The sequence below is a fragment of the Polynucleobacter sp. UB-Tiil-W10 genome (assembly GCF_018881605.1).
Classification (GTDB): Bacteria; Pseudomonadota; Gammaproteobacteria; order Burkholderiales; family Burkholderiaceae; genus Polynucleobacter.
Genome location: NZ_JACVPZ010000001.1, coordinates 1,996,652 through 2,037,844 on the forward strand (window position 1 = coordinate 1,996,652; position 41,193 = coordinate 2,037,844).

37 protein-coding genes and 1 pseudogene (1 of these 38 running past the window's edge) are annotated in these 41,193 nt (G+C 43.4%); 4 read left to right on the forward strand and 34 right to left on the reverse strand.

Going from position 1 to position 41,193, the window contains the following annotated elements; all coding sequences use genetic code 11:
- From pilM to ICN33_RS10235, 12 genes are all read right to left on the reverse strand, one after another.
- Positions 1–1,261 carry the 5' portion of a pilus assembly protein PilM gene (gene pilM, locus ICN33_RS10180; RefSeq protein ID WP_216196454.1) on the reverse strand. The gene continues 434 nt to the left of window position 1, outside the view, so 1,261 of the gene's 1,695 nt are visible here — the first part of the coding sequence; it begins with the start codon at positions 1,259–1,261; the stop codon falls past the left edge of the window.
- A gap of 56 nt (positions 1,262–1,317) precedes the next feature.
- Positions 1,318–4,617, reverse strand: a complete 3,300-nt coding sequence (locus tag ICN33_RS10185) for a PilC/PilY family type IV pilus protein (protein ID WP_216196455.1) — start codon at positions 4,615–4,617, stop codon at positions 1,318–1,320.
- 3 nt (positions 4,618–4,620) lie between these two features.
- Positions 4,621–5,250 (reverse strand): PilX N-terminal domain-containing pilus assembly protein, encoded by a 630-nt coding sequence (locus ICN33_RS10190; protein ID WP_216196456.1) that lies wholly within the window; start codon positions 5,248–5,250, stop codon positions 4,621–4,623.
- The gene (locus tag ICN33_RS10195; protein WP_216196457.1) at positions 5,231–5,914 is read right to left on the reverse strand and encodes a PilW family protein; all 684 of its coding nucleotides are present in this window, start codon (positions 5,912–5,914) and stop codon (positions 5,231–5,233) included. The genes ICN33_RS10190 and ICN33_RS10195 overlap by 20 nt, the downstream gene beginning before the upstream one ends.
- Entirely contained in the window at positions 5,911–6,417 is a 507-nt protein-coding gene (locus ICN33_RS10200; RefSeq protein ID WP_216196458.1) for a prepilin-type N-terminal cleavage/methylation domain-containing protein, read from the reverse strand. The genes ICN33_RS10195 and ICN33_RS10200 overlap by 4 nt, the downstream gene beginning before the upstream one ends.
- Positions 6,378–6,938 carry a Tfp pilus assembly protein FimT/FimU gene (locus tag ICN33_RS10205; RefSeq protein ID WP_216196459.1) on the reverse strand — a complete coding sequence of 187 codons (561 nt, stop codon included), beginning with the start codon at positions 6,936–6,938 and terminating at the stop codon, positions 6,378–6,380. Before ICN33_RS10205 ends, ICN33_RS10200 begins: the two co-directional genes overlap by 40 nt.
- Entirely contained in the window at positions 6,935–7,954 is a 1,020-nt protein-coding gene (locus tag ICN33_RS10210) for a type IV pilus twitching motility protein PilT (protein ID WP_255530802.1), read from the reverse strand. The genes ICN33_RS10205 and ICN33_RS10210 overlap by 4 nt, the downstream gene beginning before the upstream one ends.
- A 55-nt stretch (positions 7,955–8,009) precedes the next feature.
- Positions 8,010–8,882 carry an A24 family peptidase gene (locus ICN33_RS10215; protein ID WP_216196460.1) on the reverse strand — a complete coding sequence of 291 codons (873 nt, stop codon included), beginning with the start codon at positions 8,880–8,882 and terminating at the stop codon, positions 8,010–8,012.
- Between the two features lie 20 nt (positions 8,883–8,902).
- Positions 8,903–9,361 (reverse strand): type IV pilin protein, encoded by a 459-nt coding sequence (locus ICN33_RS10220; RefSeq protein ID WP_216196461.1) that lies wholly within the window; start codon positions 9,359–9,361, stop codon positions 8,903–8,905.
- Positions 9,362–9,462: 101 nt separating this feature from the next.
- Entirely contained in the window at positions 9,463–9,969 is a 507-nt protein-coding gene (locus ICN33_RS10225; protein ID WP_216196462.1) for a prepilin-type N-terminal cleavage/methylation domain-containing protein, read from the reverse strand.
- Between the two features lie 206 nt (positions 9,970–10,175).
- Entirely contained in the window at positions 10,176–10,649 is a 474-nt protein-coding gene (locus ICN33_RS10230; RefSeq protein WP_216196463.1) for a hypothetical protein, read from the reverse strand.
- A 28-nt stretch (positions 10,650–10,677) separates the two neighbouring features.
- On the reverse strand, positions 10,678–10,989 hold the full coding sequence (locus ICN33_RS10235) for a PilZ domain-containing protein (protein WP_216196464.1): 312 nt from the start codon (positions 10,987–10,989) through the stop codon (positions 10,678–10,680).
- Between the two features lie 199 nt (positions 10,990–11,188).
- Here ICN33_RS10235 and ICN33_RS10240 point away from each other — a divergent pair, with 199 nt between their 5' ends.
- Together ICN33_RS10240 and ICN33_RS10245 are read left to right on the forward strand one after the other, a co-directional pair.
- Complete coding sequence (locus ICN33_RS10240) at positions 11,189–11,902, forward strand: response regulator transcription factor (protein ID WP_216196465.1); 714 nt, start codon at positions 11,189–11,191, stop codon at positions 11,900–11,902.
- Positions 11,903–11,916: 14 nt separating this feature from the next.
- Positions 11,917–12,237 (forward strand): PilZ domain-containing protein, encoded by a 321-nt coding sequence (locus ICN33_RS10245; protein ID WP_216196466.1) that lies wholly within the window; start codon positions 11,917–11,919, stop codon positions 12,235–12,237.
- Positions 12,238–12,251: 14 nt separating this feature from the next.
- On the opposite strand, the gene ICN33_RS10250 is transcribed toward ICN33_RS10245, so the two are convergent.
- The 11 genes from ICN33_RS10250 to ICN33_RS10300 form a co-directional block, all read right to left on the reverse strand.
- Positions 12,252–12,830 (reverse strand): TadE/TadG family type IV pilus assembly protein, encoded by a 579-nt coding sequence (locus tag ICN33_RS10250; protein WP_216196467.1) that lies wholly within the window; start codon positions 12,828–12,830, stop codon positions 12,252–12,254.
- Positions 12,831–12,840: 10 nt separating this feature from the next.
- The gene (locus ICN33_RS10255; RefSeq protein ID WP_216196468.1) at positions 12,841–13,779 is read right to left on the reverse strand and encodes a type II secretion system F family protein; all 939 of its coding nucleotides are present in this window, start codon (positions 13,777–13,779) and stop codon (positions 12,841–12,843) included.
- A gap of 12 nt (positions 13,780–13,791) precedes the next feature.
- Entirely contained in the window at positions 13,792–14,769 is a 978-nt protein-coding gene (locus ICN33_RS10260) for a type II secretion system F family protein (RefSeq protein WP_216196469.1), read from the reverse strand.
- A gap of 8 nt (positions 14,770–14,777) precedes the next feature.
- The gene (locus ICN33_RS10265; RefSeq protein ID WP_216196470.1) at positions 14,778–16,118 is read right to left on the reverse strand and encodes a CpaF family protein; all 1,341 of its coding nucleotides are present in this window, start codon (positions 16,116–16,118) and stop codon (positions 14,778–14,780) included.
- A gap of 9 nt (positions 16,119–16,127) precedes the next feature.
- Positions 16,128–17,303: an AAA family ATPase gene (locus tag ICN33_RS10270; protein WP_216196471.1), complete on the reverse strand. Its 1,176-nt coding sequence runs from the start codon at positions 17,301–17,303 to the stop codon at positions 16,128–16,130.
- 54 nt (positions 17,304–17,357) lie between these two features.
- On the reverse strand, positions 17,358–17,681 hold the full coding sequence (locus tag ICN33_RS10275) for a hypothetical protein (protein ID WP_216196472.1): 324 nt from the start codon (positions 17,679–17,681) through the stop codon (positions 17,358–17,360).
- Positions 17,671–19,101 (reverse strand): type II and III secretion system protein family protein, encoded by a 1,431-nt coding sequence (locus tag ICN33_RS10280; protein ID WP_216196473.1) that lies wholly within the window; start codon positions 19,099–19,101, stop codon positions 17,671–17,673. Before ICN33_RS10280 ends, ICN33_RS10275 begins: the two co-directional genes overlap by 11 nt.
- A gap of 10 nt (positions 19,102–19,111) precedes the next feature.
- On the reverse strand, positions 19,112–19,933 hold the full coding sequence (gene cpaB, locus ICN33_RS10285) for a Flp pilus assembly protein CpaB (RefSeq protein ID WP_216196474.1): 822 nt from the start codon (positions 19,931–19,933) through the stop codon (positions 19,112–19,114).
- Positions 19,934–19,937: 4 nt separating this feature from the next.
- A complete protein-coding gene (locus ICN33_RS10290; protein ID WP_216196475.1) occupies positions 19,938–20,396 on the reverse strand; it encodes a prepilin peptidase in 459 nt (152 codons plus the stop codon).
- Positions 20,397–20,402: 6 nt separating this feature from the next.
- Positions 20,403–20,585 (reverse strand): Flp family type IVb pilin, encoded by a 183-nt coding sequence (locus ICN33_RS10295; protein WP_216196476.1) that lies wholly within the window; start codon positions 20,583–20,585, stop codon positions 20,403–20,405.
- A 198-nt stretch (positions 20,586–20,783) separates the two neighbouring features.
- On the reverse strand, positions 20,784–22,259 hold the full coding sequence (locus tag ICN33_RS10300) for a hypothetical protein (protein ID WP_216196477.1): 1,476 nt from the start codon (positions 22,257–22,259) through the stop codon (positions 20,784–20,786).
- Between the two features lie 101 nt (positions 22,260–22,360).
- On the opposite strand from ICN33_RS10300, the gene ICN33_RS10305 reads away from it, so the two are divergent.
- Positions 22,361–24,535, forward strand: a complete 2,175-nt coding sequence (locus tag ICN33_RS10305; protein WP_216196478.1) for a YfhO family protein — start codon at positions 22,361–22,363, stop codon at positions 24,533–24,535.
- Here the strand turns inward: ICN33_RS10305 and ICN33_RS10310 are convergent.
- The 10 genes from ICN33_RS10310 to ICN33_RS10355 all read right to left on the reverse strand — a co-directional run bounded on the left by ICN33_RS10310 (position 24,527) and on the right by ICN33_RS10355 (position 36,672).
- Positions 24,527–25,822, reverse strand: a complete 1,296-nt coding sequence (locus ICN33_RS10310) for a hypothetical protein (RefSeq protein ID WP_216196479.1) — start codon at positions 25,820–25,822, stop codon at positions 24,527–24,529. The genes ICN33_RS10305 and ICN33_RS10310 overlap by 9 nt on opposite strands.
- 5 nt (positions 25,823–25,827) lie before the next feature.
- Positions 25,828–26,244, reverse strand: coding sequence for a hypothetical protein (locus ICN33_RS10315; protein WP_216196480.1), 417 nt, complete (start codon positions 26,242–26,244; stop codon positions 25,828–25,830).
- A 71-nt stretch (positions 26,245–26,315) separates the two neighbouring features.
- A complete protein-coding gene (locus ICN33_RS10320; protein WP_216196481.1) occupies positions 26,316–27,695 on the reverse strand; it encodes a hypothetical protein in 1,380 nt (459 codons plus the stop codon).
- Between the two features lie 16 nt (positions 27,696–27,711).
- A complete protein-coding gene (locus tag ICN33_RS10325) occupies positions 27,712–28,026 on the reverse strand; it encodes a PilZ domain-containing protein (protein WP_216196482.1) in 315 nt (104 codons plus the stop codon).
- A 431-nt stretch (positions 28,027–28,457) separates the two neighbouring features.
- The gene (locus ICN33_RS10330) at positions 28,458–30,230 is read right to left on the reverse strand and encodes a hypothetical protein (RefSeq protein WP_216196483.1); all 1,773 of its coding nucleotides are present in this window, start codon (positions 30,228–30,230) and stop codon (positions 28,458–28,460) included.
- A gap of 48 nt (positions 30,231–30,278) precedes the next feature.
- The gene (locus ICN33_RS10335; RefSeq protein ID WP_216196484.1) at positions 30,279–31,049 is read right to left on the reverse strand and encodes a glycosyltransferase family 2 protein; all 771 of its coding nucleotides are present in this window, start codon (positions 31,047–31,049) and stop codon (positions 30,279–30,281) included.
- A gap of 6 nt (positions 31,050–31,055) precedes the next feature.
- Positions 31,056–32,312 (reverse strand): glycosyltransferase family 87 protein, encoded by a 1,257-nt coding sequence (locus ICN33_RS10340; protein WP_216196485.1) that lies wholly within the window; start codon positions 32,310–32,312, stop codon positions 31,056–31,058.
- A gap of 39 nt (positions 32,313–32,351) precedes the next feature.
- Positions 32,352–33,527 (reverse strand): GGDEF domain-containing protein, encoded by a 1,176-nt coding sequence (locus ICN33_RS10345; RefSeq protein WP_216196486.1) that lies wholly within the window; start codon positions 33,525–33,527, stop codon positions 32,352–32,354.
- The gene (locus tag ICN33_RS10350) at positions 33,517–34,437 is read right to left on the reverse strand and encodes a phosphate/phosphite/phosphonate ABC transporter substrate-binding protein (protein ID WP_216196487.1); all 921 of its coding nucleotides are present in this window, start codon (positions 34,435–34,437) and stop codon (positions 33,517–33,519) included. Before ICN33_RS10350 ends, ICN33_RS10345 begins: the two co-directional genes overlap by 11 nt.
- 54 nt (positions 34,438–34,491) lie before the next feature.
- Positions 34,492–36,672 carry a cyclic nucleotide-binding domain-containing protein gene (locus tag ICN33_RS10355; protein ID WP_216196488.1) on the reverse strand — a complete coding sequence of 727 codons (2,181 nt, stop codon included), beginning with the start codon at positions 36,670–36,672 and terminating at the stop codon, positions 34,492–34,494.
- Positions 36,673–36,848: 176 nt separating this feature from the next.
- Here ICN33_RS10355 and ICN33_RS10360 point away from each other — a divergent pair, with 176 nt between their 5' ends.
- Entirely contained in the window at positions 36,849–39,107 is a 2,259-nt protein-coding gene (locus ICN33_RS10360; RefSeq protein WP_216196489.1) for a CHASE2 domain-containing protein, read from the forward strand.
- Positions 39,108–39,237: 130 nt separating this feature from the next.
- Here the strand turns inward: ICN33_RS10360 and ICN33_RS10365 are convergent.
- Positions 39,238–41,193: pseudogene (locus tag ICN33_RS10365) on the reverse strand (hypothetical protein); the annotation flags it as partial.

Consider the following 41,193-nt stretch of genomic DNA (forward strand, 5'->3'; position numbering starts at 1 on the left):
CCTCTTCCAGACGAACCGCCTTTTGGAACTGAGGGTCAGCCGTGCCCGAAGAGAATAATTGATTGAGGAGCGTAAAGATAATAAAAAGAACCAAGGCTGCACCACTCGCCCTGATACCCATCTTTGAGAGAATCTTTTTCTTTTCAGCGCGTTTGACAGTATCTTTATTGGGTAATAAGTTAACGTTATTAACACCAGTTACATATTTGTAATACCCAAAAATATCCACTTTTCTGGTGGCTAAGCCAATGGCAGAACTAAAGACTGAGCTATTTTTCTCCGATCCCGTTTTGTCTTGCAGATTGGCTGGAATGACTAAATCGAGCATAGGGTTAAAAAGCTCTACGCGATAACCATCCAAACAGTTTCTCAGTTGAATCAATAGCTCAGCGGTATCCGGTATTGGAGAAACCAATAACACCTTTTCGATCAGGTTAGAGCCAACCTTCGTTTCGTAAGCGCGGAATGCTTGACGAATTTGACCTGAGAGACGGTCATATAAACGGTCACCTGCCTCACCAGGTGGCACGCCATTCTCAATGAGCGCCCTATCGGCTTCTGAGACATAAACATCATAAATAAATGGGGCATCGTCAGTGATGATCAGAACGTAGTTTTCGTGGGGACCACACTCGATCAAGGCCGTTGTTTTTTGCGAACGCAACTGTTGAGTTTTGAGCGCATTACGAATGGCAAAGCATCGGACGTCTACCACTACCGGGTTCAAGCCAGCTTTGGTGGCAATTTGAACATAATGATTTATCTCGGACAACTTGGAAGCAACGAACAATAGCTCCATTGTGTTTTCAGAAGCATTGCGACGAATCACTTGCCAAAAGATGGAATACTCTTCTAACTTCTCAGCCAGTTGAATAATATTGCTCCACAAACTATCGTATTCAATCGCGCTTTCAATTTCTTCATCGCTCATCAACGGTAACGTAACCGTTCGAATGATTGCGCTAGTAATTGGAATTGAAATTGCAACGTTAGGCGCCTCTAACTTCGCACCAATAATCAATTCTTTTAACTTATTGACGTATAACTCTTGGTTTGTCTGAATATCCGATAAGCCAGCATGTTCACCAATATATTTGGAGCCAATTTTTTCCAACATCCATTTGCCGTTATCTTCAGATAACTGCGCAACACGAATGTAATTTGGCGTAATGTCGACCCCAACGACGTCCTCCTGCTTGACGGAGTACTTACTCAGTAGATCAATAAAGTACCGTAACAGGGGTTGAAAAGGGTTATTCATTCCGCAGCCAAAAATTCTCAAAATATATTAAAAGTATATATAAAACGTCATAGCGCTTAATATACCTTCTTTTCCCGCCAGGACTTATATTTCACGGGAGATTTCTGGTTGCCGCAGACCTGACAAACTAAGTTTGGCGAACCCGTTGTTGGGGTGGTTCCAGGCTTGACATTGCCAATGCCAACGTAGACATTTCCGCGCCCGTCCACAACCGGGGCAGTCGCCAGCCCATTTCCAAGAGTCCCCGAATTACTACCAGCCTGACAACTGTCAGCAACCTCGATCAGGCGGCTCGTGCCATACAGAGGGCAAGCCAAATCCTCGGGTTGGTAAGCAACAAAATAGACCTTTCCATTAGAAACCGCTGCCCGCCCAATGACCTTCTGGTAGTCGGCTGCTGGGTTAACCCCCGTTTTAGCGTAAACATCAGCGTACCAGGAGTTATTGACTGAGCATTGCTGGGCATTCACATTAGTGAAAGTACTAACAGTCTGATTGGTTTGGGTCAATGAGGTAGCCGGAAAATCAGGATCCATCACCCCAAAAATTCGGTTGTTGATAGTAGAAACTCGCCGTTGCAGCCTAATCTGGTCTCCAGAACCAAAATAGTTAAAGAGGCGATTGACAGAGGCGCCCAAAGCATTTGTCCCGGAAACAATCGTAGATCCGAGCTGGTTATAGGCGAGTCGATCATTGGCCAAGGTTGCTTGATCCAAAAAGGACTCATACAAGGTGAAGAGCCCACTATTGGCATCCGATAAGCTTTGCTTGCTTAGGTTGTATTTCCATAACTTACCCTGCAGATCGGTGAAATAAGCTAGGCCACCATAGTAATTGGCCATGGAAGTTCCGTCGCCAGTAACCACTGTTAAGTGGGCAGTAACGCCATTGGGAATATTCGAGCTGTTATCGCTAGCTACTGGAGTAACAGCCAAAACATGTCCACCAGTGGAGGTCACGACTGATGAGCCTGTAGCGCCGCAAGATGCAGTAGATTTTGAGGCGTCTGGTTCCAACTCTAAAACGTAAACATAAGACCCGTATGAACTTGCGGAAGTAGTACCAGTGGAAGAAGCACCACCAGCAAAGCCGCCGCCAAAGGCAGCAACCCAACGCTGGGTTGTCGATCCTACCGCATACGGCAGCAGCGTGATTACTGGTCTAGACCATGCGCCCCCCAGTTTTGAATAATCAAAGCTGGTACAGCTGGAGTTATAAGCAAAGGTCGATTTTTTGCCGCTGGCGTCCCAATAATTAATCACTTTATTAGCAGTGTCATTATTAATAGTGAACAAATGGGCTGGAGCATCTGGATTGGTGATGTCTAGGGCATAGTAGCCATTTCCACCCCACCCCAGACCACCCATCAAGACTGTTTTCCAAACACCTTGCCCAGAAAAATAGACATCTTTGACAGTAATTGGTCCATCAACGCTAAAAATACTATTGCTGGTACCCGAGCCCGCATTGAGGCCTTTGGTGCCAACCTCGTTTCTTAACATCGGAGTAACGGAGGGCGGAATAAAAGCCCAGCGCTCATTTAAATCAGTATCAAAAGCATGCAACATGCCATCGTTGGCACCGACATAGAGTTGTGATCTACGCGAAGAATTGTCACTGATAAACGATGGGTAATTATTTTGATAACGGTAATACGCCTCAGATTTACCAAACGTTGCTACATCTGAACTCCAAGGGGCATTAGGGACTCCGACCAGGACCATCTCCGAGTGGTAAGTGTCACCCAAAACAGAAGATCGAACTGCAGTAGTGGCAGAGTTATCTTCCCATGAAGCATTGAGACCCCTCGTAAAATTAATTAAGTCTTGAGTCGCTGTCGCGTTTGAAGTGGCTGGACAGTTGTACATTAAGCTCTCTAGCTTGGTACTGTTCGCAAGAGTGACATTGTTATAAGTGTTATCGAGCGGCAATCCGGCCGACATACACAATGGGTCGTACCCTACTGTCCAGATAGATCTACCACCCCCAGAATATGCGTTATTACTAGCTGCTCTTAACAATAATTTTGACTGTGCTGAAGCCGATGGTGTACTTGAGGCAAGCGCCCCACTAGCATCCACGTCATAACGATTGATCTCGCCAATCCATTGCTTATCCTTTTGATACTTAAACAATGCTTGATAGATAGCGCCATCACCAATCACAGGCGGCGCAAAAGTTTGCCAAACATCTTGACGAGTGCTGCTTCCTGCAGGAAGAGAAGCTGTCTTAGTAGGCAATGTTGGTGCAACCGCTGATCCGCTAACACCTTTAAAACCAAAACCAAAGGCAATGGTTGGATAATTTGGATCATAGCCTAGCGAATAAACACCGGCACCTACTGTAGTCAGCGCATTGGTAACCTCTGCTTTCGATGCGCCGGCGCCATAATAGATATAAAAGATAGCGGATTCATTGCAAAGAAGATCGCCAAATTGGAAAGTGAATGAAGCGCCTAAGTTAGTAGTCTGATTATTGACCGTTCCTCCAATACTTGCGTAGTCCATATGGGTGTTAGCCAATACTGGCAACGGAGCAGCCTTGCAGGCAACAGATGGATCAGGCGTAATTGAATAGTGGGCGCCGCCGTTATCACAAGCATCAAAAACTTTAGGCGTATAGGTACTTGCATAGGAAGCAGCAACACCCACCATATCCGTGTAGACAGTGGTTAGGTTATTGAGCATATCCCAGTCCATGATGCGGCGGTAACGCACATCGGTCAGCGTACCACCAGATATATTCGTAATTGTGACGAGGGCTTGAAACAGATTGGGATTGGTTGGACCACTGGTAGGTCCGTAGATATGGGTTACTTCTAAGAGAGGTGTTTTAGTTGAATCAGCTGGATCACTAATCCACACAGTCGATTTAATACTGGTGGAGTCCACCACAAAACTTTTAACCGTGATGTTGCTAGAAATTCCGCCGGCATCTACAGAGGCATAGCCTGAAATCACTTTATTGCTTACGGGGATAACGCCACTAGCACCCCACCCCTCCCATTTACTGCCTGGCGAAGTTCCGTCATACCAGCCGGCTGGGTAGTTAGTTCCTGTACCCGACAGCGGCTTACCCCCTCCCCATTTATAGGCAGTTCCTACAGAGCCTGGAGGGCTAGAATTTAAAGTATTGGCGTTGTTTGCTACTGTTCCAGAACTCGTGGGTGTATTGAGGTGTCCAGCTGGATTAACCCCTAATGCAATAGTTTGACTAGCAGTAGTAGTGCTGTTGTGAATAATGCCAAACGCAGGAAAGCCTTGAGCATTTACAAGAGAGCTCAGAGACAGCACGCTGATTAAACAAATGTACGCAACCAATACTTTAGATTGAAGTTTTGAAAAAATGGTATTCATAATTTACGGGGTGTATTGCACCACCGCCTCCAATGCTGACCGACTTGAGTTAGATTGCCAAAATTGAGTATTAATTGCGCCGCCAGTTAAGGGAACGTTGTAATTTCCTAAAGCGGTAATTTTGATGGTGTAGGTAAATGTGGAAGCCCCGTAGCCATTGCTGACCCCTACTTCTGTACCGACTCCCAATGAAGAGGTGCTTGCAAGTTTCTGAACAATGCAGGATGAATAGCTTGCTCTACCCGCCCTATCTTTAAATTTTGTACTTCTAGAATCTGCCTGCCCTTGCGGAATAGTATCTGCTAAGACAGTCTTGCCACTAAGAGGGGCGCCAGTAGCAGCTAAATCATAAGAAGCTCCTACACCATTCACCCACGACTTTCCTGCAGAGGTAGAAAACCACTCAATCGCATTATCAAAACAAGTTTCGCCTGCTTCAATCGAAATCGGTTTATTGGCAACTGCAGATACCAAGTCTGATTGCATGGAAGCTAAATAAGAAATTCCCGCTCCCATCACCATCAATACCAACAGCAGAATGAGCGTTACTACCAGCGCAATGCCTGATTGCTCTGGCAATGGGCCCGAGTGTTTGGTTTGAGATGTTTTCACTTTAAGGTACCAAGGAGACATTTTTTGCCCTCGTGATAACAGTGAATGTTTTGGAGACAATACGGGTCGTGCCTTCTATTTTGCGTGGCGATTGAACCAATAAATAAGCTTGAATAGTCTGAAACTGCCCGCTATAAGTCCCACTAGACTTAGCATTTAATCCCTGAACGGTAAAGCTACTAACCCAATCTAAAATAGGCTCACCCGAGGCTCCTCCGTACACTGGAGTTGAGCTGGCCAAATCACAGAAGGAGGCTGGATTGGTACATCTGCGCCACTCACGTAACAAACGGTTTCTACTTGTGCCACCTGGCGGCGTATAGGGGCTGAGGTAATACCGAATCAACGCCCGATAAAGCGTTCCTGAAGTATCGTATTCGTCGTAAACAAAAATGATGTTGCCAGGATTGGACGAAATAATATTGATTGCCTGATTGCCTAACATTACGTTTGCATCGTTATAGTCAAGGTATCCAGCCATGCGCACATCGGATTTAAATAAATCGATCGCTCTTAAGGCATTACGATCTACTTCGGTCTGCGCAGTAAGCACCTGTTGTTGTTGCGAAAAAAATGAATATCCAGCATAGGTGCCTGCAATCACAATGGATGAGACCGCTAATGCCACAAGTAGCTCGACTAAGGTATAGCCCAATTCTGAAGACTGAGGAGCAACATTCCTCATATTTGCCTCAGCTTGCGCGTGAAATAACTACTGATAGTGCCGCCGTTGGTCACCAAACTCACATTAATAATCAGGCCAGTTGAGTCCTTGGTGATATCGACCTGCCGCATTTCTAAACCAGTAGTGGTGTTCAGCGGTCCAATGTTTGCATTTAAATCATTGCACCAGAGCTGACGGCTATCGGTTGCGGGATAGCTGCAGGTTGCCAAACTTCCTGAATACTGCGTGGGTGTAACGAAGGGGTTTAAAGCGTCTGTTCGTGAGCGCATTCCCTCGGCGGCTATGGTTTCAATAATGCGATCCGCCATTAAATTGAGATACATTCTTTTTTCTGACTCTGCGATGACCTGCTGAGCAGCGCCAAAAAAGAAATAGAGCCCACTAAACCCTAAAGTAAAAATCACCATCGCTACCATGGCCTCTACCAAGGTAAAGCCTTTGGAGTGATGATCAGGAGTGGGCTTTAGTCTTGCTCTATCCATAAACCTGTGGACTGCTGCCATTTAAATTTCTGTACAAAACTCGTGGTTTGGTTCACCAGCACTCTGTATGCGCCATAAGCCGCACGATCGCCGTTGCGATTGAGCTCTATATCAATAGCGCCCCCAGCGCCCTCAACACCCGCCAAACCGTTGGTCGTAAAAATACCTCTACCCGCTGAACAAATAGTGCTGACTACCGAAGTTTCGCCCGACAAAATATTAAAGTTTGCATCTTTTCCTAGAGGATTCTCCACAATATTGCTGGCAAAACTAGCGGACACGCTGGTTGTGGATGATTGCGGAAAAGAGGAAATTTGATAGCTCAATTGTTTCGATGTATTACAAATCAATAAACCAGTGCCATTAATGGTACGTACACGCGTTTTCAAGAAATCAATGCTCGATACCAAGGCGGCATAGTCAGACTCCAAAGACCGTTTACCGCGCCAATCCATAATCGAAGGCGATACAAAAGCTCCCACGATCGTCAAGATCGCTACAACTACAATAATTTCTAGAAAACTAACACCACGTTGCTTCATGTAGCCTCGATTTGCCCTGATTGCACCAACTGTTGTAACGAAGATTCCATCGTCATCATGCCCTCCCCGCGCGCCATCTGCATGACACTCGGAATTTGAAACACTTTATTTTCACGAATTAAATTGCGCACCGCGGGGTTACAGGTCATGACTTCAAATGCACCAATACGACCCGGTGCATCCTTGCGCTTTAACAAGCGCTGAGTCATCACCAAACGTAGCGATTGTGAGAGTTGTGCCCTCACTTGGTCTTGTTGCTGCGGTGGAAAGACGTCGATGATGCGGTTAATCGTATTCGGTGCACCACTGGTATGCAATGTGCCAAACACTAAGTGCCCAGTTTCAGCAGCGGTGAGCGCTAATTGAATAGTCTCTAAGTCACGTAACTCACCCACCAAAATAACATCGGGGTCTTCACGCAAAGAAGCGCGTAATGCTGAAGAAAAAGACAAAGTGTCCCGCTTTACTTCACGCTGCGAGACAACACATTTTTGATTCTGATGAATAAACTCGATCGGATCTTCAATGGTGATGATGTGCTCATGACGAGTGCGATTAATGCGATCGATCATTGCAGCTAACGTAGTGGACTTACCCGAACCTGTAGGGCCAGTGACTAAAATGAGGCCATTTTCAAGATCAATCACATCTCTTGCTACAGGGGGTAAACCAAGTACATCAAAAGCAGGAATTTGGGTTTCAATTTTTCGCATTACGGCTGCTAGACCTCTTGAAGTCTTAAAGAGGTTCACCCTGAAACGCACGTCGCCAGCTTCTACTGCTAAGTCAGCATCTAGGTGCTGCATAAAGTCGATTTGCTGTTCTTTAGTGAGCTGTTGCTCAATAAACTCTTTCATATCCCCCTGGGTCAGAATGTCCTCAGGAAACGTTTGAATGACACCATCCACCCGAATAGATACAGGCTCATTTTCATGGAAATGGAGATCCGATAATTTATATGCGGCTACATATTTCAGCGCCTTATCAATCATGTCCATATTCTGATCCTTATCCATTTATTATTTGTGAAATTCTTTTAATGATTACGATTACGTTTGCGATCACAAGTGCTTAATAGCCAAACCAAGTTGGCGCGCCAAAGATCAAAATGTACCCGCCTGCCAAGATTAAAAATGGACCAAAAGGTAACATTCTTTCTAAGGTGAGCTTTTCTTTGCGTAACATCATGAGCACAACAATCGTAAGCAAACCCAAGATGCTAGCGATGGCGAGTATGGGCATGATCGAGGCGAAACCAAACCAAGCACCAAAGACGGCCAACAATTTAAAATCACCACCGCCAAAACCATCACGCTTGCGAACTAAACGGTAAAGATAATTGACTGACCAAGGCAAAAGATAACCACCGCACGCACCAAGCAATGATCCAGTGGGGCTCACAGAGGTAAGGCCTAATGCACTTCCCAAAAGCCCCAATGCCAGTGCGCTGTACGTTAGGTAATTTGGTAAGTAGTAGGTTTCTAGGTCAATAAAAAAAAGTGCAATTAGCAATGCCAAGAAGAGGCAGTACAGCGGCGTTGCCCAGCTCAATCCAAGCTGCATATAGATGGCAGCAAAACTGATCCCGGTAAATAATTCAACCAAAAAATAGCGTAGTGAAATTGGCGCTGAACAATAGCGGCACTTCCCTTTTAAGCGCAACCAAGAAACCAGTGGAATATTGTCAGACCAAGGTATAGCGTGATTGCAACAAGGCGTTGTCGATCCTGGAGAGATGAGGCATCTTAAATTTTCAGCAATGCTTTGCTGTTTGTTGTGATCATCACCCAAAGCATCATCACTTCCAAATAGCGCTCTTGGCAAACGATGTATGACGACATTGATAAAGCTACCTAGAATTAAACCTAGCAGCAAGGCATACCAAAAGCCTATCTGACCCAATGCCAATAGATGCTGTGAAGAGGTATTTAGGGTGTCGGCCATATGGTCTAAGCGCTCTATAACTAGAATCCGGTTTTCACATTCTGTTGATTAATGGAATAGATGAGTGAAGAATTGCTGCGGGACTGGGCGTAAGCCACATAGTCATTGGAATTTGCACCCGTACAGCTTCCACCTGATCCCACTGTGCCAGCGGTAATATAAAAGTAGAAATCATTGCTAACGCCAACGACAATAGGACCAGCCGTTGGTGTGGTTGCCCCCATCACATATTGATTGATGCTACTGGTCTGATCACCAGTACCTGATGTGACGTAGTAGCAATAGTTTTCGGAAAAATAATTCTTTTCCATGAGAAAAATGCTTTTGAGGGTATTTTGTGCATCAGCATTTTTAGCGGCGCGAATATTGCCAGTGTAGATAGGCACACCTACGGCTGCCAAAATCGAAATGATGGCAATCGTAACTAACAACTCCATGAGGGTAATACCCAACTGCCCACGAAATCGATTTTTGCCCAACTTAATCTCCCTCAATCACCAAAAAAATGGCCCGTCTAGGCGGGCCATTTAGTCTCTAAAAGCTAAACTAACTTGTTAGCCCTTAATGATATTGCTTCACTTTACTGTACGTTAATACACTCAGCTGCTACAGGATAGTTTTGATTAGCGCCTGCTGAATCTAAAACAAGAGTTTGAATTGAGATGCCTGTCGCACAACTTGCAGTAGCTGCACCACTGATGCCAAGCTCACCTGGATTAGCCGGTGGAATTGTTCCGCTGACATTGGTAGTTGAAGAAGTGTTGTACGGGTTTTTCATTGTTGCCAGTGCATAGGCAGTGAAATACGTAGCGCCTGCTGTTGCATTTAAACCAGATGGGCAAGTAATCGTTGCACCACCCGCTTTAGGATCAGCAAGAGTAGGAACTAGACCGGCGGAACACTTGGTTGTTTCACCAGCAATAAAGGTTTTAATGGAATCAAAGTTTTGCTTAGTAGCGCTGACCTTGGCAGATGCTTGGTAGCCGTTGTACATCGGCACACCGATTGCAGTCAAAATACCAATAATGGCAATAACCACCAGCAATTCAACGAGAGTAAAGCCGGATTGTTGAGTTTTAGAATTCACTTGGAGCCTCCATGGATCACATAAATTTAAGGTTTAACTGCTTGTATTGCTGTAAATCAAAGACTGTTTAGTATTTATAAACTATTAACTATCAAAATCTATAGTAGATAAATACTATTTTTATCAATAATTTCAATAATAGTTTTTTTAACAACAACTCATTTGATTTTAGCTAAAAACAAAAACGCCTTCAGAAGATTTGCTGGTTATTTACTCAACTCTTTTTGCAACAATGAAATATTAGATTGGTATAAGGATTGTTTTTGTTGCAATGTGTTTAATTCCTTGTCTTGAGCCGAACTCTTCTTTTTAGTTGCCGTTAGTGCAGTGATTTTTTCGTTTGTTTTATTGAGTCGCTCTTGTTCAAGATCGATTTCTTCTTGAATAATTCGCTTTCTTTCAGAAACGGCTGAGTCATAAGTAGATTTACTTTTGGCTTGCTTAGTTTCAGCGGCAGTGCCCGCGGGCGCTGGCTTCTGGCCATCTGCTAGAGAAGGCTTGGCCCTCTTTTCCGGTGGCGGTAGGACCATCTTTTTACAACTCTTGCCTTTTTCAACATTAGAAAGAGTGATCACTCCAGCCTGCTTATCGCAACGGTAAATATCTGCCATCGCAACGCTAGGGCAAAAGGTAACTGCACATAAAAGCAAGGAGGCGGCATTGAAAAGAGAAATCTTCATTTTTATTGCAAACGACTTGATGGCAACATCAAGAGCCTTCAGTGTTGAGCAATGGCAACAACTCAAGAGAAAGTATCTTCGTTGCAATGCCGTAGGACTTCTCGAATTCTTCAGAGCGCACCACTTCACCCTGACAAGAAAGCACCAGATCCCCGCTTGGCGAGTCCAGGGTGACTAAAAATTCGACTATTTTCCCGGGTTCAATTGGGGACTCAACCTCTAGAAATATACCGCTTGAGCTGATGTCGCGGGTAATTCCTTTAATGCCATTAATGCTGACCGGCAAAATGGTTTGAACCCTATCAGCAGCTCTTACGGGGTGTGTCTTATCGGTTGTCATAAGCCGCTTCCCATGAAATAAATGGGTTTGAGTAGATTTTTCATGTATTTGATTGTATTGAAGAAGTGAGGATTATCAAATAAACAACAAAAATATAGCTTAGGCTGCATTTTTGCACCAATCTGGTTCAAATTGTCCAACAATTACTTATAAATATTTGTTGTAATTAGTGCTTAGATACTACAATCTCTACATGCTTATGAGTACATCTTCTAGCGCTCCGTCAAATACTAGCAACACCGAAAGACCGACCAAAGCCAAGCCCATTGAGGTCTTGCTGGTCGACAACCATTTAATGGTTGCCGAAGGCCTTAAGCTTTTGATGGAAGGCTCAAAGCTATTTAAGGTATGCCAGATAGTCACTAACGCAAAAGATGCTTTAGGAGCCTTAGACACTTACAAGCCCGATCTGATTCTATTAGAGCCTAATTTAGAAGATGCCAACGGCTTTGACTTAATTCCGATGTTACTTAAAAAAACATCCGGCAAAGTATTGGTGCTTACCTCCTTAAATAACCTCGACGCCCACGACCAAGCGATTGTTAAAGGTGCGCGTGGTGTTTTGAAAAAAACGGATGCCCCCGAACTTCTCCTCAAGGCAGCTGCCAAGATTCATGAGGGAGAGTTGTGGGTTAACCGTGAAGCCACCTCTCGCATTCTGCTTCAGATCGCTCAAGCAACTGCTAACAAAGAGATGAGTCCTGAAGAAATTAAGCTCAATTCATTAACTGCAAAAGAAACTAAAGTTTCCAAAATTTTGCATGCCAATAGCGAGTTAACTTTAAAAGAGATTTCAAGCTTGCTTCATATCAGTGAGCACACCCTGAGAAATCATTTATCATCGATTTATCAAAAACTAGAGGTTAAAAATCGACTCGAATTTTATGTATTTGCTAGCAAATACCTTAAATAAAACCTCGGACTAATATGGCGCGCGCAGATAAATCAAACACTAGCGCAGCACCAACATCACGAAAACGCGCAGAACGTTTTCAGACTAAACTCCCCCTCTCCATCGGTGATGCACAAGGCACCATTCATAACATCAGCGCAACAGGCGCCTACTTTGAAATTGATGCAGAACATCAGCCCGGCAGTGAGGTTAATTTTGTCATTGACCTAGAAACGCCTGGCGGCAAAATACAAGTGCAGTGCCAAGGTGAAATCGTGCGCGTACAAGAGCGTGATGGCAAGCTTGGGGTTGCAGTAAAAATTATCAAATCCGATTTACTGCAAAGTGCCTCATAAAAAAGCTTTTGTCTTTACTCACAAACAAATTGAATACTTGAACTTAGAGTTTTATTGGCCCATGAAACAGATTGATAAGGCCCCTGAAAGCTATAAGATACAGTTACCAAAGCTAGAGTCCCGTTCGGTGGAGTGACACGAGTAGCTGGACAAATATCAGCAGCCTGAGCTGAGGAGGCATAGGTGGCCAAAGTTGAAGTTGTGATGGCATTTGCCTTCATTGTGGTAGCACCTGGAGTGATAACACTGCCGCTTGACGTATAAGGTATGTAGCCAACACTTACAGACGGAAGGTTACTGCTACCAAAAGAGATTACCGGGCTTGTGGTGAGGTAATTTAACGCAACTGAAGCAATGCCTGCGCTATTCAGAGGCGTCGATGAAGCCAGTACCGCCTGTCTTGCCGCCTCAGTTGCGGCACTGTTAACCAGCAAGTAATCGTAATACATGGCTGAAACTTGAATGCCACCAAAAATCATCAAAAGCACAATCGGCATTACCAGTGCCGCCTCAATCGCAGCTACACCCCGCTCGCGGAAGAATATCAGGGCTTTCGTCAAGGGTTTTGGATTTGGATTCATCACTTTAAGCATGCCTTCTCATTTACTTCATTGTAGACATAACATTCATAATTGGGGGGGATAAAAGTATTATAAAAATTGCCGGGAAAATACAGGCAATAATGGGGAGGGATAATTTAGCAGGAATGCGAGCTGCTACTTCTTGTGCATGTAATTTCCGCTTACTTCTCAGATCATCTGAGAATATGACTAGCGCCTCACTCACGCTGGTACCAAATTTTTCAGCCTGAATCAACATTGATACAAAAGCCTTAACTTCATCAAGATCACAACGAATAGCAAGGTTTTGCAAGGCGGCAGAGCGAGTTATCCCAGCCCTTAACTCAAGGTTCAGCAATAAGAACTCTTCAGATAATGCCTTACTGGAAACGCTAATTTCAGTGCCAATACGTGTAATAGCAGCATCTAAGCCCATACCAGCAGCGATACAAACACGCACCAAATCTAAGGCATCTGGAAAGGCATCAAATATCTCAGCCTTACGAGTTTTTGTTTTATTCGCCAATAATGCATTAGGCAAATAATAGCCTGCTACTGCCAAAGCAATAGCAATCATAAAAGTATCACTTGCAGAGGCGCCAGCATCAAAAAAGGTGGCAAAAAGAATATAAAGAATCGGAATTACAAATGTCCCGAATGTCTTTAAACCAAAAAAGCGGATCATCCACTTTTCATTACGAATACCAGCAACAACAAATTTCTTTTTAATGACTTCCTTGTCCACAATTTTTTTGGGAGAAGAAAAGCTAGTCATACTTTCTAAAATCTGAATAAATAGCTTGATATATTTATTCTCGACCTCTTGAGAAGTCGCATTCATATTAATTCTTTGCATTCTTGCTTTGGCGAGCCTAATGCGCTCTCTTTTGCCCGGCGCAAAAGCACTAATCAGGAAAAAGGAAAGTCCGAATGAGAATAGAAAAATTCCAAAAAGGAGTAATAACTTGACGGATAAACTCATATTTAGGCTTTCCTAGAGTCGAACATTTGTGAGGTATCTCATCCAGAGAAAACCGATCGTAGCCCAAATACCAGTTCCAACTAACAACTGCACGCCAAAGCTACTTTTGGTTACAGGATCAAAATAGCCGGGAATGAGAACACTTAATCCAATATAAGCAGCTATTGGCAAGATACCCAAAATTTTAGCCGTCATCTTGCCTTCGGCCGTCAGTGTATTGATTACCAATCTAGTGGTTAATCGCTCTCGTATTAGCAAAGAAACATCGCTTAATAACTCAGCCAGATTACCACCAACCTCTCGATTTAATGTAACTGCGATTGCAAAAAATCGTACATCATCAATATCAATTCGCTTCACTAAATTTGCCATCACCTCACGTATCGGCATGCCAATATTTAACTGATCGAAACAAATCTTAAATTCGGGTCCAATTGGTTCTGGAGACTGAGATGCTGCACTTTGCAATGCACTACTAAAGGAATGCCCCGCACTCAGAGAGCGGGAAATAAAATCTAATAAATCCGGCAATTGCTTTTCAAGCACCGTCTTTCTTTTGGTGGTTTCAACCATGAAATAGACAATCGGCGCCAACATAAATAAAAGAACACCCCAAAGAGCTGATAGCGCAGATCCCATAAAAAACCAAATGGCTAAAAAGGCAATCGCACCGCCCACTAATTCAATAACCAATAAGTCATGAACCAATAAGGTAAAGCCAGCCCCCTTAATTAAATTATCTAATTTATGAGCTAAAGAAATTCTTTTTAATAGATTATTGATTTCAGGATTTTCACTAAACAAGGATTCCTTAAAGATCGATGCCCTTGCTTCAGCAGTCTCCACCCTGATTGTCAATGCTTGAATTCGCTGATTTAAGAGGGTATTTTTTCTGCCGTATTTCTTAAGCCAAAGCTGAATCCCTATCCATATACAGATAGCAAAAAATATAACGCCGAAGAAAAGGGTCAGGTAGAAAAGAAATGGCATAGACTTACTTATCCTTCGAAAATCTTCTCTGGCAGAGTGGCGCCGTGGGTAGCTAATTTATCTGCGATGCGGGGTCTTACTCCAGTGGGCCCAGACTTACCTAATACGGCTCCGTCTACCCCGATACCAGTTTGTTTAAAAGTAAAGATATCTTGAATGGTAATGACATCACCTTCCATGCCCAACACTTCGGTAATACTCATGATTTTGCGCTTACCATCGCTTAACCTCGATGTTTGGACCACGATTGAAATCGCAGAAGCAATTTGTTGACGCAGGGACTTTTGTACCACCTGAATGCCAGCCATACCAACCATATTTTCAAGACGGATCAGCGCATCCCGTGCAGTATTCGCGTGTACAGTTGTTAAGGAGCCCTCATGACCGGTATTCATCGCCTGCAGCATATCAAGCACTTCAATGCCGCGAATCTCGCCAATCACCACTCTATCAGGGCGCATCCGCAAACAGTTTTTTACTAGGGTGCGTTGATCAACCTCACCTTTGCCTTCAATGTTGGCAGGACGGGTTTCAAGCCTCACCACGTGAGGCTGTTGCAATCTTAATTCTGCAGCATCTTCAATGGTAATAATGCGTTCGTTATCAGGAATGTAGCCCGACAAAATATTTAATAGTGTTGTCTTACCGCTACCAGTACCACCAGAAATAATTAAGTTCGTTTTAGCCTTCACTACAGCAGCTAAAAATATAGCCATCTGCTCAGTTAATGCCCCATTGCGAATCAAATCTGCCATACCAAAAGGAATTTCTGAAAAACGCCTAATGGACATTGAAGGGCCATCTAAAGCAAGAGGTGGAATAATTGCGTTAACCCGCGAGCCATCAGGCAAACGCGCATCAACCATTGGGCTGGACTCATCAATTCGACGGCCCACTCTGGTAACAATTTTTTCAATAATTTTTAATAAGTGCGCATCACTATCAAACACAACATCTGAAGGTTCAAGGCGCCCCCTTCTTTCAACATATACATTTTTCGCATTGTTGATCAAAATATCTGATACGGTAGGATCGGCCATTAATGGCTCTAAAGGGCCCAATCCAATCACTTCATTTTGAATTTCATAAACCAAACGAGCAAGATCGGTTTCATTGATGAGCAGATTATCTTCGCGAACAATCTGCTCCACTCCGGCTGCAAGGTGAATTTTTAGATCTGATGGTGATAACTTTTCGATGAGCACTAAATCCATCTGCTCTAAAAGTTTGGCATGTACATATGCCTTAATTGAAAAACCAGGCTTTGCTTCTGATTTATTTTTTTTGCTATCGCCCTTGTACTCAACTTGTTCTAAGGATTTCTCATTAAATACATCGCGCAGAGACATGGTTAATCCTTATTTTTTGAACATTCTTTTGAACATTGACTTCTTATTTTCTACCTCAGGAACCTCTCCACCTGTCAAGCTAAGAGCAATGCCTCTGAGCGCCTCCGAGATAGCGCTATTAGGAGCGCTCTCAACAATTGGCACCCCTAAGTTCACAGCCTCTACAGCATTTAGAAAATCGTTAGGAATAGAAACGTTAATATTTTTTTGAATAGAATCTTCTACTTTAGCAACCGACAAGACTCCAACGTTATCCATACGATTAAGCAATACACGCACTTTGCTTGGTTCGTAATCTAAACGGGAGAATAAATGCAACATATGGCTTACTGCACGCAGATAAGTCATGATAGGCTGGGTCACTACAAAGATGACATCAGAACGGTCTAACGCTTTAATTGTGACGGCATCTAAAATGTGGGGTAAATCAAGAATGACATAGTCGTAGTGCTGAATTGCCACATTAATTAAGTTATCAATATGAGACGCAGTTAAACCCGCTGCCTTTTCTGGGCTATCAGGGGATTGCAATAATAAATAATTTGGCTCTACAGGAATTGCCGCGGAAGCAATCATCATTGAATCTAATTCACCGCTTTTAGCGATATCAGCGATATTAGAATTGCCAGTTAAATTAGTTAAGTAAAAAGAAGCGTCCCCACCTTGCATGTGTAAATCAGCAAATAAGACTTTCTTACCCATCTCTACTGAGAGTATGTAACCCAAATTGGTAGCCAAGAAGGTTGCACCAGCCCCGCCCTTACCAGATAAAAAGGAAATGACTTTACTTTGAGCGCCTTTACCAAGGCTAGCACGTTTAACCCGAATGCGATCAATCGCTTCACGACACTGATTTACCTCAATAGGATGATGCAAAACATCAGATACCCCCACCCTAATTAACTGAAGCAGTTGATCGTGGGTAGTAGTTTGAGAAAGATAAATGAACGCAGGGGCAACTGCGGAATGATGGGCAATGGTGGACAAGGCCCGAATGTCACTGTCTTGAACCGTTTCCACATCGATTACCACCACATCTGTAGATGCGAGATCAATCCGATCCAAATGTAGGGCTGAATCAATTCTTCCTAAAGAAGTAATTTGATCGGAACCCGAAAAAGAAGATAAAACCCTTTGGACAATATCTGCTTCATCCAGGGTGTTCGATATGATGACTATTTTCATTTTTTCATTACTACGTATTAGATTAGGTTCATAAAAAACCAAATCAAAGGTTTATTACATCGGGGTTGAGGATGTCGTAGGAGCAGCGGATGCTCCACCAGCAGACGCTCCACCGGCAGCACCACCAGCAGGAATAGCAAAGGAGCGTTGATAGGCCTCAATTGAACTTCTAGCAGTTATGCCATCACGACCAGAAACATAAGTTGGCACATCCGGCCGCCCATCTGGGTACACAGATTGAGCACGAATCGCAGCTTTAACAGCAGAACCTTCGGATGGATCTTGCCAATCGGTTTGGCAGGCTGATAAACCGATCAATAAAAAACTCATCATTGCCAATCGCAAAATGCTAAACGGGGTGATCATTTTATTTTCCATCTGACGGTCCAACACTAGGGGTAATTGAAGTTGGTGGTTGTGTATCAGTTGGTTTTGCGCCCTCTAATTTTCCCCCCAAGAAAAATTCTGCCTGTGTTGGCTGAATATAGCTATCAGTAGGCAATACAGGCTTACCTGACATAGGCTTAACAATGTGAGGCGTCACCAAAATCATTAACTCACTTCGATTATTTTGAAATGAGCTACTTCTGAAAAGGGCTCCAATGACTGGCAAAGATGCAAGCCACGGAAATGCGCTGATTACCTCATTCACGTTATTAGATATTAGACCGCCGATCGCAAAACTTTGGCCGTCATAAAGTTGCACAGTAGTAGAAGCGCTTCTACTCAAAATCTGAGGAATCACTTGAGTTTGTCCACCTGCGGTAACCGTAACTCCGGTAGAGCTTACTTGCGAAACCTGAGGAGCCACCTTTAAATTAATCTTGCCATCACTCAATACAGTTGGGGTGAACTTCACACCAACACCATAAGGAACTGCTTGGAGGGTAATTACCGCACCAGAAACACCTGATTGAGGCACTGGAAGATAAACGGTACCGCCTGACAAGAACTGCCCTTCTTGACCGCTAATAGCCATGATGTTTGGTTCGGCCAAAATCTTTACTAAACCAGTCTGCATATTCGCCTGCAACCAGGTTTGAGTCGCACCAGAACCTCCGCCCATAAGCGCAGAGGCTGTTGCACTAAATCCAAGCTGTGCTGCACCCAATGGATTGAAAGAAAAATTGGTGCCCTGCGCCTGTATACCCAAAGCATCAGCTATAGATCGGTCAATCTCTGCTACCTTAACCTCCAAAAGAACCTGCTCCAAATCATTGGTAGCAAGCATATTGAGTACTTTTTTCCCAGTTGCATGCTCTGTAATCGTCATGGCCTTTTGAACCGCTTCAGCATCACTTACTTTGCCACTCAAAACAATGGATTCACCAGCGGCAGTAGTCTTGATAGATCTTTCACCAGGCAATAAATCCGAAAGAAGATCCTTCACATAATCAGTATCACCACCAACAAATAGATCTAAAGTAGTTGTCTGATTATTGGAATGCCACAAGGTGACGTTCGTAGAGCCAGACTTTTTACCCAGAAAATAAACTTCGCGAGGATTTACGAGCATCACATCAGCAACCGCAGGATTGCCTACAGAAATGCGCTGCACAGGGGACTTAAATTTATAAGCCTGTGACTTGCCAATAGACAAGGTGAGTGCTTCGCGACCAAATTTTGATTCAGATGAACCAGAATCAACTTTGGGGGCAGCCTCTTTTACAAGCTGCTGACCAGCATCCTGCGCAATCGCAACGCTAGAAAAAGTTTGCAAGCCAATAAAACAGGCTATTAAATAAGCTAGGGTTGTGCGCTTCATAAGCTCAATAAATGTAGGAAATTGTGTATTCATATATTGCCGCTTACCTTTGACCACCCATGGCGCCGGATTGGCTTCCGCCAGAATCGACACCATTAGATCCCGTCGTTAAATTACCCCTGATTATTTCAACAGTACTTGTATCGCTATAAACATTGGGGTTCAACATCAAATCATTTTTACTGGCCGCCACTCCATCAAAGCTACCCTTATCGGCGCGGTTCCTTAAAACCAGAGAAAGAGTGCCTAGAGAGCGCGCAACATCCAACTTTTGAGCCTCTTCAGGACTTACCTCAAGGGTTACGTTCGTACCTAATTTGGGAGTTGGGTCGGTAATTGAGCGTGCCTGTGCAACTGCCAGCACCTTGACGTGCTCAACGACTGTTTTAGAGATGGGCATACCAGCAGCATCTTTAACGCCCACAATCACGTCGACAAAATTTCCAGGCGAAGCGAAACCACCTACACCAGTAACTTCATTGATAGCAATCGTAAATGCACGCTTACCCAAGGGAATGTCGCTTGAAAGATCATCATTGCTTGCAGTCGGAACCAACATTGACTCAAGCACAGTCTCACCTTTAGGAATTTTGACTTTTGCAAGTCGGTTGACAACCGTGCCCATGTTGAAAATGGCGCCCGGAGGTAGTTCACCGGTCGTCCAAGGGATGACTGTCAACTCCTTATCAGTAATTTTTGTTCCAGCCTCTATATCAACCACAGACTGAACTAAAGTAATACTTTGTTGTTTTTGCTCAGGGGTGGGTCCAAGCCAAAAAGTGGCTACGATCACTGCAATAATGCCGATAACAATCGCGCCACCAACTGCCAGAACAAATGGATTCGATTGGAGATTAGATTTCATTTTTTTAGATATTCCAATCTAATAAATACATGGTCGAGAAAGACCCAGCGGTAATCGCCAGTGCATAAGGGATGGTCATTTTTTTATAATTAGGATCTAAACGCTTCATTCTTTTCATTTTAACTACATAATACAATGCCAAAACCCCTCCCCACAGCATCATGTGAAGACCAACCATAATAATATGGGAAGAACCAAAGAAAAGACCCATAACGGCAAATAACTTCACATCGCCCGCCCCCATCATTTTAAAGACGTATGGGACAAGCATTAAACCCAAACCCAGCAGAAAGCCCTCCACGCCATAAATCACACGCCCCTCAATAGGAATAATGCAATTTATGACCAGACCAAGAAAAACCCCAACCAAAATTAATTGATTGGGGATTTTTCGCGATCTAAGATCAGCAAGACAAGCTACCAGCAGAATGATGCTGGGAGCTAAGCAATACCAACCACTCACTACTAATTAGATTGCGGTTGCTACGCTACCCATGTATGTGCTGGTGTTGTTGCCGATGGTTTTCATCAACAAGCCAATACCTGCAACTACAGCGGCTGCGATCAAAGCGTATTCAATAGCTGTAACGCCATCTTCGTCTTTAACTAAGCGGTCGATGAAATTTGTAAATTTAACGTATAAAAACAACATGATTAAGTCCTTTAATTTATTGGGTTGAGTAATACATCACTACTGCAGGAGTAGATTACTGATTAAGCAATACTAGAACCATCCCACAAAACTACCTTTTTGAATAATATATAAATACTATAAGAAAATGGCTCCTATCTACTACCTTCTTTTATTTCCCGATTAATATGTTGCTTTTAAGCAACATATTAATCGCAATTAAGTCCTTATATAAATAATGGCCTGCTTATCTTCGTAAATCTTTTTCCAGCTGCTGGAGTTGCTCAGCAGCAAATTGATGGGCTCCTCGGGCGGAAAGATAGTCCAAGCAATATAATTCCGATCAAGACACTCTCTAGTTTTTTGGGGGTTTTGAACAGAAGCACATTCAAAGTAATCCTGTAAGTAAGCATTGCCATAAAGATCAGCCCTACCATCGACAAATACGGGAATCCCTCGATATATTAAATATGCACCAAAATTCGCATAATTGAAGACTCGCCCGTGCACCTTATTTGACTCTACGGCATCAATTGCAGCCTGTGGCATAACAAAACTGGGGACGCGAGTGGAATCGTATCTCTGAAAAAACATCGTAAGCCCTAGACATACCAGAATGATGCTTATAAATGGTATGGGCCTGATAAAGCCCGATAACTTGCAGAAGTAGGAATCTAAACGACCTGGCGGAAAAGCGCTCGCTCTGGCCTCACAAAGACAGCCAAAGGGTTTAGCAAAAATGAGGGGCATTAAAAGGCCAAAGATAGAGACGTAACGCGCATGACCGATAGCTTCATAAGCAAGCCCTAAAAACATGATTGTGCGCGCTACCGACAGCTTTAAATTTCCAAAAATAGCTAGCATCAGGACGCCGGCACAACATAACTCCACCACTAAGAGTTCAGCACCCACACTAGGTGACCACTCTTTGATGCGGGCAATGTATTCAGAGGAAACCAAATTAGCCCCTAACTTAATTCCATCAAATCCATACGGCGTAATAAAACTAAAGACTAAACACAGTACCGTAAACCCCGTCCAGCGCAAAGCAATCTTCTTGCAGCCCGCCTGCCCCTCTTGGGATATAGCCTCTATTGCAAATAAGGGCAGAAAAGCTAAACCCAGAATAAAACTTCCGTGTAGATTCGCCCAAAGTGCCATCAATAAACACAAAGCATAAGGCGGACGTGAGGGATGATTTTCGGTTGTAGCAAATAATTTACAAAACCAAAAGGCCATAATGGGCCAGGTAAATAAATGGGGCCGCACTAGCAAATGTCCGACCAGGCCGAAATAGCTGATAAAAACAAACAACAATGCATAGATGGGCGGAACTCTTGCAAGCAAAAACTTGAAAAGAATTACTAAAGTCATTGCAAATAGAACTGCAGACAGCACCCTTAGGCCAAAGAGACCTTGGCTTTGATCAACCAAATACATCAACAGTTGGGCTAACCACTCATGATCTACCCATGGCTGACCGGCAAAATAAATCGAAAAGGGGTCATTCAGAGGCGCAAACTGATGCTCATAAATCCATCGACCTGCAGCAATATGCATCCACGTATCCGGGTCATTGAATAATGGGAATGAAGTACTGCCCACCAAAAAGAAATAAACCCCTACCCCCACCATCAAAGCCAATATGGATGGCATCGCATTATTGAGTTGGTTAGTTGGTTTAATGAGGTTCATATGTCAATACTGAGAAAATTCAAGCAAAATTGCATTAAAGATAGCAGGATTCGGTTTTGCAATCCACTATGCTTATGCACTAAATCATCCCATACATAAAAATGAATCCAAAAAGTTTGCGCAGTTCCATCACTCAACTGACTTGGTATGCGCTACTTGCCTTGGTAATTGCCATCATTTGGTTGATGATGTGGGGTCAACGTGACTTTATTCCCCATCTAGCCAGCATACCCTTACCCAGTTGGCGAGACGGTGACATGCCTATTGCATTGGCCTGGGTTAAATCAGGCATAGATGGATCCGCTCCAGATCTTTTGTTCAACTTTAATCAGTTTCTCAATGCGCCTTATATCGCTAATTGGAATGATTTTCCAGGTACAGATTTCACTCAAACTATTGCCATTCTGTTTGCCCATACTTTTGGACTTTTTTTAGGCATCAATCTTTATCTACTGTTCCTGCAGATACTCAGCGGTCTGAGTTTTTACTTTGTCACGCAAAAGCTGCAATATGCACGGTACCTCGGGTTTGCGGGAGGCGTTATTTTTGCCTTCGCGCCAGCAATTTATTTTAGAGGCATTGGTCACTTAACTGTTGCCACCATTTGGTATATCCCGCTTTTATTACTCAGTATTACCTGGTTTAACAATCGCTCAAAAATTGATCTCTCTGATAAAGGCGGCTGGATTTTATGCGCCATATGTACTGTCTTCGCCGGACTTCTGAATATTTATTATGCCGCGTTATTTGGACTATTCATTGCCTTCTATTGGATAGCGAATATTGCTAAAAGGGATACTAGTTCTCAAAAGTTCGCCTTACTCTTATGGCTGCTCGTAGCAGTAGAGATATTTACTCATCTCAGTTTTTTTCTCTTTAATTGGCAAGAAGGTATCAACCCGCAAGCCATGACTAGGGGGCTTCCGACCTTACTTCTCACCAGCCTCACCTTGCCCGATCTCATTCACTCACCTGGACATCGCCCCTTCTTTTTGGAATTGTTTAGCGGATGGAATACAAATTATTATGCGAGCATTCCCGCCCTGCTTGCCTCAGAAAGCCAGCTTGCATACATTGGCATAACCGCAGCCTGTGGATTGGGAATTTTGGCTGTACGTTCGAGCTATCAAATATTTGAAAAAAAATATACCCAAATCACTCATTGGTTTTGGTTATCTCTTGGTATATTTGCTTTTAGCATTACGGGGGGGATCAACTATTTGTTAGGATCGCTTCATTATGTTTTCTTAATGATTCGATCGAATAATCGATTTTCAATCTTTCTAATGGCGATAGGCCTTCTTTATCTCTGCGAACTACTCTCGAAACTAAAGGACAATAATTACAAAATTCTCATTGCAGCACTTGTAGTTACTTTCTCCATTTGGGATCAAGTACCTATTTCCGATAGTGAGTCCGCCTATCTTCGAGAAGATACGATTGAGTCGCCTATTGCCATTCAACAATTTACGGAAAATTTAGAAAAGACATTGGAGCCTGGTGCGATGATCTTTCAACTACCCATCCACGCGTTTCCTGAAAATGCTGTGATAGAGAAGATGGGGGATTATGAGGAATTACTCCCTTATCTGTTTTCACAGCAACTGCGATTCAGTTTTGGCAGCATTAAAGGGCGAGAAGATACTGCTTGGCAAGCCGCCCTTGCACAAGAAACCCTAAAGAATCAAATCATTCTTTTAGAATCCTATGGGTTCTCTGCGCTACTGGTTCATAAAAATGCCCACGAGAATAAGGCCAAATCACTGATTGACGAAATTCGTCAACTTGCATATCCCATCATTTCTGAGAACGAGGTCTTGATCGCCTTTAAATTAAAACCTAGTGCGCACCCTGTATCTCCCGCTCCCGAATGGCAACTTAATATAAGATCGCAATTTAAACCTTCTGCTGAAACCTCTACTGAGATTCACTCGTGGAGCGTTGCAGAAAAGGGCCAAATTGAAATTCGTCGTCCTTGGTACCTCAGACAGGATTCTCGGCGCGCCTCCGAAGCAATCAAGCCATTGGAATTAAGTTTTTCCAGCTTAGCGCCCTGCTCTATCTGGGTGCAATTTAATCAGGGCGCAGAACGTGAGTTGAAAGTTTCACCCTCTAATCACCCCGTCATTCAATTAAACCCAATGCCTGACAAAATCAATCGCCTGAGCTATCGCAGTGATTGCCCTATTCATCAAGCTAAACCTACTGAGAAAACTACTGGAGGGTTTGAGCTCATTCAGGTGAAAAGCTTTATCACTAACAACAAACTACATTAGCAATCTGAAATAGTGTTGATAAGGCATGAAAACGAAACTGGGATGGATACAGCACTCGGGCAACTTAAAAAGCAGGCAATACAACAGAATCAGAATAAAAAACCAAGATTTAAAGCTGAGATTGGTAAATTGTTGAAGAATGCGATTTTGACTGTGATGCACACTCACATTGCCAATAATGTAATCTGATTGGGTCATTACGAAGGCAAATAAAATCAGGCTATTGGTGATGTAGGCAATCCATCTACCCCAATCGGCAGCAATGATAAACATGCCTGATGAAATGAAAACGCCAAAAAATAAAAGGGATAAATATTTCTTATTGATTTGGACAGAATTGGCGACTTGCTGCAAGTGAGTGCTTAACTGCGTAAATAAATAAGCCAGTGTGAAAAAATTTCCCACAATAAATATCAGCCAATATTTCCAGCCACCCGTGGCAAATACTCCATAGATGGTGAGCAGGTTTTGTTGAAACCCCCACCCGAGCGATGCTATCGGCCCAAACGCTGTATAGGGTGCAGCGGGAGATAGTTCTAAACGATCCGCTAACGGCAGCGAATCCCAAATGAGTTGCACGGCATCTGCATTGCCATGGTATTTGGCACAAATCAAAAAGACGATTGGAATGATCAATGTATAACTCACTAGACCTATCCGCGCAATCCAACTAGCTGTATTCTCCTTGAAATTGATCCACAAGAATAAGAGCGTTAATGGATAGGCCATAAATAGGTAACCTTCATGCACCAAGGTCATGAGTACACCACCAACAATAGCAGTTACATAAAAGAGTGATAAGCCGAACTGTCGGGATCGCAGAGTGGCTCGTCTTATCCAAAGATATTCTAGGCACAAGCAGCCAAAGAGAATCAAGAAGAGAATTTCTTTGCGCGTGAAGAATTGGATGGTAATGCCCATCTGAAAAAGGCCACCAGGCACTAGCAATGCAATCAACAGAACTTTAGGTTGCCGAATTTTTGCAAAACAGTAAATCGCCACAAAAATCACGCAATAGCTGCAATAGAAAAAGAGTGTTGAGTGATATAAGGTTTTAAGTAGGCTGGCGCCATTCGACAAGGAAAATATAAGCTCCCCACCTAGCCCTCTACGCACAAAACCACTCTGATAATTAATGAGCCACTCAATGATTTGCCAACTGCCAATATGAAGTCCTTCGTAAGATCCATTCATGGCAGACCAAGCGAACACCAATGCAGCCTCTAACAATAGTAATGGCGCCCAATTTTTAATGAGTGTTAGACCCGACGATGTTGGCTGACTCATGCGCTTCATTCAGACTTATAAAAAATAGAAGGGGGATAGCTATTACCCAAATACTCACATTGATAATAACCCTCGTTCACCAATGATCCTCGAGCGTGGTTTTGAGTCTCTGATAAGACAAGCTTTCCAGTCAGTTTATCGAGTAAACCCCTTGCAGGCACCCCAACACCAACACTCATATCGCATGAGCCCACTCTAAAAGTGAGTTGCTGTTCGTTATTGGAGCACTCTTGATAGAGCCCAGTAAACGCACTGGACATGTACTGCGCTACGACCCCATTAAAGCGCTCTAGCAGCAACGGTTTCTTGCCGTGATAACCCTCTAACACCATCTGTTGGCCCGAGAGAAGGGTTTGTGAACTTTCTCCTTTGCAAAGCCAATACTCGGGCAATGAAGACTTACTACAAGCAGTCAAAGACAAAAGAAGAATAAAAAAAAGGGGGGTTACCCCCCTTTTAATCAAAGCCAACATCACTCAATTAAAAAATAGCGTTAGTGAAGGGCAACGTGTTCGTTGCCTTTATAGGCGCCAGCAGCCGCAAGGCCACCGTTAGTAGGTCTCTTGTCAGAAAGCGCCCATCCTGCCCCTCTTACCGGACCCTGACTATCTCCTGCGGATGCACGAGGTGTTATGCCATCGGACTGTACGCCAGGCAAAATATCTACGGAAATAGCTAAATAGGAAGGATTGGTGCCCAAATTTCCGCAATTAGAATCTAAGGCTGTGTGATCCCTATTCCAAGAGGCGTGCTTTGTTCCATCCCACTCTGAAAAACGGCAGATATTTGAAATAGTTACTGGCATTGTGTAATAGTCGTAACCCTTTTGCGTGTCATTCTTCTTAAATACAGTCATCATGCAAGTAGTGCCTACTTGATTTTGTAAATTCTCCATTAAGACTGCGTTCCACTCATCCATTCTTTTTGTATGGCCGGAAATGGGATCGGTAATGGTTTTGGACTGAACATAATTAGAGTCTTTATTCATCGACAATTGATAGCCAATCTGATTATTGTCATGGTAGTGACTGCTGCTTCCATAAGATGACCAGCGGTCTGAACCAAAGTTATTACTTAACTCGCTGTACTTGTGACTCTTTACTGTATCAGTATTCCAGTCAGTAAAAGCCAATTGATATTGCTCCGAAACAGAATCGCCATTTTGATTGGTGTAGACATTTGAAGAGCCGTCGTAAAATTTGAGGCGGACAGATCGATTATCTAAATACTTATTATTAACCCTGTCATAAATCTTGGATGCCACGGTATCGTTCATCATAACGCCTGCACATGTTTTGGTACCGCTTTCACCAGTAACGCCTGCAGTGATCGTAACAACTGTTTTAGCAAGAGTAAGATTTTGGGAGCCGCTGAAGAAATAACCCAATACATATGCCTTGATAGATCCATTGATATTGGTTTGGTAACCGCTAGAGGCGGTATTACCTGATGGACAGGAGGCGCTCGTGTTTGAATTTGTAGGAATCACGATTGTTCCGCCACTGCAATACACAACAGGACGAACGCTATAAGTAAAGCCAGCGAGCTTAGTAGGAAGTACCGAAGGAGTGCTGGCTTGCAAGGTGGATACCCACGAATTTAGTTGGGATGCACATGAATCCGGCGCATTTCCATTGGCACAAGCGGGAGCGGCGGTACTGGATGATACATTTGAGTTAATGAAATTACCAATCGCCAACATTTGACTAACAACTTGATTCTGAGTAATCTGGTACTTGGTGAAATCTGTAGCCCCAAGAGTAATCAGTACCGCTGTAGGCCCTATGATCGCAAAGATTCCCAGGATTGAGCCACATTCATCCCAAATGAACTTAAGGAGTCGAGCCTTAATTGAGTTAAATAGTCTGTTCATGTATGTCATCCGATGATTAATTGTTATTTAGCGGTTTAATTTCTTGATTCAAAATGTGCGCAGCAATTTTGACTTTTCCATCACTCTCTTCTACCCTTGCTACTGTTGCCTCACAAACCAACTTCAACTTACCTCCTGGGGTATCAAGCTCAACCCAAAAGTTAATTAAAGAACCAAGCTCGTGTTTTTGATCTAGCTCAAATAAAACTCCGGTAGCGCTGATATCATGTGTAAATCCATTCTTATCGCCCACAACCACAGGCAATTGCGACCGAACTCTAGCTGCCTTACGGCGCTGAGTATCAGAAGCAGGTTGACGAGTCGTTTTCATGACTTAATCGTATTGAAATTGGCTACTAATGAAGAGGTAGTGGTCTACTGAATTTTCTAGTAGATAAATTCTGTTTTCTTTGATGGTGTTTCTAGAAGATACCAACTAATACAATTAGTACTTAGATACTATTTTTTTCATCCTCAAAAATATCTATAACTTAAGTAATATGGTATACCCTATTACTGTTGATCTATAAATTTGTAAGTCATTGTATTTATTGACTATTTTATAAATACACTTCCAGCCATGCAGTTAAGGAATTTAGTGCAGTTTTCAGCCCCCAAACCACTATTCCAAAAACTACTAGCACTCATCACTAGTACCACTCGAATACAGAAGCGAAGCAAAATTGGTTCGAGCTACTAGTAGGTACAAAAATAGGGGTTTCTCAGGGGGTTGTAGTCAGCCTCAAGCCGGTCATACTAGGCTCATCTGATTTGATATAAAACCCAATCAGTTCCTACTGAATGAGGAACTACACTCAGCCAAGAAGGAACTTCCCCAGTGCTTAATCGCTCCAAAAGGGTTGGATGGGTTTGCTCTTTTTCTGAAGGATGGTTTTTTCGTATTGGCGGTTCGGGGCATATCAAAATATAGTCAGCCCCACTTGCCACTATCTCTGAGGGTTTAGCAACGCTGTCAGAGGCGCCCCAAGCAGCTTTCTGCTTCATATAACCCTTAATGCCAGCATGATAAAACGCGCCAACAATATTGATATCGGTCTTATATAGCAAAGCAGGTCCTATATTGACATCAGCCAGGACCGTTCGGCCAGGGATTGAATACAACAGCATGCGAGCATCTTCAAGCCTGCATGATCTCTGGACATCCTTCTCTCTCCTCTCTGTGGATGACTGAACACCCAAACTAAAGGCAGCATCAACATCTCCAACCAAATTTGGAAGAATCAAAAAGCATAGAAGGGCTGCAAGCCTAATAGTTCGATCCCATTTTTGTGTTGGGGCGCGTGTAAACAAACTCAATACACAAGCCATGGTTATCATGGAGATTGCCGAAGAATACATAGCAAAACGGATATGCATGAATGCCAATAATGTGCACAAGGCCGAACAAATCGACACATACCAGAGCAAATATGGATAAGGAGAATTCTTCTGACGAAAACTAAGGGCACATAAGACTGCCACGCTTGCGATCCCGGCAAATCCATAGGTCATCAAGTCAATAAAATTGGCAATCGGCGCCATTTCAGTCGTGATAAAGAATTCTTTTGCCTGCTCTGGCGTCATAAGCCCGCTTAAACCATGCAAATATGCTGGGAATAAGCTAAGCCAGATTGACATTCCAAATAAAGCTCCTGCACACATCCACACGACCCTTTTTCCAAGGGGGGCTTGAAGCCTCAAAAGGATATATGGAATAAATGCATAAGCGTATATAAGAGCGGCAAGAATTAAAAAAGTAAAAGAAATTCTGTCTAATTGCGCAGAGAGCATCCCTTGATAAGGCGGATCAAGAAATAAGGCGACAGTAATCAGCCCTATAAATCCTGCACCATAGAATTTCATCGATCGCACTAAAGCATTACTCGGTTGACAGATGCTGGCAATCACAAATGTTCCAAAACCCATTAAACAAAATGGAGTGGCTTCAGGACTAACCCATATTGCTAGGCCAGAGGCAATGCCTGCACCCCATGCATACAAGGGGCATTCTTGCAAATAAGCCCTACCAACAAAGCCCCAAGCAATTACCGTAAATAACAATATCGTCAGATGATGAGTAGCAATGCCAATATGCCCGTAATTAATTATGCTTGGAGACAAGGCAATGCCAAGAGGCACAATCCATAGCCATGCTCTGCTTACCAGAGGCTTGATTGCCCAGGCACTAAATGCCCCTAAGAGACCCACACAAACTGGACCATACAAAGCGGCAGCCCAAAAGAGCGCCTTTTGACATCCAATCAAAAATTTCAGAGGCAAGGAAAGCGCAAGTATGAATGCATCGACCAAGTGGGACCAATAAATTAGCGTGCCAGAGCCTGATTCATTCCGAGAAACCATGCTAGTAAACCACTCATGGTGATCAAACGCCTCCTGAATGCGCACTAAACGCATATAGCTATCGGGATTAACTAGCTCGCCCTGAAGAACATAAGAGAAAAATGCAGGCCTCATCACCATGATCGTGATGAATGCTATAAAGAAATATAGTAAGTAAGGAGCTCTTTTGAGCATCGAAAGTCCTACCCAGTTATTGATGTTTACTGATTCAAATTGAAATTTTTAAACTACCAAATCTTGGGTGCGAGACTGAATGTTTTTAAATAATTTTGAGTGCAAGATACCCCATCGATTGAGGCGGAACAATACCGCAGTTCCCAGTACGCCGAATCCATACTGCACACTGCGCCGAAAATTGATGGATGATGACTCTTCAAAATAACGGGTTGGGCAAGATATCTCACCAATTCGAAAATTAGCGTACAGAGCTTGAGCCAGCATTTGATTGTCAAAGACAAAATCATTTGAACAAACCTGCAAAGGCAATCTTTCAAGTAACTCCTTAGTCCATACACGATAACCGGTATGAAACTCACTCAACTTACTTCCCAGCAAAATATTTTCAATCCCCGTTAAAACCCTATTTGACACGTATTTGTAGAGAGGCATACCGCCCACTAATGCACCCTTCCCCAAAATACGCGAAGCCAGTACTGCGTCGTAATGGCCTGAGTCAATCATAGCAACCATTGCAGCCAATAATTTAGGCGAATACTGATAATCGGGGTGAAGCATCACAATGATGTCGCCCCCTCGCTTGAGGGCTTCTTGATAACATGTCTTTTGATTACCGCCATACCCAAGATTATGTTGATGTTGAAATACAGTAATGCCTAGGCTCTTTGCCAGACTTACAGTGTTGTCAGTACTTGCATCATCAACAAGAATTATTTCATCCACCAATTCACTTGGAATTTCAGCATAGGTTTTTCGCAAGGTCTTTTCTGCGTTGTATGCGGGCATGATGACGATGACTTTTTGATTATCAAACATAGCGATCTATTCTTGGATTGGAAAACTTGAACCACATAAGTCAATAGATTGCTTACTCTTACGGTAGAACATCAGTAGCATGGGCAATAAAATTAACGGTCCAATTTGAATTGAAGTATACGCAGCCGTTGGAATCATTATTAGCGGTAAAAGCCAAACTGCTACAAGCACGATTTTTTCTCCGTCAAGCCATCCATTTTCTCTGGAAGCGCTAATAAAGAAAACAATAGCCAAGCCAGCCAAACAAAGGTCATAATCATAGACATAAGGGCTGCACAATAAGCATGCAAGGGCAACGACTCCCTGTTTAATGGGCCAAGAGCTGGAGTTTTTCCAAATGCGCCATACGACCAGCATAACAAGTAATGTACATAATAGTTGACCAATATAAGCAAGCACAATTGAGCCCCCCACCAATCTGATCGAAGCATAAACAGAGGGTGAATACATCCAGTGTAATGGACGGTTCTCCAATATACTTCTGGCGATACTTAAGCTATTAAACCAACCCTCCCAGGAGGACTCCCCAAACATTAATAGACTGGCAAAAGAAAGAGTCAGAGCAACAAAGGCAGCTACTGTAATAGTAGACCATGCATTCATCGCGATCAGAGCAATAGGGATTATTAACGCTAGATGCGGTTTAATGCACAGAATTCCAATGAAAATTCCTGCGATCTTTGGATGATCTTTTAGGAATAGCAAACCAAATCCAAGTAGACCTGCCACTAAGAATCCGTTTTGCCCATATCTAATATTTAGCCAAACAGCTGGAAAGGCTAAAAGCGCGGCGATAATCACCGGATCGGCAATCTGTTTCCAAAGCGCGAAAAGGTATAGCGTCAGCGTGGTTCCTAAATAAAAAACCAATGAATATACCCATGGTAAATAGGCAATAGGAAATAGAATTAGTAAATAAGTTGGGGGATATAACCAATAGATAAAAGCAGCAATATTTCCTGAATCATATTTTGCGGTGTCGATGTACCTTGCGAAGGGTTCCAAAACCCAGCTTACGGAATTGAGCGTTGCAGGAGAATACGCATCCTGTGCTCGCCCTATTTCAGCTAAATAAGAAGCACTCCAGGCTGCTCGAAAATCCATGAATAGCCAACCCATAGCTGGGTTATGGAAGTCAGCATAGTAAATTAGCATCCCAAGCAGGGCTAAAAAGAGCGCTAAGGGGATGCAGCTATAAAGAAGCACCCTTGATCTTGTTAGCCAAGATAACTTAAAAATCTTTGGATAAGTAATTGAACTCAAAAAGCGAAACCCCATAAACAAGTGCTGCTTTGAATTGATTTAACCTTCAAATAAATCTTTTTGTATGCTTTGATAAAAGTACCATTGGTTCTTGCCATTTCTCTTGGCGCCATACATTGCTTGGTCTGCATGCTCTAAAAGTTGCTCTGGCGATCCATTATCGAAGGGGTAGAAAGTCACTCCCAAACTGGCGGAAATTTCCACACGCTCGCGATTAATCACGTAAATTTTTGAGACTGCTTTAATGATTCTGTTGAGCGAATACTTGCTCTTTTGTTGTGTTACCAGACCGCCCAATAGCAATACAAATTCATCACCCCCAACGCGAATCACAGAGTCTTCTTCGCGGACCACAGATCGCAGACGTTTTGCAACTTCAATGAGTAATTGGTCGCCGGCATGATGCCCTAAGGTGTCATTGACGCCTTTAAAGCCGTCTAGATCCAAAAAGCAAACAGCCAGAATTCCCCCCTGATCAACGCACTGGGTCATAGCTGCCATCACGCGCTGATTTAAGGTGAGTCGGTTAGGCAAGCCAGTAAGGGCATCCATACTGGCAACTTCTTCAAGGGTTTTATTGGTATTAATCAGCTCGATTTCGTGTTGATGAATGTCCTTAAAGAAATACCGAATCATAAAGACCAGAATAGTAATGATTGCTAGAAATAAGCCGGCAACACTCAAAACAATATTTCTGCGCAGTGCATTTAAAATCTGATCGGATATAGCGCTGGAGGTCGACATTCGCACCCATCCAATGGGCATGCCCGCAACGATTGGGGACCAAATATAAGAAATATTATTTTCTTTAATGACTTGAGAGGCATCTAAAGCCTCCTTGGGTACTTGGATAGCCGATTGATCAAAAATAATTGCAGGCTCACTATTGATGTCTTGACGCATCAAGTACATCAATGGAGTTCCGTCGTTATTGGTGATTAGTATCGAAAGGATGCCTTGATTGAGCATCACTTGACGAATCGTGGACTCCATCTCAGCATAGTCATGCGTGATGATAGGGCTACTCACCGAAATGCCTATACCCTTGGTTAAAGCCACATTGCGACGCTCCAAGGAGATGTTCAGAATTTGACTAATGCTGTAATAAGTCCAAACGCTGGAAAGCAGCATAATCAACAAGACAACTCCAGCTATCGTATAGATAGCCTTTCTTAAGGTCGATTTGGCAATACTTTGGCGACGATCAATTCGCATCAATCACCACAAATTTGCCTAGTCCAAGGGACTCTAATTCTTTATAGTCCTTTTGGTATGTCACTTTGACTGGATCAGGCATCTGAATCCCCTCCAATAATTTGGAACCAGAAGGATCATTTTTTAATTTCAAGACCTCATTTGTAAAGGCTGTTACCTCAGGTGTCGGCACACGAGGATTTACAGCAATCGGATGAGATCGGAAGGCGCCAGTAGTGTAAAGAACACGTAAATGCTCTTTTACCTCTGGACGCTCACGCTGCAGAGTCGACTGTATCCCTCCGCCCGCCTGAAACTCTCCAAAGATCACCGCTCTATAGACGTTGGAATGGGATTTTGCATACTCTGCACGAAATGGGATACCTGCCTTTGCAAGGGTTGCACGAATCAGCAGTGAGGCGCCAAAAGAATTAGGGGCAGGAAAGGCGATCGTTGCATTGCGTAAATCGTTCAACGTTTTTATAGGGCTATCTGACTTAACTACCAAAACACCTGAGAGCATATTGCTGCCATCGGCTACAAGGGGGGTGTATTTTTTGGCATGATATGCAATGACTTCATGATAGGGATTCATGTAAGCATAATCCGCTGCACCAGAAAGAACCGCCCGTTCAAATTCAGGAATAGTACTCGGGATGACTAAGTTAAAACATTGTTTAGTCTCTACACCCACCTTTTCTAAAAAAGGTGCCCATACCGTATAAATTTCTTTGGATGAATACTGTGGAACTACATATACAGAATACGTTTGCTTAGCATTTAGATCGCCAAGGCATTTAGCGCTAGCAATAGCTGGGTAAAGAAAAGTGATCAGACAAAAATAGAGGCAGACACTTCTGATCGAATGTTGCAAATAAGAAACTACTGAAAAAGGCATGACAACTTCTTTAAATAATATTTTAGATTTCATAACCATTATCTCAGAATATTGCCCGACTAAATCGTTATATTTGTAATTAATCTATTAAATAGCACTATCTCTTCGAAGTATTTGGAGTAATTTCCATCGGCAGACAGGTATCTGGGCCAAACAGGATGCGTCCAAGCGATAACAAGTTGTATCTTGACCCATCAACGCATGATCAGCTGACCCCTCAGTAAAAATAGATTCTTCACCAAAAAACTGATGTGGACCGACAGTCTTTAGAAAATGTGAGCCGCTATATATATCTACCGCACCCTTTTGAACCAAATAAATGGATTGCCGTTTTGCTAAGTCCAGTCGACTACCCCTATCCAGCTCAACACGTTCGAGTGAATTGACCAAGTGATTTAATGTGGCGTAAGAAATACCATCTTCAAATAACCAGCTGGATAATAAAAATAAGCGCTTCTCTTGCGTATCAAAAATGTCGGGGTACAGATTATTTTTATCTACGATCTCGCGGTATAGCTTTGCAGGAATCTTTAAGGCAGATACATAAGACGTGGCAATGTGATTGTAAAAGGCGGATTTATTGAGTAAAGCTGCTAGCTCACCAGCAACTGTTCCAGCTGAGAACGTAGCTTTAATCTTATCCTGATCATCGCTCAGCTCAACGTATCCCCGCAAAATCAGATAAATTGACTCTTGCTCGATTCCAATAGGCAACATGCACTCTTTTGGACTAAAACGGACGATGGGATTGCTCAATAAGCGCTCAAGATCCTGTGATGCGAGTTGAGGATATAACTCCACCAAATACTGCGTTGCCAGTGCAAGCTCATAATTTTTTTGGGCTGGCACCAGCACATCTACAGACGCAAATAGCACGTTTTCACCAATGCACTTTTCTTCTGGCGTAAGTGGTAAAGCAGTATGCGCAAGAATCATCTTGGCTGACTGGTCTGCACTAAAGTCTGTTGCAACGCCATGGATTAAGCCGCCGCCGATATCAATCTTTTTGATATCCGCAGCTTCTAAATAAGCAGATTTTGCTTCCTGACATAAGGAGAAGTTCGATGTCCCCTCTTTTTTGTCAATTAACTCGTCAATCAATTCTAAGGAAGCAATGTCAGCAAGATGCGTATAACTTTTGAGGCCTGATGAGGTCAGTGTTCTGAATTGGAAAATGGTTGTCTCAACAGGATGCGGAGAAATCACAGGCTTAACCTCGAGGCCGTTGATATCGTTCCACGCATTAGTTTTCAGATCCTGAAAATCCAAATAATGATTCAATTCGGATTCATCTATCGACATCAACGCACAAAGCTTTTTAATGACTGATGCCTTTACCAATGGAGTGGCATAGTATTTCAGTCGCCTATCGCTGCGAATGAGATCTGGCAAGCCCGCAAAATGATCGTCATGAGAGTGCGTATGAAACAATCCTGCGATTTCATTCAGACCTATACCTAAAGCACGCAGGACACTCATCACCGATGGGCCTGCATCGATCAAGTAAATTTGACCTTGATACACGATGATAGAAGACATCGCTGTGCGATGGATGTCCCAACCATCGCCCTCGCCGCTATGGATAACCGCAAAATCCGCTAAATCAATAGCATGACTCTCAAGGGAGACTGGTGGAAGATATTTCTCACCCTCCTTTAAATTCAGATTAACCTGAACCCTTTCGCCCTGATACTGAAATTCGAAGAGATTGTTAAAAAGGCGCTCAATCGTGACACCATTGCGAATATTTTGAGGTCCTTGATGAACGATCAAGGTATCCAAGAACTCTTTACTATCTGAAATACGGCCAAATGCAAACTTGAGCTTAATACTCATGAGTTCATCTACATCTTCGGGCCTGGCTCCAGCTTCAAGCATTTCCTCTGGGGAGATCAAACCATAGTTACCGCGATAAATATAATTTAACTGAGCATCAATTTGCTGCTGGTTGCCAATCAATAAAGGTTTAATGCCGGTGTTATTGGGATGACCTGGAATGAGCATGCCCTGGCGATACAGCATTTGCAAAACGGGGAACTCTGCCATATTGGCAAAACTCTCCTTTTGCAAAATGAAATCCGATAAGAGAATGGCATTGGGTCCCGTTTCGTGAACTACCCCATTGGTCTCAACTGAATGAATGACACCCGCTTTAATCAGGTGTTTGACACAGTCGGGCGGACAACCGCAAAGCACGCGCAGATTTGCAGCGGCTATATCCACCATAAATACCCCGGGGGATATATTGACTTTGCAAATTAATGACATTCATTTACTCTCGTTTACGGCCGAGAAACCCCTTACCAAGCTGATTCCCGCCCCATGCATCCCCTTATTATCTGACATCTTCAGATTTATCATGAAATCTGTAAATGTTAAGATTCTGAGAAGCTTTTTAGCCCCAATAGCTTGATTTGGCCGCCTTTATTACTAAAAGTCCCACTATGCAAAAACTCTTGAAAAAATTCTCCTTTACCAAAGGACGCGCCATTCGCACCTTGGCAGGACTCTTTATTACCCTGATTTTTGTGGGTCAAGCAGGCAATTGGTTTGAAATCCCTTTCGTGGAGCGCTTAGACGGGATTATTTACGATGCTCGCCTACGACTCACTGCTCCTGGAGGAGTTGATCCCCGCATTGTCATTATCGATATCGATGAAAAGAGCCTGCAGGAGCGTGAATCTGGTGGCGAAGGACGCTGGCCATGGCCCAGAGATCGCTTGGCCTTACTCACTAATCGCCTATTTGATGACTACAACGTCAATATGATGGGCTTTGACGTCATTTTTTCAGAGCGTGATGAATCTTCAGGTATCCGCACGATTGAAAAGCTTGCCCGCGAAGACTTTAAAAGTGATGCGGTATTTCAGGAGCGCTTTGCGAAGATTAAGCCCTCGCTAGATCTGGACTCTCAATTTGCCAAGAGTCTTAAAGAGCGCCCTACTGTCTTAGGCTTTAGCTTCCTCACCCCTGGTGACCAGCAAAAGAAAGGGGTTCTACCACCTGCTGCATTCACTACTGATGAATTGCCTTTGGGTCTCGTTGACCCTACAGTGAGACAAGGCTATACCGGCAACCTAGCACTACTTCAAGACAGCGCTGCTGATGGCGGTCACGTTAATCCCTCGATCGATCATGACGGCATCATTCGTCGTATGCCAATGCTGATTGCTTATGACGGTAAGTATTATGAATCCCTATCCCTAGCGAGTGCACGTACTTTATTGGGCGGCCTACCCCTGGGAGGTGTCATTGCAGATCCTACCAATCCAAGCTTTGGATCATTGGAGTATTTAGACGTTGGTGGCTCACTCCTGCCCGTAGATGAAAACCTCACCAGCTTCATTCCTTATCGCGGGCCATATAAGAGTTTTGAATACATCTCTGCAAGCGATGTGATGAACAAGAAGGTTCCTAAAGAAAAACTTGAAGGCAAGATTGTGCTGGTCGGTACTACTGCGCCTGGCTTACTAGACTTAAGAGCAACGCCAGTTGGCAAAGCCTATCCTGGAGTAGAAATCCACGCTAATCTCATTGCTGGCATTTTGGATGGCACGATTAAACAAGCGCCTTTTTGGACATACACCGCTAACTTTGCTTTAGTGGCTATTTTGGGTCTCGTCTTTGCGCTGGTGCTTCCTTGGCTCAGCCCTCTGCGTGGCTCCATCTTGGCTGGCGTATCGATTGCTAGCATGATTGGCCTTAATCTCATTAGTTACAACAAAGGCATTGTTCTACCCCTTGCTAGTGTCTTAGGTGTACTGCTCTTAGTCTATTTATGGAATATTGGTTTTGGTTATTTCATCGAGTCTCGCAGCAAGCGCTTGATCACGGGATTATTTGGGCAATATGTTCCGCCTGACCTAGTGGATGAGATGGCTAAAAATCCAGCCAACTTCAGCATGGAAGGTGAAAGCCGTGCCATGACGGTGCTCTTTAGTGATGTCCGTGGCTTTACTACTATTTCTGAAGCACTCGATGCAAAGACCCTGTCTGAATTTATCAACGCCTTCTTGACCCCTTTTACGCGCATCATTTATAACAACCGCGGCACCATTGATAAATACATGGGTGATTGCATCATGGCATTTTGGGGTGCACCACTACGAGATGAAAACCATGCCAGAAATGGCGTCATCTCAGCGTTTGCCATGGTGAATGCCATTGAAGAAATCAACGATGATTTTGCTAAACGTAATTGGCCACCGATTAAGGTTGGTATTGGTGTGAATACCGGCCGTATGAGCGTGGGCAATATGGGCTCAGAAATTCGTCTTGCTTATACCGTTATGGGCGACGCAGTGAATCTAGGCTCACGTATAGAGGGTATTACTAAAGAATATGGTGTGGCCATCATTATTGGTCCCGATACCCGCAAGGATCTTCCTGACCTGATTGCGCGTGAACTCGATAAAGTAAAGGTGAAAGGTAAAGATATTGCCGTCACTATCTATGAGCCATTAGGTTTTGAGGGACAAGTCTCACCAGAAATCCTGACTGCCCTAACCCTCTTTGAAAAAGCGTTGGCCGCTTACCGCAATCAAGAGTGGGAAAGCTCCAAATCACAACTAGAGGTTCTCATGAGAGACCACAAAACAACAGGTGAAGTGCTTTATGAACTCTATCTAGAGCGTATCGAGATTCTGAAAGATAACCCGCCAGGTGATGACTGGGATGGCAGCTTTACGTTTACGAAGAAGTAAATAGCATATTCACGTCCCAAGTAGTCTTTAGTAAATATGCACCATGCAGGTAAAAGAAAATCGCCATAAACCCAAGCTTATGGCGATCATCAATACCTAATTTTTTACTAAAACTAGGTTGGTTTACAAATTAACTCCAGTGGATCTTATCAACATGGTCAACAGTAAATACCTGTTTTCCATCGGCTGAATGAATCTCGACTGATGCAATCTTACCAGCATCAGCAGTGATATTCAGCGTATGACTATCGCCACTTGCAGGGGTAGCATGTCCATTTTGCACAGAATAGACCCAATGATTATCACCTGTTTGCGCTGAATCGCTAACAAGCCCATTGCCGCCAGTGTTGATTTCTAGAGCATCAGTCCAGCTAACCTTGGACCCACCATTATTGGATTGCTGACTCATTAAATCCATTGCAGTTGCATCTACGTGCTTGCCATCAATTGACTGAGAATCAATTGTTGCCACATTGTATTGTTGCAACTTACCATCACCATGACCAAGAGTAAATTCAGAATGTGACGTGCCATTAGCATCAATATAGATGGTGCCTTTCAATGCATCATTCTCTGAGAAATTAAAGTTATCAGAGAAATGAAGTTGATAGCCAGATTGCTCCATATCATGCGTTACGGTATACGAATATGTATGATCAGAAGAGTTCACAGCTTTATGGAGATCGCCCCAACTCTTAATTTCATCAGAAACGTTTCCATCACTTACAACGTGAACTTGATCGGCACCGTCCATCTTATCAACCTGGAACGCACTATAAAGACTTGCATTTTTAGCGACAGTTAAGTCTTCAAAATTTCCACCAGTCATCACATCAGCAGAATCACCAGACTTGAGGTGCACCAATGATTCGACTTTAATAGTGACAGTTTCTCCATGCGCCTCGTCTACACTTAATGCAGTGAATGTAATATGCTTGTCTGCTCCAGCTCCTGAAACTGTAACGCCGCCCTCGTTAGAGGAAGATGCGCCAAGTGAAACATACTTATATGTTTCAGTATGGGTCTGGCCAATATCAGTCTCAATAAGAACCTTAGCGTACACACTGTGCAGTAAATCAGAGCTAACGCTAGAACCTGTATGTACGTTCAGGGTGTACTTGAGATCCCCATCATCAACAATAGTATTTTGGTGCTGGAGCGAGACAGTAACGGCATGAGTATTTTCATGGCCGGCCTTATCTAAGCCATCACGGTTATAACCATTTTTATCAAAACCATCTTGGTTATAGCCTTCATGGTCATACCCATTTACATAACCAGTAAGTTTGTACTCGGATTTGGTGTGACCAAACTGGTCCTTGCCATCATGATCATAGCCATCATGATCATAGCCTTTATTATCGTAACCATTTTTGTAATCGTCACGGAAATTGCCGCGCTTATCTAGGTTGTAACGATCATAACCTTCATGGTCATAACCATCTTTAGCATAGCCTGTATCTTTATAGTCATCGCGAGTATGACCGTAGTCGTCTTTACCATCGCGGCCATAAGATTCTCTATCTTTGCCATCATGGTTGTAGCCTTCGTGGTCATAGCCATTTACATAGCCATCGCCTGCTTTATAGTCATCGCGAGTATGACCGTAGTCGTCTTTACCATCGCGGCCATAAGATTCTCTATCTTTGCCATCATGGTTGTAGCCTTCGTGGTCATAGCCATTTACATAGCCATCGCCTGCTCTATAGTCATCGCGAGTATGACCGTAGTCGTCTTTACCATCGCGGCCATAAGATTCTCTATCTTTGCCATCATGGTTGTAGCCTTCGTGGTCATAGCCATTTACATAGCCATCGCCTGCTTTATAGTCATCGCGAGTATGACCGTAGTCGTCTTTACCATCGCGGCCATAAGATTCTCTATCTTTGCCATCATGGTTGTAGCCTTCGTGGTCATAGCCATTTACATAGCCATCGCCTGCTCTATAGTCATCGCGAGTATGACCGTAGTCGTCTTTACCATCGCGGCCATAAGATTCTCTATCTTTGCCATCATGGTTGTAGCCTTCGTGGTCATAGCCATTTACATAGCCATCGCCTGCTTTATAGTCATCGCGAGTATGACC

What these genes read in the sequence shown, in the direction of transcription:
- ICN33_RS10185 (WP_216196455.1), bottom strand. Translation starts at nt 4,617, where the DNA reads ATGAATACCATTTTTTCAAAACTTCAATCTAAAGTATTGGTTGCGTAC.
- ICN33_RS10190 (WP_216196456.1), bottom strand. Translation starts at nt 5,250, where the DNA reads ATGTCTCCTTGGTACCTTAAAGTGAAAACATCTCAAACCAAACACTCG.
- ICN33_RS10195 (WP_216196457.1), bottom strand. Translation starts at nt 5,914, where the DNA reads ATGAGGAATGTTGCTCCTCAGTCTTCAGAATTGGGCTATACCTTAGTC.
- ICN33_RS10200 (WP_216196458.1), bottom strand. Translation starts at nt 6,417, where the DNA reads ATGGCAGCAGTCCACAGGTTTATGGATAGAGCAAGACTAAAGCCCACT.
- ICN33_RS10205 (WP_216196459.1), bottom strand. Translation starts at nt 6,938, where the DNA reads ATGAAGCAACGTGGTGTTAGTTTTCTAGAAATTATTGTAGTTGTAGCG.
- ICN33_RS10210 (WP_255530802.1), bottom strand. Translation starts at nt 7,954, where the DNA reads ATGGATAAGGATCAGAATATGGACATGATTGATAAGGCGCTGAAATAT.
- ICN33_RS10215 (WP_216196460.1), bottom strand. Translation starts at nt 8,882, where the DNA reads ATGGCCGACACCCTAAATACCTCTTCACAGCATCTATTGGCATTGGGT.
- ICN33_RS10230 (WP_216196463.1), bottom strand. Translation starts at nt 10,649, where the DNA reads ATGAAGATTTCTCTTTTCAATGCCGCCTCCTTGCTTTTATGTGCAGTT.
- ICN33_RS10235 (WP_216196464.1), bottom strand. Translation starts at nt 10,989, where the DNA reads ATGACAACCGATAAGACACACCCCGTAAGAGCTGCTGATAGGGTTCAA.
- ICN33_RS10240 (WP_216196465.1), top strand. Translation starts at nt 11,189, where the DNA reads ATGAGTACATCTTCTAGCGCTCCGTCAAATACTAGCAACACCGAAAGA.
- ICN33_RS10245 (WP_216196466.1), top strand. Translation starts at nt 11,917, where the DNA reads ATGGCGCGCGCAGATAAATCAAACACTAGCGCAGCACCAACATCACGA.
- ICN33_RS10250 (WP_216196467.1), bottom strand. Translation starts at nt 12,830, where the DNA reads ATGCTTAAAGTGATGAATCCAAATCCAAAACCCTTGACGAAAGCCCTG.
- ICN33_RS10255 (WP_216196468.1), bottom strand. Translation starts at nt 13,779, where the DNA reads ATGAGTTTATCCGTCAAGTTATTACTCCTTTTTGGAATTTTTCTATTC.
- ICN33_RS10260 (WP_216196469.1), bottom strand. Translation starts at nt 14,769, where the DNA reads ATGCCATTTCTTTTCTACCTGACCCTTTTCTTCGGCGTTATATTTTTT.
- ICN33_RS10265 (WP_216196470.1), bottom strand. Translation starts at nt 16,118, where the DNA reads ATGTCTCTGCGCGATGTATTTAATGAGAAATCCTTAGAACAAGTTGAG.
- ICN33_RS10270 (WP_216196471.1), bottom strand. Translation starts at nt 17,303, where the DNA reads ATGAAAATAGTCATCATATCGAACACCCTGGATGAAGCAGATATTGTC.
- ICN33_RS10275 (WP_216196472.1), bottom strand. Translation starts at nt 17,681, where the DNA reads ATGGAAAATAAAATGATCACCCCGTTTAGCATTTTGCGATTGGCAATG.
- ICN33_RS10280 (WP_216196473.1), bottom strand. Translation starts at nt 19,101, where the DNA reads ATGAATACACAATTTCCTACATTTATTGAGCTTATGAAGCGCACAACC.
- cpaB (WP_216196474.1), bottom strand. Translation starts at nt 19,933, where the DNA reads ATGAAATCTAATCTCCAATCGAATCCATTTGTTCTGGCAGTTGGTGGC.
- ICN33_RS10295 (WP_216196476.1), bottom strand. Translation starts at nt 20,585, where the DNA reads ATGTTGTTTTTATACGTTAAATTTACAAATTTCATCGACCGCTTAGTT.
- ICN33_RS10300 (WP_216196477.1), bottom strand. Translation starts at nt 22,259, where the DNA reads ATGAACCTCATTAAACCAACTAACCAACTCAATAATGCGATGCCATCC.
- ICN33_RS10305 (WP_216196478.1), top strand. Translation starts at nt 22,361, where the DNA reads ATGAATCCAAAAAGTTTGCGCAGTTCCATCACTCAACTGACTTGGTAT.
- ICN33_RS10310 (WP_216196479.1), bottom strand. Translation starts at nt 25,822, where the DNA reads ATGAGTCAGCCAACATCGTCGGGTCTAACACTCATTAAAAATTGGGCG.
- ICN33_RS10320 (WP_216196481.1), bottom strand. Translation starts at nt 27,695, where the DNA reads ATGAACAGACTATTTAACTCAATTAAGGCTCGACTCCTTAAGTTCATT.
- ICN33_RS10325 (WP_216196482.1), bottom strand. Translation starts at nt 28,026, where the DNA reads ATGAAAACGACTCGTCAACCTGCTTCTGATACTCAGCGCCGTAAGGCA.
- ICN33_RS10330 (WP_216196483.1), bottom strand. Translation starts at nt 30,230, where the DNA reads ATGCTCAAAAGAGCTCCTTACTTACTATATTTCTTTATAGCATTCATC.
- ICN33_RS10335 (WP_216196484.1), bottom strand. Translation starts at nt 31,049, where the DNA reads ATGTTTGATAATCAAAAAGTCATCGTCATCATGCCCGCATACAACGCA.
- ICN33_RS10345 (WP_216196486.1), bottom strand. Translation starts at nt 33,527, where the DNA reads ATGCGAATTGATCGTCGCCAAAGTATTGCCAAATCGACCTTAAGAAAG.
- ICN33_RS10350 (WP_216196487.1), bottom strand. Translation starts at nt 34,437, where the DNA reads ATGAAATCTAAAATATTATTTAAAGAAGTTGTCATGCCTTTTTCAGTA.
- ICN33_RS10355 (WP_216196488.1), bottom strand. Translation starts at nt 36,672, where the DNA reads ATGTCATTAATTTGCAAAGTCAATATATCCCCCGGGGTATTTATGGTG.
- ICN33_RS10360 (WP_216196489.1), top strand. Translation starts at nt 36,849, where the DNA reads ATGCAAAAACTCTTGAAAAAATTCTCCTTTACCAAAGGACGCGCCATT.